The sequence below is a fragment of the Bacteroides sp. B1-V-101 genome, assembly GCF_023656585.1.
GTDB classification, from domain to species: domain Bacteria; phylum Bacteroidota; class Bacteroidia; order Bacteroidales; family Bacteroidaceae; genus Bacteroides; species Bacteroides thetaiotaomicron.
Genome location: NZ_JAMOKH010000053.1, coordinates 1 through 40,924, shown reverse-complemented (window position 1 = coordinate 40,924; position 40,924 = coordinate 1). Strand labels below are relative to the sequence as shown.

Annotated in this window: 49 protein-coding genes and 1 tRNA gene; 19 read left to right on the top strand and 31 right to left on the bottom strand. The window is 46.9% G+C overall.

The features are described 5' to 3' along the window. Positions 1 to 55: 55 nt before the first annotated feature. Both NBH01_RS24195 and NBH01_RS24190 read left to right on the top strand, forming a co-directional pair. Positions 56 to 2,965: a SusC/RagA family TonB-linked outer membrane protein gene (locus NBH01_RS24195; protein ID WP_195568457.1), complete on the top strand. Its 2,910-nt coding sequence runs from the start codon at positions 56 to 58 to the stop codon at positions 2,963 to 2,965. 19 nt (positions 2,966 to 2,984) lie between these two features. After that, positions 2,985 to 4,394, top strand: a complete 1,410-nt coding sequence (locus NBH01_RS24190; protein WP_113747844.1) for a RagB/SusD family nutrient uptake outer membrane protein — start codon at positions 2,985 to 2,987, stop codon at positions 4,392 to 4,394. Between the two features lie 128 nt (positions 4,395 to 4,522). Here NBH01_RS24190 and NBH01_RS24185 read toward each other — a convergent pair whose 3' ends face one another. From NBH01_RS24185 to NBH01_RS24165, 5 genes are all read right to left on the bottom strand, one after another. Next, a complete protein-coding gene (locus NBH01_RS24185; RefSeq protein WP_010535335.1) occupies positions 4,523 to 5,182 on the bottom strand; it encodes a MarC family protein in 660 nt (219 codons plus the stop codon). 61 nt (positions 5,183 to 5,243) lie between these two features. Next, positions 5,244 to 5,936 carry a YjjG family noncanonical pyrimidine nucleotidase gene (locus tag NBH01_RS24180; protein WP_195380824.1) on the bottom strand — a complete coding sequence of 231 codons (693 nt, stop codon included), beginning with the start codon at positions 5,934 to 5,936 and terminating at the stop codon, positions 5,244 to 5,246. Between the two features lie 102 nt (positions 5,937 to 6,038). Beyond that, positions 6,039 to 6,893, bottom strand: a complete 855-nt coding sequence (locus tag NBH01_RS24175; protein ID WP_008763834.1) for a Cbp1 family collagen-binding glycoprotein adhesin — start codon at positions 6,891 to 6,893, stop codon at positions 6,039 to 6,041. A 34-nt stretch (positions 6,894 to 6,927) separates the two neighbouring features. Next, entirely contained in the window at positions 6,928 to 7,602 is a 675-nt protein-coding gene (gene rsmI / locus NBH01_RS24170; RefSeq protein WP_048692613.1) for a 16S rRNA (cytidine(1402)-2'-O)-methyltransferase, read from the bottom strand. Between the two features lie 6 nt (positions 7,603 to 7,608). Further along, complete coding sequence (locus NBH01_RS24165; protein ID WP_048692620.1) at positions 7,609 to 8,334, bottom strand: DUF8457 domain-containing protein; 726 nt, start codon at positions 8,332 to 8,334, stop codon at positions 7,609 to 7,611. 141 nt (positions 8,335 to 8,475) lie between these two features. Between NBH01_RS24165 and NBH01_RS24160 the strand changes: the two genes are divergently transcribed. The 7 genes from NBH01_RS24160 to NBH01_RS24130 all read left to right on the top strand — a co-directional run bounded on the left by NBH01_RS24160 (position 8,476) and on the right by NBH01_RS24130 (position 13,742). Continuing rightward, the gene (locus tag NBH01_RS24160; protein ID WP_008763837.1) at positions 8,476 to 9,075 is read left to right on the top strand and encodes a thymidine kinase; all 600 of its coding nucleotides are present in this window, start codon (positions 8,476 to 8,478) and stop codon (positions 9,073 to 9,075) included. A 19-nt stretch (positions 9,076 to 9,094) separates the two neighbouring features. After that, a complete protein-coding gene (locus NBH01_RS24155; RefSeq protein WP_008764031.1) occupies positions 9,095 to 10,228 on the top strand; it encodes an AI-2E family transporter in 1,134 nt (377 codons plus the stop codon). A 94-nt stretch (positions 10,229 to 10,322) separates the two neighbouring features. Next, positions 10,323 to 10,395, top strand: a tRNA-Lys gene (locus NBH01_RS24150). Between the two features lie 274 nt (positions 10,396 to 10,669). Beyond that, positions 10,670 to 11,929 carry a site-specific integrase gene (locus NBH01_RS24145; RefSeq protein WP_016661971.1) on the top strand — a complete coding sequence of 420 codons (1,260 nt, stop codon included), beginning with the start codon at positions 10,670 to 10,672 and terminating at the stop codon, positions 11,927 to 11,929. Between the two features lie 45 nt (positions 11,930 to 11,974). Beyond that, a complete protein-coding gene (locus tag NBH01_RS24140; RefSeq protein WP_117830018.1) occupies positions 11,975 to 12,388 on the top strand; it encodes a virulence RhuM family protein in 414 nt (137 codons plus the stop codon). Between the two features lie 102 nt (positions 12,389 to 12,490). Further along, positions 12,491 to 13,411 carry a ribonucleotide-diphosphate reductase subunit beta gene (locus tag NBH01_RS24135; protein WP_117830019.1) on the top strand — a complete coding sequence of 307 codons (921 nt, stop codon included), beginning with the start codon at positions 12,491 to 12,493 and terminating at the stop codon, positions 13,409 to 13,411. Between the two features lies 1 nt (position 13,412). Beyond that, positions 13,413 to 13,742 carry a hypothetical protein gene (locus NBH01_RS24130; protein ID WP_118023786.1) on the top strand — a complete coding sequence of 110 codons (330 nt, stop codon included), beginning with the start codon at positions 13,413 to 13,415 and terminating at the stop codon, positions 13,740 to 13,742. A 225-nt stretch (positions 13,743 to 13,967) separates the two neighbouring features. Here the strand turns inward: NBH01_RS24130 and NBH01_RS24125 are convergent, their stop codons facing one another. Further along, positions 13,968 to 14,240, bottom strand: a complete 273-nt coding sequence (locus tag NBH01_RS24125; RefSeq protein WP_007754727.1) for a hypothetical protein — start codon at positions 14,238 to 14,240, stop codon at positions 13,968 to 13,970. A 566-nt stretch (positions 14,241 to 14,806) separates the two neighbouring features. Between NBH01_RS24125 and NBH01_RS24120 the strand changes: the two genes are divergently transcribed. Genes NBH01_RS24120 through NBH01_RS24095 form a run of 6 tightly spaced genes read left to right on the top strand, consistent with a single transcriptional unit; the run spans position 14,807 to position 16,937 of the window. Further along, complete coding sequence (locus NBH01_RS24120; RefSeq protein WP_117702383.1) at positions 14,807 to 15,070, top strand: hypothetical protein; 264 nt, start codon at positions 14,807 to 14,809, stop codon at positions 15,068 to 15,070. An 11-nt stretch (positions 15,071 to 15,081) separates the two neighbouring features. Then, positions 15,082 to 15,570, top strand: coding sequence for an SLOG family protein (locus NBH01_RS24115; protein ID WP_165859172.1), 489 nt, complete (start codon positions 15,082 to 15,084; stop codon positions 15,568 to 15,570). Between the two features lie 6 nt (positions 15,571 to 15,576). Then, positions 15,577 to 15,795 carry a hypothetical protein gene (locus NBH01_RS24110; protein ID WP_005643512.1) on the top strand — a complete coding sequence of 73 codons (219 nt, stop codon included), beginning with the start codon at positions 15,577 to 15,579 and terminating at the stop codon, positions 15,793 to 15,795. Between the two features lie 18 nt (positions 15,796 to 15,813). Beyond that, positions 15,814 to 16,071: a DUF8466 domain-containing protein gene (locus NBH01_RS24105; RefSeq protein WP_005643513.1), complete on the top strand. Its 258-nt coding sequence runs from the start codon at positions 15,814 to 15,816 to the stop codon at positions 16,069 to 16,071. Positions 16,072 to 16,091: 20 nt separating this feature from the next. Continuing rightward, positions 16,092 to 16,679, top strand: coding sequence for a hypothetical protein (locus NBH01_RS24100; RefSeq protein ID WP_117830022.1), 588 nt, complete (start codon positions 16,092 to 16,094; stop codon positions 16,677 to 16,679). A gap of 27 nt (positions 16,680 to 16,706) precedes the next feature. Continuing rightward, the gene (locus NBH01_RS24095; protein WP_117830023.1) at positions 16,707 to 16,937 is read left to right on the top strand and encodes a DUF3873 family protein; all 231 of its coding nucleotides are present in this window, start codon (positions 16,707 to 16,709) and stop codon (positions 16,935 to 16,937) included. 109 nt (positions 16,938 to 17,046) lie between these two features. On the opposite strand, the gene NBH01_RS24090 is transcribed toward NBH01_RS24095, so the two are convergent. The 18 genes from NBH01_RS24090 to NBH01_RS24005 all read right to left on the bottom strand — a co-directional run bounded on the left by NBH01_RS24090 (position 17,047) and on the right by NBH01_RS24005 (position 31,106). Then, on the bottom strand, positions 17,047 to 18,117 hold the full coding sequence (locus NBH01_RS24090; protein ID WP_117830024.1) for a hypothetical protein: 1,071 nt from the start codon (positions 18,115 to 18,117) through the stop codon (positions 17,047 to 17,049). After that, on the bottom strand, positions 18,110 to 18,679 hold the full coding sequence (locus NBH01_RS24085; protein ID WP_117830025.1) for a tRNA (adenine-N(6)-)-methyltransferase: 570 nt from the start codon (positions 18,677 to 18,679) through the stop codon (positions 18,110 to 18,112). The genes NBH01_RS24090 and NBH01_RS24085 overlap by 8 nt, the downstream gene beginning before the upstream one ends. Beyond that, positions 18,676 to 19,119: a DUF3872 domain-containing protein gene (locus NBH01_RS24080; RefSeq protein ID WP_165859173.1), complete on the bottom strand. Its 444-nt coding sequence runs from the start codon at positions 19,117 to 19,119 to the stop codon at positions 18,676 to 18,678. The genes NBH01_RS24085 and NBH01_RS24080 overlap by 4 nt, the downstream gene beginning before the upstream one ends. Before the next feature lie 13 nt (positions 19,120 to 19,132). Next, positions 19,133 to 20,026: a DNA cytosine methyltransferase gene (locus tag NBH01_RS24075; protein ID WP_118023787.1), complete on the bottom strand. Its 894-nt coding sequence runs from the start codon at positions 20,024 to 20,026 to the stop codon at positions 19,133 to 19,135. A gap of 3 nt (positions 20,027 to 20,029) precedes the next feature. Further along, entirely contained in the window at positions 20,030 to 20,614 is a 585-nt protein-coding gene (locus NBH01_RS24070) for a conjugal transfer protein TraO (protein WP_117830027.1), read from the bottom strand. A gap of 1 nt (position 20,615) precedes the next feature. Beyond that, positions 20,616 to 21,635 carry a conjugative transposon protein TraN gene (traN, locus tag NBH01_RS24065; protein ID WP_118023788.1) on the bottom strand — a complete coding sequence of 340 codons (1,020 nt, stop codon included), beginning with the start codon at positions 21,633 to 21,635 and terminating at the stop codon, positions 20,616 to 20,618. A 41-nt stretch (positions 21,636 to 21,676) separates the two neighbouring features. Beyond that, positions 21,677 to 23,002 carry a conjugative transposon protein TraM gene (traM, locus tag NBH01_RS24060; RefSeq protein WP_117830029.1) on the bottom strand — a complete coding sequence of 442 codons (1,326 nt, stop codon included), beginning with the start codon at positions 23,000 to 23,002 and terminating at the stop codon, positions 21,677 to 21,679. Next, positions 22,950 to 23,276 carry a TraL conjugative transposon family protein gene (locus tag NBH01_RS24055; protein WP_117702332.1) on the bottom strand — a complete coding sequence of 109 codons (327 nt, stop codon included), beginning with the start codon at positions 23,274 to 23,276 and terminating at the stop codon, positions 22,950 to 22,952. The genes traM and NBH01_RS24055 overlap by 53 nt, the downstream gene beginning before the upstream one ends. A 17-nt stretch (positions 23,277 to 23,293) precedes the next feature. Continuing rightward, complete coding sequence (traK, locus tag NBH01_RS24050; protein ID WP_005651612.1) at positions 23,294 to 23,917, bottom strand: conjugative transposon protein TraK; 624 nt, start codon at positions 23,915 to 23,917, stop codon at positions 23,294 to 23,296. Positions 23,918 to 23,941: 24 nt separating this feature from the next. Further along, a complete protein-coding gene (traJ, locus tag NBH01_RS24045) occupies positions 23,942 to 24,949 on the bottom strand; it encodes a conjugative transposon protein TraJ (protein ID WP_005651614.1) in 1,008 nt (335 codons plus the stop codon). A gap of 1 nt (position 24,950) precedes the next feature. After that, positions 24,951 to 25,580 (bottom strand): DUF4141 domain-containing protein, encoded by a 630-nt coding sequence (locus NBH01_RS24040; RefSeq protein WP_005651616.1) that lies wholly within the window; start codon positions 25,578 to 25,580, stop codon positions 24,951 to 24,953. 79 nt (positions 25,581 to 25,659) lie between these two features. Beyond that, positions 25,660 to 25,932 carry a DUF3876 domain-containing protein gene (locus NBH01_RS24035; RefSeq protein WP_016661987.1) on the bottom strand — a complete coding sequence of 91 codons (273 nt, stop codon included), beginning with the start codon at positions 25,930 to 25,932 and terminating at the stop codon, positions 25,660 to 25,662. Positions 25,933 to 25,938: 6 nt separating this feature from the next. Continuing rightward, on the bottom strand, positions 25,939 to 28,449 hold the full coding sequence (locus tag NBH01_RS24030; RefSeq protein WP_005651620.1) for a TraG family conjugative transposon ATPase: 2,511 nt from the start codon (positions 28,447 to 28,449) through the stop codon (positions 25,939 to 25,941). Further along, the gene (locus NBH01_RS24025) at positions 28,434 to 28,769 is read right to left on the bottom strand and encodes a DUF4133 domain-containing protein (RefSeq protein ID WP_007754671.1); all 336 of its coding nucleotides are present in this window, start codon (positions 28,767 to 28,769) and stop codon (positions 28,434 to 28,436) included. The genes NBH01_RS24030 and NBH01_RS24025 overlap by 16 nt, the downstream gene beginning before the upstream one ends. A 29-nt stretch (positions 28,770 to 28,798) precedes the next feature. After that, complete coding sequence (locus tag NBH01_RS24020; RefSeq protein WP_005651623.1) at positions 28,799 to 29,098, bottom strand: DUF4134 domain-containing protein; 300 nt, start codon at positions 29,096 to 29,098, stop codon at positions 28,799 to 28,801. Positions 29,099 to 29,246: 148 nt separating this feature from the next. Further along, positions 29,247 to 29,969 carry a conjugal transfer protein gene (locus NBH01_RS24015; protein ID WP_117830030.1) on the bottom strand — a complete coding sequence of 241 codons (723 nt, stop codon included), beginning with the start codon at positions 29,967 to 29,969 and terminating at the stop codon, positions 29,247 to 29,249. Positions 29,970 to 29,981: 12 nt separating this feature from the next. Next, positions 29,982 to 30,344, bottom strand: a complete 363-nt coding sequence (locus NBH01_RS24010) for a DUF3408 domain-containing protein (RefSeq protein ID WP_117830031.1) — start codon at positions 30,342 to 30,344, stop codon at positions 29,982 to 29,984. A gap of 3 nt (positions 30,345 to 30,347) precedes the next feature. Further along, entirely contained in the window at positions 30,348 to 31,106 is a 759-nt protein-coding gene (locus tag NBH01_RS24005; protein WP_005651629.1) for a ParA family protein, read from the bottom strand. A 285-nt stretch (positions 31,107 to 31,391) separates the two neighbouring features. Here NBH01_RS24005 and NBH01_RS24000 point away from each other — a divergent pair, with 285 nt between their 5' ends. The 4 genes from NBH01_RS24000 to mobC all read left to right on the top strand — a co-directional run bounded on the left by NBH01_RS24000 (position 31,392) and on the right by mobC (position 35,610). Next, positions 31,392 to 31,586 (top strand): hypothetical protein, encoded by a 195-nt coding sequence (locus NBH01_RS24000; protein WP_175456015.1) that lies wholly within the window; start codon positions 31,392 to 31,394, stop codon positions 31,584 to 31,586. A gap of 317 nt (positions 31,587 to 31,903) precedes the next feature. After that, entirely contained in the window at positions 31,904 to 32,350 is a 447-nt protein-coding gene (mobA, locus tag NBH01_RS23995) for a conjugal transfer protein MobA (protein WP_005643552.1), read from the top strand. Continuing rightward, entirely contained in the window at positions 32,325 to 33,551 is a 1,227-nt protein-coding gene (gene mobB, locus NBH01_RS23990; protein ID WP_117830032.1) for a conjugal transfer protein MobB, read from the top strand. The genes mobA and mobB overlap by 26 nt, the downstream gene beginning before the upstream one ends. A gap of 46 nt (positions 33,552 to 33,597) precedes the next feature. Beyond that, positions 33,598 to 35,610 (top strand): conjugal transfer protein MobC, encoded by a 2,013-nt coding sequence (gene mobC, locus NBH01_RS23985; protein ID WP_165859174.1) that lies wholly within the window; start codon positions 33,598 to 33,600, stop codon positions 35,608 to 35,610. A 75-nt stretch (positions 35,611 to 35,685) separates the two neighbouring features. Here mobC and NBH01_RS23980 read toward each other — a convergent pair whose 3' ends face one another. The 7 genes from NBH01_RS23980 to NBH01_RS23950 all read right to left on the bottom strand — a co-directional run bounded on the left by NBH01_RS23980 (position 35,686) and on the right by NBH01_RS23950 (position 40,506). Continuing rightward, a complete protein-coding gene (locus NBH01_RS23980) occupies positions 35,686 to 36,300 on the bottom strand; it encodes an RteC domain-containing protein (RefSeq protein ID WP_016661993.1) in 615 nt (204 codons plus the stop codon). Positions 36,301 to 36,389: 89 nt separating this feature from the next. After that, positions 36,390 to 37,247, bottom strand: a complete 858-nt coding sequence (locus NBH01_RS23975; RefSeq protein ID WP_117830034.1) for a helix-turn-helix transcriptional regulator — start codon at positions 37,245 to 37,247, stop codon at positions 36,390 to 36,392. A 138-nt stretch (positions 37,248 to 37,385) separates the two neighbouring features. Next, the gene (locus NBH01_RS23970; protein ID WP_117830035.1) at positions 37,386 to 37,841 is read right to left on the bottom strand and encodes a transcription initiation factor IID; all 456 of its coding nucleotides are present in this window, start codon (positions 37,839 to 37,841) and stop codon (positions 37,386 to 37,388) included. Between the two features lie 594 nt (positions 37,842 to 38,435). Next, positions 38,436 to 38,630, bottom strand: coding sequence for a hypothetical protein (locus NBH01_RS23965; protein WP_117702326.1), 195 nt, complete (start codon positions 38,628 to 38,630; stop codon positions 38,436 to 38,438). Positions 38,631 to 38,660: 30 nt separating this feature from the next. Further along, entirely contained in the window at positions 38,661 to 39,173 is a 513-nt protein-coding gene (locus NBH01_RS23960; RefSeq protein WP_117830036.1) for a hypothetical protein, read from the bottom strand. A gap of 237 nt (positions 39,174 to 39,410) precedes the next feature. Continuing rightward, the gene (locus NBH01_RS23955; protein WP_223805086.1) at positions 39,411 to 40,004 is read right to left on the bottom strand and encodes a hypothetical protein; all 594 of its coding nucleotides are present in this window, start codon (positions 40,002 to 40,004) and stop codon (positions 39,411 to 39,413) included. Between the two features lie 187 nt (positions 40,005 to 40,191). Continuing rightward, positions 40,192 to 40,506 carry a hypothetical protein gene (locus NBH01_RS23950; protein ID WP_223805087.1) on the bottom strand — a complete coding sequence of 105 codons (315 nt, stop codon included), beginning with the start codon at positions 40,504 to 40,506 and terminating at the stop codon, positions 40,192 to 40,194. Between the last annotated feature and the right edge of the window lie 418 nt (positions 40,507 to 40,924).

Sequence of the window (40,924 nt, the reverse complement as noted above, 5' to 3'; positions counted from 1 at the left end):
GTTGGTAAAAGGTACTACTCAAGGTACAATCACAGACATCGATGGTAATTTTAATTTGGCGAACGTACCAAGTTCTGCAAAGACTTTGCAGATTTCGTATATTGGTATGCAAACACAAGAAGTGGCAATCAAGCCAATGGTGAAAGTTACACTGAAATCCGATGCACAAAATCTTGATGAGGTAATTGTTGTGGCTTATGGTACTGCGAAGAAATCTTCATTCACAGGATCAGCTGCTGTCATTAAGGCAGATAAAATCGTTTCCGGTTCCAAAGAGTCTTTTGACAAGGCATTGTCCGGTAAAATGGCAGGTGTGCGCACAGCCTCAGCAACTGGTGACCCAGGGTCTATGGCCGAAATCAACATTCGCGGTGTCGGTTCTATCAGTGCTTCTAAAAGCCCGTTGTATGTTATTGACGGTGTTGTAACAAAAGCTGATGACGACATGAACTACTACGGTAAGACTCAAAGCGTATTGAGTACACTGAATCCTGAAGACATCGAGAGCATGACTGTTCTGAAAGATGCCGCTGCTGCTTCATTGTACGGTTCACGTGCCGCAAACGGCGTTATCATTATTACCACAAAGAAAGGTAAAGAAGGAAAAACGAATGTCAGCTATTCAGGTGAAGTAGGCTGGAACAAGATGGCTGTAAATGCTTTCAATATGATGGGATCAGCCGACTTGATTGACTACACCCGTGAATCATTAGCCAACTGTCTGGTTACTTACGGAATAACAGATAGCAAACAAGCAGCATTGAACAACATCGATAACGGAGGTGATATGTTCATTCCTCTGCTCGACTCACCGGCTACTGTCGCTGACTTTATCCATGACCCATCCGGTAAAGTAAATACGAACTGGAAGAAAGAAATCTATCGTACTGCTTTCACTCAAGATCACCAGGTATCTATCAACGGTGGTTCGTCAAAGACTCAGTTCTACGCCGGAGTTGGCTACAATAAGAGCGAGGGTATCGTTCTTGGTAGTGACTTCGAACGTATCTCCGGTCGTCTGAACGTTAATCACAAAGTAAATAACTGGCTGAACGTAGCTCTCAAGCAAATGATAGCCGCTACATCGCAAGATGGTTTCCGCGACCAGGGAGACCAGGCCCAGGGAATGGGTACTTCTTCTCCGATAGGTATTTTATTCGCAATGGACCCGACTGCTCCGGTAAAGAATGAAGATGGTTCATATAATAAAAATGCAGCATGGGGTAAAGTTACCAACCCGCATCTGATGCTAGGTGGTAAAGACAGCGATACAGCTCTGGAGTGGATTCAGACAAAAATGTTCCGCAGCATGACCAATGCAGATGTAACAATCAAATTCTGTGATAAGTTATCACTTAACTCTATCTTTGGTTATGACTATGTAGACAACAAGCACTTTGAATATTGGGATCGCAACAGCGTTAACGGTGGTTCCGTCAGCGGAATGGGTTCTCGTTATACATTCGAAAGCCGCGTAGCTACCAGCTCTTCTACATTAAACTACACGGATACTTTTAAAGATATGCACAATCTGAACTTGATGGCCGGTTTCGAAGTTGAAAACAGAGACCTGCTGCAGATTGTAACTGTTGCCAAACGTTATTCAAGCCACTATCCCGAATTGGCAAACGGACAACCGGACCAGGCTGCAAGTTCAACCAAGGGAGCCGGCATGATGTCATACTTTGCAAGTGGCAATTATAACTATGATAATAAGTATTATCTTTCTGCCAGTTTCCGCCGTGATGGTTCATCACGTTTGAGTGAAGACAACCGTTGGGCTAGTTTCTGGTCTGTATCCGGTGCATGGAGAATGAGCAAAGAAGGATTTATGCAAGATATGCCGTTATTTACCGACTTCAAGATCAAAGCATCTTATGGTACAAACGGTAACTTGCCCTCAGATTACTATGGTTACATGGACCTGTATACAGGTTCCGGATATGGAAGTGCTCCCGCTATTTACTGGTCAAGAATGGCTAACGACAAATTAAGCTGGGAAAAATCCAAGAACTTCAATATGGGAATTGAATGGAATATGTACGATCGCGTAAATTTGTCTCTGGAATATTACAATAAGAAGACTACGGATTTGCTGTTCGAAGTACCAACTTCATTAATCACCGGTTTTGACTCCCGTTGGGAAAACCTGGGTGCTTTGAAGAACGATGGTTTCGAATTGGAACTCAATTCTAAAAATATCAGCAACAAGAACTTTACATGGACTTCAAACTTCAACCTGACTTACCAACGTGCATTGGTAGACAAACTTCCTGAAGGAAAAGATATCCAGTATGGAGACGGAGAAATGTATCTGCACCGTGAGGGAGAGTCAATGTATACATTCTATCTGCCCGAATGGAAAGGTGTAAATCCTGAAACAGGTCTGGGAGAATTCTGGTTAGATCCTGAAGATCACTCAAAGGGAGTGGTAAATGACTACTCCGAAGCAGGTAAGGGAATTGTAGGAAAAGCATTGCCTGATGTTATCGGTGGATTCAGCAACACTTTCACATACAAAGACTTTGATCTGTCATTCCTGATCACTTACCAGTTTGGTGGTGACATGTTCGATTATCCGGGATATTTCTCTCATCATGATGGCGTAAGAATCGGTTCCATGAACCTGTCAGAAGATGTAGCCGGAAACTACTGGAAAAATCCGGGTGATAAAGTAGACAACCCGATGCCTATCTACGCTAACCCTTATCGTTGGGACAGATTCTCAAGCCGCACAATCAAATCGACTGACAATATTCGTCTGAGAGAAATGACAGTAGGATATACTCTGCCGGTATTGAAGAAGCACATTTCCAACTTCCGCATCTACTTCAGAGCAAACAACCTGGCTATGTTGTGGTCGAAGACTAAAAACATTGACCCGGATGTAGCGATCAATGGTTATCGTCAGGCAGATACACCGGCATTGAGAAGCTGTGTATTCGGCATTAATATCAAATTATAATCTATAAACAGACTGAATAATGAAAAAAATATATTTACCCATTCTATTACTGACGTTGGCAGTATCCTCATGCGATACTTTCGACAAAGTGCCTTCCAGTGAATGGCCTTCAGAAGGTGCTATTAAGACTCTCGAAGATTTACAGTTTGCAGTTAACGGTGTTTATGAGTCTCAGACTTCTTCTATAGACGCAGGAACTAATCCACGTGGCAGCTACGCAGGTGATTTCTTCTTGTACGCCGACCAAAGAGGCAGCGACTTCAAAGCCATCGGTAGCAATAAGCAAACAGTCGATGTATATGCTTACCAGGCTACTAAGAATAGTTCTGATTCATACTATTTCTACAAACGCTTTTATCTTTCTCTGGCAAGAATAAACAAAGTTTTGGAGGGAGTTAAGAAATCCGGTCTGGAAGGAGCTGAAGTTGATGTTCAGGTAGGCGAATTGTATGCTTTGCGGGCACTTTTCCACTTTGACTTGGCCCGCTTATTCGCTAAACTTCCTGGCAATGCACAGGCTAGCGATCCGGGTATCGTATTGTCTACAGAAGTTTTCGAATCCGGATATACAGCAGAAAGAGCTACTATTGCGAAAACTTACGAAACCATCCTGGATGACTTGAAGACTGCATTGGATAATCTTCCTGAAACCAGCAAGGTAGTAACTGCCGGTCATATCGACTATTGGGGAGCCCGTGCACTGAGAGCCCGTGCATATCTCTACATGAATGAGAACAGTAAAGCACTTGAGGACGCCAAATATGTAATCGAAAAATCTCCATACAAGCTGTACACCAGAGACGAATACGAAACAGTATGGACCAAAGTTGGAAGTAGTGAAAGCATTTTCGAGTTCCTGATTACCTCACTCTACAATGCACAACGTAACTCTCTCGGATTCTACACACATGCCGAAGGTTATGCAGAAGCCGGTATCACCGATGCATTCAAAACTTTCCTTCAAGAACGTCCGGACGATGTTCGCAGCACTCTGATTGCTGAAGAAAGCGACGGTGGAGATAACGAAGGCTGGTATATCCAGAAGTATCCGGGACGCGACGGAGAAATATATGTAAATAATCCGAAAGTAATCCGCCTGTCCGAAGTATATCTGATCGCCGCAGAAGCTGCATTAAAAGCAGGTGGTGCTGATCCTGCCAGCTATATCAATGACTTGCGTAAGCAAAGAATAGCCGACTATGAAGATGTTGCTTCTGTTACTATCGATGATATTCTGACAGAACGCAGACTGGAACTTTATGGTGAAGGTCATAACGCCTGGGATACATGGAGAAACAAAAAGGCAGTAACGAATGCTCAGGTTCCGGCCGGTCCGATCAACTATGACGACTATCGTACTGTAATGCCTATTCCGGTTTCCGAGATCAATGTATCTAACGGTAAGCTGAAACAAAACGAAGGCTACTAATACACTGAAACCATTTTAATAACGAGCCCGTTTAACTTTAAGCAGTTAAACGGGCTCGCTTTTTATTTTCCATTTCCGAATTTACACATGAGTGTAATCTTATCCGTTCCTCCCCACAATACAGACTTCTACTTGCAGATACCGCTCAGCCCTTCTCTCACAATATCCGCCAATATCGGCTTCGCTCCACTCACAAAGCATTCCACTGCAATCACCATCAGAATCAATCCCATCAAACGCATCATCACATTATTTCCGGTCTCTCCCAGTACTTTCACCAGTCGGGTGGAAGCACGGAGAATAAAGAACGTCAGCAGATAAATCAAAGCGATTGTTCCGATCAATATACCTTTCATGGCGTAAGTATGAGAGTCCTGCATCAAAACGATGGCATTAGCGATAGCCCCGGGACCACACAACATCGGAATTCCAAGAGGAGTAATGGAGATGTCATCGGCATAGGTTTTGATCTCTTCGTCTTTAAGTTTCATCGGAGTATAGCGTGCCTGAAGCATATCAAAACCAATCTTAAAGATAATTACTCCACCGGCAATACGGAAACCATTGGTAGAGATACCGAAGAATTTGAAAAGGAACTGCCCGGCAAAGACAAACACCATCAACGTTATAAACGACACGATGGTGGCACGGCGCACAATAGCCTGCCGCTCCTTATCTGTCATTCCGTGTGTCATGGTCAGAAAGACCGGCATTGTCCCCAAAGGATTGGTCAGCGTAAAGAACGAAGTAAAACAAAGTAAGGCAAATGGCAGAAGCGTACTATCCATGATGTTATCGTATTTTATACATTTATTAAATGCAACAAAAATACGACTTAATCCATAAAACCTACAATAAATTCATTAATTCTTTCAGTGAATGGATATGATAGGTAGACTGAAAAGGAAAAGCGGTTCGTTCCGTCACATCATAGAAAGCCTGATGCATCCCTACCCCATGCGCTCCGGTAATATCGGCTTCCCAACTGTCACCGATCATTAACGATTCGCGTAACTCGGACTGGGTGGCAGATAAAGCAAAATGAAAGATTTCGGGCCAGGGCTTCAATACGCCGAGGTCCTCCGAAAGAATGATCTTCTTAAAATAACGATCTACTCCTGCCGAACGCATCTTACGCGACTGCAGCTCTCGGAAACCATTGGAAAGGATATACAAATTATATTGCGGCGCAAGATACTCCAACACTTCTTTGGCATGGGGCATCAGACCGCTTTTGGTAGGAATAATGGCAAAGAAATCTTCCGAGAAACGCTCAGCCAAAGCCTCATCCTCCACTCCTACTGCCTGTAAGGGATAAAAGAAACGCTGGCGGTTCAGTTCCTCCTTTGTCACCTTTCCCTCTCCATATTCAAGCCAGAGTTCGGTATTGCGTCGTTGATACAGTGTGTAATAATGATCGAATGAATCAAAATAGCGGTCAAATGAATATTTCTGATATACTTCTTCAAAGGTGTCGCGTGCATTTCGTGAGAAAGCCCAGATGGTGTCATCCAGGTCAAAAAAGAGATTTTTATATTTCATTGGCTCCGTGATATATATAATATGAGAAATAAAAAAGCCAATGTGCTAATTTCTTGAATTCAGGAATCAGCACATTGGCAATTCTAACCAGGTATGTCTACCTTATTTTACCTGAATAACCAAGTATCTGGATACGCTCCAGAATTCGGCAGGATTAGTAATTTTCAAAGTCAGCTGGCCTTTGTCATCTTTCACCAGTTCATAAGAACCTGTCGGATGAGTAGTCAACAGTTCAGCACGTTTGGAGTACAACTTGATTTCTTTTGTTGTACGGATATCGATCTGAGTAAAATAATCCTTGTTGAAATCAGCGCTCTTCAGCACGTCACCGCTCTGAAGAATCTTCTGGGCTTTCAACTCTGATTTTGTTCCGAATACGAACCATGCGGCATTCAGACTCTTATCCTGTTCGGCAACGGTTTTAGCTTTCGCTTCGTTCTCGGCAGCCAAAGATTCTTTGGCAGCAGACAGGTCGCTGACAGCAGCATCCAGTTCCTGGATACGAATGTTCTTAGACGCCAGTTCAGTCTGAAGTTCTTCGATACGTTGTTGTTTAGCTTTCAATTCAGCAGTCAGAGCTTCTACAGCTTTCTTCATCTGAGTAGAGTTGTACTTGCTGTTTTTCAGCTGAGCTTCCAGTTTTGCAATCTGAGCTTTGTTTTCTTCCATTTGCTTGGAGATGAATTCGATGTCAGAAGCAATCTGTTGCTTGGCACTGGCTGAATTTTCGGTAATAGTACCACGCTGCAAGTCCACACGGCTTTCGGCAGCATTGATCTTACGGAATCCTTCCTGCACTTCATTGAAAGTTCCCATCATATCATCCAATTCAGCGTTACGCTGTGTCAATTCCATTAAAAGAGAGTCATTTTCAGCCTTAAGGTCTTTGCTTCCACCTTTAAAGTCACACGAAGCCAACATGGCTGCGCACATAAATAAAACTGCTAACTTTTTCATACGTTTACGTTTTACGTTTTTAAATGAAGTTATTTTAATCGTCTATTCCTGCTAATACTATCACAATCTCGCCCCGGGGCTCGGCAGCGGTAAAGTGTTCTATCAATTCCGCCAAACTTCCCCGAACGGTTTCTTCGTGGAGTTTGGAAATTTCGCGAGACACGGTTGCCTGACGTTCAGTGCCGAAATATTCGGCAAACTGTGTCAACGTTTTCAACAAGCGGTGAGGCGATTCATAAAACACCATAGTACGATGTTCTTCTGCCAATGCCTTCAGTCGTGTCTGTCGTCCTTTCTTCTGAGGGAGGAACCCTTCGAAGCAGAACTTTTCATTCGGCAGTCCCGATGCTACCAATGCCGGAACAAAAGCTGTCGCTCCCGGCAAACATTGCACTTCGATACCGTTGCGCACACATTCGCGGACTACCAAAAATCCCGGATCAGAAATCCCGGGTGTTCCGGCATCCGAAATCAATGCCACGGTTTCACCTGCCTTTATTCTATTAACAACACTTTCCACCGTTTTATGTTCATTAAATTTGTGGTGAGATTGCATTGCATTCTTTATTTCAAAGTGTTTCAGCAAAATACCGGAAGTACGTGTATCCTCTGCCAAAATCAGATCGACCTCTTTCAGCACCCTGATTGCCCGAAAGGTCATGTCCTCCAGATTTCCTACCGGCGTAGGTACTACATATAACTTTCCCATAAACTTTTATGCTGATTGATTAAAATACTTTTTTAGCAACTCCAGAAAGTCGGTCATCGCCTCATTCTCTTCGTTTACGCTGACTTTCGAGGCAAGAAATGCCACGGCAGTCTTATAAGAACTCATGACTGATATCTGCTCGATAACACGGTTCATCAGTTCAGGGTCTCCGCCGAATATCTCACGTGAGAAACGGAAAGAATCATTCAGGCTGATGGAATGACGTAATCCGGCAGCCATCTTTATGCTTTCGCCCAATACGGCAGCTTTCGGCTCCTCTATCAGAAGCGATTCGTCGTCTTCCGACTCATCTTCCGCTTCTTTCTCTTCCATTTCGTCTTCGACAACAGGTTCCTCAATTACTGTTTCTTCCACAACAGTCTGCGGTTCCTGTACTATCACAGGTTCATCTTCTCCCGGTGCTGTCGCTTCATTCTCTTCCACGACCGGTTCTTCTATCGCCGAACATTCAACTTCCTCTATTACAGGAGCTTGTTCTTCAACAATGGGAATGGGGGCTTCTGTTTCCGCTTCCGCTACAGGAGAAGGCGAAGCTTCCACCGGCACAGCACTTATCTCTTCCGACAACTGTTCCAAACGCTCCTGCATACGTAGGATGCTCCGCTTCAACAGTTCAGACAAAGTCTGAGTCGGCTCTTTAGAAAACGTATTCATGAGTAGCTTCAGCTCATGAACATCCAGCTCAATATCTGTTAATAGCTTCTGTTTCATTTCCATCCATTGTTATTATGGTGCGAATGTAGGAATAATTTATGCAATAACTTAAAATAATGGATAATTTAACAGTTCTTGTACATCGAATTGTTTACCTTTGTCCATTCATTTATTTAATCAAGAAAGCACAAAAATCACATGGTATTATTTTCAGAAGACCACATACAAGAGACCAGAAGAAGAGGTAGAATAGAGGTAATCTGCGGTTCAATGTTCTCCGGAAAGACGGAGGAGCTGATTCGCAGAATGAAGAGAGCCAAGTTCGCACGCCAGCGTGTAGAGATATTCAAACCGGCCATCGACACCCGTTATTCGGAAGAAGACGTGGTATCACACGACAGTCATTCCATCGCGTCCACCCCTATCGATTCATCGGCTAGTATCCTGTTGTTCACTTCTGAAATAGATGTAGTCGGCATCGACGAAGCACAGTTCTTTGATGACGGACTGATTGACGTATGCAGACAGCTTGCCAATAACGGCATCCGTGTCATCATCGCCGGACTGGATATGGACTTCAAAGGGAATCCCTTCGGACCGATGCCTCAATTATGTGCCATTGCCGACGAGGTCTCCAAGGTTCATGCTATCTGCGTGAAGTGCGGTGATCTGGCATCTTTCTCTCATCGTACCGTCAAGAATGACAAGCAGGTACTTCTAGGAGAAACAGCCGAATACGAGCCGCTTTGCAGGGAGTGCTACCTCCGTGCACGGGGAGAGGACGGACAGAAGATATAAACTCTATATTAAAACAGATATGGAAAGAAAGAAGATAACATTCGACAGTTTTATACGTGGTTCCATCGGATGTGTACTGGTGGTAGGGATACTAATGCTCGTGGAACGGCTCAGCGGAGTGTTATTACCTTTCTTTATAGCCTGGCTAATCGCCTACATGGTTTATCCGTTAGTCAAGTTTTTCCAGTATAAGCTACGGTTAAAGAGCCGTATTGTTTCTATCTTCTGCGCCTTGTTTCTGATTACTCTTGTCGGAGTATCCTTATTTTATTTGTTGGTGCCTCCCATGGTTTCGGAAATAGGCAGGATGAATGACTTACTGGTAACCTACCTCACCAATGGAGCCGGGAATAATGTGCCCAAGAATCTTTCCGAATTCATTCATGAGAATATTGATCTTCAGGCGCTCAACCGTATATTAAGCGAAGAGAATATTCTTGCAGCCATCAAAGATACGGTGCCCAGAGTGTGGGCCCTGCTTGCGGAGTCGCTCAATATCCTGTTTAGCATTCTCGCCTCCTTTATCATATTATTATATGTAATCTTTATATTGCTGGATTATGAAGTCATAGCCGAAGGATGGCTGCATCTGCTGCCCAACAAGTATCGTACCTTCGCATCCAACCTCGTACATGATGTGCAGGACGGCATGAACCGATATTTCCGCGGTCAGGCACTGGTTGCCTTTTGTGTGGGGATTCTGTTCAGTATAGGCTTCCTTATTATCGATTTTCCGATGGCTATCGCTCTGGGGCTTTTCATTGGAGCGCTTAATATGGTTCCTTACCTGCAAATCATCGGTTTCCTCCCTACGGTCCTATTGGCGATCCTCAAAGCAGCCGATACGGGAGAGAATTTCTGGATTATCATTGCATGCGCACTGGCAGTCTTCGCCATCGTCCAAATTATACAGGATACTTTCCTCGTCCCCAAAATCATGGGAAAGATTACGGGGCTGAATCCTGCCATCATCCTTTTATCCCTTTCTATATGGGGTTCATTAATGGGAATGCTGGGCATGATCATTGCCTTGCCTCTGACCACTTTGATGCTTTCCTACTATCAACGCTTTATTATCAACAAAGAAAGAATAAAATATGATGAAGTAGAAACTACTGATAATCAAGAAACAAGCGATAAAGAGGAAAAATAATTGGAACTTTTTTCTACGAAACACTTGCAAATTAAATAAAAGTAACTACCTTTGCACCCGCAATCAGGAAATAACTGATTCGCAAATAAGGATTGATTCAGTAGCTCAGCAGGTAGAGCACAACACTTTTAATGTTGGGGTCCTGGGTTCGAGCCCCAGCTGGATCACTTAGGAGAAATGAAAATACTCCGACAAACTAAGACAAAGCTCTTTAAACCAGTGGTTTAAGGAGCTTTTTTCTTACCCGCCTACGACAGAAAAAAGACCTCAAAAAGCCACCCTGTGAAGATTAATCGTTACTAATTCGTTACGGTTTTCCGTTACGATAAAAACCGTAACGAATTTATAGGTAAGTCGCTCATTTGTCGAATATTGGCAGTCGAAAGTCATAGCCGTTACGGAATGAACAAATTAACTTTGCAACAAGAAAGGAGTTACGGTATGAAATCGACATTCAAAACACTCTTCTATTTAAAGAAGAACGAACCGAAGAAAAACGGTCATGTAGTAATTATGGTGCGCATCACGGTGGACGGTGATCAGGTGCAATTCAGCAGCAAGCTGGACATACACCCCGACAATTGGGACACGAAAGCGGGAAGAGCCGTCATCAACAAACAGAGTGCGGACAAGAAAGAAAACCTCAGGGTATCCTCACTTAACAAGACACTGGACGAGATACGTTCGGCCATCACCATGCACTACACACGCATGATGAACGTGGACGGTTACGCACTGCCGGAAAAAATCAGGAACGCATTCCTGGGATTGGAGGAAAAGGAGAAAACGCTCATCAGCTACTTCACCCAGCACAATGAACAGTATGCAAAGAAGGTCGGCAAGACTGCCACGCAAAAGACCTATTCCCGCTACGAACTGACCAAGCAGCGGATGATAGAGTTCTTGCAGAAGGAATACAAGTTGTCGGACATTCCCGTGAAGGAAATCACCGTTACCCACATCGAGAACTTCTACCTTTATTTGCGTCAGGAATGTGAGGTAAGCAACAACACCGCCATGAAATTTGTACAACGTTTCCATACGATACTGTTGTTCGCCCAGAAAAGTGGATTGAGCTTTATCGATCCATTCGGGAATTTCAAGTTCAATTTTGACAAGACCGACAGAGGGTATCTCACGCAGGAGGAAATCGACACGATCTATTACAAGGAGTTCAAGTCAAAGCGGTTGGAACACGTGCGTGATGCTTTCATCTTCAGCTGTTATACCGGTTTGCCTTACTGTGACATCTATACGCTTTCAAGTGAGGACATAAAGATCGGTGTGGACGGCAAGAAGTGGATTATGAAAGACAGGGGTAAAACCGGAGTGGAATCATTCATTCCCCTACTGCAAATACCGTTGGATATTCTCGCCAAATATGAGGGCAAGTTGAAAAACGGAAAACTGCTTCCGGTAATCAGTAACCAGAAGATGAATGAATATTTGGCGGAGATAGCTGCTATTTGCCAGATCAACAAGCGGATCACCTACCATCTTGCCCGGCATTCGTTTGCGACGGAAATCTGCCTTACCAAAGGCGTTCCCATTGAGAGCGTGTCCAAGATGCTCGGACACACCAACATTCAGACCACACAGATTTATGCCCGTGTGGTGGATAGAAAGTTGAGCCATGACATGAATATGCTGGATCGAAAACTTAAAAGTATGCAAAAAGGTACGACGCAAAACGCTGTATGAATAAACAAATCATTATATTGTCACACCATTTAAAAACAACGCCTTATGGAAAATAGAGGATACATCACCATCACCGGTTTGGAAAACAAGGATGAACAACCCATCGTCAGTGTAAAGATAGAGAACGGCAACGTATGGATGACCAAGCACGAACTTGCCCGTCTGTTCGGAGTGTTCGTGCAGACAATAGACGCCAATGTGCGCTCCATCTTCAAATCCCACCTGCTTTATGACGGCGACGTGACCATAACCGAGAAACAGGACAAAAGCATCGTTACCTATTATAATCTGGAAGCGATCATATTTCTCAGCTTCCGCATCAACACCTATTGCACGAAACTGTTCCGTGAATGGGTACTCAACTCCCTGTGCGAGTACAAACGCCTGCAAGAGAAAAAGCCCGAAGTCCTTGTCGTTTTCAATCCCGGCAGCAACCGGACAACCATTTCTTATAACTGATGTGCATAGAAGCCTGTAAATAGCGAGCCTTGCCCGAAAATCCGACGGGCAAGGCTTTTTTTTTCTCCTGAAAATCCTATCTTTACACCAAATAACAGTGTCATGATAGAAAACCTTACCATATCCATATCCTTCAGCGAAGTAGAGGAAGCCCATGTCGGCAACTATTTCCACCTTTCCGAAATGTCCGGCGAGTTTCTGATTATCCAGAAACCCGACAATACCTTCTACTTCCTTTGTTCCAATGATTGTGACATCGTGGGCATCTGCCAATCCTTTGATTGGTATATTGTATCAAAAGACGCTTTTAATGACCGCCTGATAATCGGCATTGGTTTGTCGGATAAAGAAAGCATCAACGGAGAACTCTATCGTGTACAGGATGAAACCACGCTCATCCTTTGGCGTGACATACTCCGCTTTACTTTCGAGAGCGATTTCGTGCGCCGGTTCTTCCCGTACAATACTCACTTCAAAGGCAAGATGCGTATCGACGGAGCACTGTGTTTCTATATTCACGATTATTACCCGACCAGATGCAAGGACATATCGGTATTCGACAGAAAGACGAGTAATCTGGTATTTAGATTTAAGGAAGGCCGACAAGCAGCCCTTGTCGCCAAGATCTTCTCGCTTTGTATCGCTCGGATGCCGTTCTTTAAAGAGAAAGCCGCCAACGCCGTGCTGATCCCCATACCGGCGGCAACCCGTGAACGGAACATCACCCGTTTTGCCCGTTTTTGCAGCCTTCTCTCACATCGGCTTAAAGTTGTGGACGGTTTTCGTGCCACATGGATAAAAGAAGACCGTGAGCAGATGAAAGGAACTCACGGACAAGACAAGTTATCCAACTTGATCTTTCATCCCGATTATTTTAAAGGCCGGGACGTATTTTTAATAGATGACATTATCTCTTCCGGCGAGAATTTCACGCAAATGAAACGCAAACTGATACAACTCGGCGCAAAATCCGTTACCGGTTTGTTTTTAGGTAAAACAGTAAAATCTGAAAATCAAAAGTAATATGGCAATCAAGAAATCCCAGATCGAAAAATGGATAGTCGCCCAAAAGAAACACCGGCTATCGGATACCCATGTACAAATGGCACGTGAACTTGGACTCAACCCCGACAAACTCGGCAAGATAGACAACCACCGGCAAGAGTCGTGGAAAGCCCCCTTACCGGAATTTATAGAAGAGATCTTCTATAAACGTTTCAAAAAGGAACGTCCTGATATAGTCAAGCCCCTGAAACAAATACTTAAAGAACAGGAAATAAAGGATAAAGAAAAAAAGAAGGAAAAAGAAAAACGGCGTAAAGAGCATGAACAGGAACAGATGAATAACGGATGAAGTTCTTCCATTCTAATCCTCAACCTCGATAGCGGAATAAAAGCCGCATCATTATCGGTAGAAAGAACGTTCCCATTTCTCCGAAACCGGAGCGATCTTTCATCCATACAAAATCGCAGAAAAGTGTTGTACAAGCAAGCGTGATGAATCCCACATTGCCCGGTACAACACCTTTCTTTTTTCCGTTTTTGAAATAGGAAGGCTTTTATTATTATCTGTATATTTTTACTCTCTGATTTCCTCAAAGGCAATATCTATCGCATCATAGTAATCGCCGTCATTAACGCTCAACGCAGCAACAAGGCTGTTCAATGTCCGAACTGCGTCCAAACGCTTTTCCGTATCATTTTCATCCGGATTACTCAAGACATCTATCGCACAGGTCAAATGCCCTTTCATCTCTTGTAATGTAGATAAACTCTGAATGGGAAACAGATAGAAAAGCCCATCTTCTGAAGACCGGACTATTCCTTTCAGGGGAGTCGATTGTAAATCCATAACAATAAGGTTATTATATTAAATTGACGTAACGCTGCCGGATACTACGTTCGAGGTATCGCCAAACACCCAGTGTAAAGTGAACCGACAGGTTACGTCAAAGTATAACCTACCCGGTTCATTTACCTTCACACTTTTGAAATTGGCGATTTCCGAACGTTGGTAAACGAACACATTACACGATGCTATTTGCATCGCTAACACAAAGGTAGAAATTTTTTCGTATTAATCACCGCTTTATGCATAAAGGATTTATAACACAATGATTCTAAGCAAAGTTTAAGGCTAACTTCCTTCGGGGTATTTCTCTCACTGTTTTCAGTAGCCATCACTCCACATTTAAAACAAAGGAACGAATTAAACTAACTTATTCAAGTGCAAAGGTACTTCGGGTTCTTAACGGAAAAACAAGGTCAAGCCGTTCCGGTTTTGAAAAAAATCTTCCCTGCGCCATAAATGGCACGAGGTATTTTTTCCAAAAACCTTGTTTTTCCTGAACCCTACCTTTTGACGCACATGAAATAAGTCAGCTCAACTCGTCAATGCATAAAAAAAATGTCGTGATTATGAAAACAGCAAGAGAAATACATAACGGAAATAAGAACAGACTCAATCTGCCTCTGCATAAATTGTTTGGCTGGTCGGTTCGGCTCATTCTTTCAGGCTTCTGTTGGAGTTTGTACGGTGGCAGTCTTTTGGCGTGGTTTATCGGTCTGTGGCTCGTAAAAGAACTGATAACGGACGTGATCCGCTTCGCATGGGGTTGTCTGGTTTCCATTCTTTCCTTTGCTGTCGTAGTCGGGATTATCATTTGGTTATTAATACTTTAATGCACACAGTTATGACAATGGATATTACAAAATCAGTAGCGTTCACCGGACACCGTTCAGAGCGTATCTTCCAAGTCCGTATGCTGTATCTTTATCTGGATATAGTTTCGCAAGTGAAAAGGTTGTATAGTCTGGGCTATCGTTACTTTCTAAGCGGAATGGCGGAAGGCTTTGATTTGCTTGCAGCCCAAGCGGTAGCCGACCTCAAAATGAAATACACGGATATTCGGCTCATTGCCGTTGTGCCGTTCCGCCGGCAGTCAGACAGATACCGCCCGGAGAACAAGTCCTTATACGACCGGATAATGAAAACTGCCGATGAAACGGTCATTCTCAGGGAAGATTACTGCAAAGGGTGCTTCCATCACAGGAACGACTACCTGATTGACAACTCCGAAATCGTCCTGGCCTATTGGGACAAGCAGCCCTATGGCGGTACTTATTATACCGTAGGAAAAGCACGGATGATGAACAGAAACATTATAAACCTTTATAAATAAAGCCTTATGAAACGATATAGCAGGACTGTCGCACAGCAGTGCAGATATTACGAGGTAAACAACATTTTCGAGTATATGGTGGAAACCTACCTGAACGGCAACATCACCACTTTTGGAGAACTTTACCGGGAATTGTGTAAAGAGGCGAGAAAAGATTTTATCGACTTTCTTCTCAGTGAGGTAGAGCCGATATACTGGAGAGAGATTTTAAAGATGACTGTCTAATGAATAAATCAGGAAAATATGAATGTAACATTTGAAACCGTAATTTGTGCATGGGATGAGAAAATCCCTGCACTCCTTATCCGACTGGTAAATACCCTTCTCTTTTGCCGGACGGAAGAGGAACTCCGCCAATCCATTGACAAACTTCGGGAAACGACCGAACTGGACGAATTTTTCACCTACGGCTATGGCTCACACCATTTCTGGTGCAACCAGCGCATTTCCAAAGGAAGCGTGCAGTTCATCCAAAGCCGGTTATTCATTGCGACATTTTAATCCTCTAATACATAAATGACATGAAGCCAATATTTCAAATGACACGAGAAGAGAAATTGCAGGAGATTGTAGAATACAGTCCTTGCAGGGTGGAACGCAGCACAGTCCTCCGGTACTTGTTGGCACTACGCCGCAATGACACGGAACAAATCGCCTACTTCGAAAGTTTCGGCAAGAGTGTACGACATATCATACTCAATGTACGCACGTATGAAAGAGGGCTGATTTTCGGCTATGTCGGCAAGCGGTTCAACGAACACGGTTGGATTAATGGTATGTTACCGATAGTTGAAGAAATCAAATTGGATACTTCCAACACGATCCATATCGGGCAATCCGTTGACGGGACGTATGCGGTATCCATCGACTGGTGTACCGGCACAGCCGGAGGCGGCAGCCACCCGTCCGTTTGGGATGAGCCTGTCAGAGATTATAAGGAAGCTGTCCGGCAAGGCATCCGCCTGTTGGAACGACAATACAACAAAGCGGAATGTTGGTCTGTTTCCGACAGAAGCAATTACAACCCGAAGGTTATCCGCAGTTTGAAAGAAAAACTGTTGGAACTCAAGCGGAAATACACACAGCCCCGACAGTTAAGCCTGTTTTAATATTCACAAACTATAAAATCATAAGTTATGGCAACAAAAATGAACAAGAACGGAGTTTCAACCTGCAAGGCGGGTGAGAAATATGAAAAATTCCAAATGACCGTAAGACGGAAAAGCCGCACGTTTTACCATTATGATTACAGGGACACGGCAGACAACGAACTTTTCTCCTGTGTGAAGCCCACATTGGAAGAGTGCAGACAGAAACGTGATGAATGGTTGATTCAAAAACAAAGAAAGTATATGACAGAACAATAAATATCTGAAAAACAAGATATAATAATATGTAATAAGATTGAGAGAGAGTTATTAACCATTTGCACCAAAGAACTCTCCTTGCCGGTTGTCTGCAAGGAGAGTTCACATGTCATAGTTTTATTCCTTTTCTTTTGATTTGTCTGACAGGTGAAAAGTTGAACTCTTTCAGCCTTTTGTCAAAGGAAACCGCCACATCTTTCATTACCCCCTTCGGAGTCCAAATTTCCTTAACAGGCAAAGCCTTCCCGTCATACAGTTTTTTTATCTGCCCGACAGAGAACTTTGTGCCCGTGCATTGTTCCATTTTGTGATTGAGAGAATATACGTTACAGCTGTTTCTGACAATATCGGGAATCAGTTCCGGTTGCTTTTTCAATAGTTCCGGATACCACTTTTCCGCTTGAAGGCAGATTCCCGCACTTCTTTTATCGGGTGGGATGTTCAGAAAACTTTCCGGTACATTTTTGTCCATTCCCGCAAGATATGCTTTTTCAGTCTTCAGATCATACCTTATGCTTTTCAACTGCAATGCCGAATTATAGGTATCGGCGGCAGCCTGACAGAGCATTTTTTCCGTCTGCAGGTGTACCGGCACAGACGAAATTGCATAGCCGTCCCTACTTACAGCATATTCCGCCATCCGGTCATCTATAATGTTCCACCGGACAGAACGCATCAAATCCGAACATCTCCATTTCCCTTCAAGCAATTTCATAATCTCCAGACAAATGTCGGGATAAGGAACATAAGGCAACAGCACAGCCGGATCGTGCTTTACTTTTGATAATGCGGTACGGCAGATTTTCGGTGTTCTCATGCCTTCAGGCACATATTCCAGAGCCTTTCCGTTCCGTCTGACCATCTCCTCATATACCTCCAAAGGTATGCCGTCTTTCGGCAGTGCCTCCCGGAGATACCGGTCATCTTCCAGAATCAACGGCAAAAAGCACTTCAGTACCCCACAAGGCATATCATGTATGGAATCGGGTTTGTTTGTCAGAGCCATACCGACAATCTCGTAGGAGAACATTTCTTCCGGTACATGACGCACATTGGCACTGTCGGCATTGACAGCGTGCCAGCATACATTCTCAGTTTTACGTTCCGGAGGAAGATCCCGAAAATATCCGGGATTTTCCTGTACTGATTTTATATCCGCATCTTCCTGTTTCCTATTCATGCCCGTTCATTAAAGGTTTTATCAATTTCCTCATGTCATCAGCCATCCGGCTCTCTTCATATTTGGAACGGTTCAGATTCTCAAACACAATCTGTCTTGGGAGGACTTCCCAACAAAAGTAACTTGATCCGAAATAGGCAGCGTTCTTTTCCGTAAACTGGATACGTTTGTCGAACAACAACATCTGCATCTCCTTTTCTCGGAACAAGTGAACCGGTGCACTGCTGTTCAGCCAAAGATTGGAAAGCAGTAACGCAAACGGCTTGCCGAGTGCAAGGCAGCGTTCCACAACCTTCTGTTTGATACTGAACGGAGGATTGGAAACAATCAGATCCCACTCTTCCGGCTCGTAAACGAAGAAGTCCTCACCGGTAAGGATATGGGAGTGAACCACTCTGATACCGGCGGCTTTCAGCGCAAGCACGTACTCACTATGCTCTGTATCAAACGGACACCAGACTATTTTATTTTCGGGTATATATTTGATTATAGGAGCCACCGCATAAGCCGGAGTATACTGCTCGTCGCTGCTTTTTTTCGGGGTATATCCGGCATAAATCATTCGGTATCCTCCTTTTCATCTTCTTCATTATTAAAGGCAAAAGACTTTTGTACAACCTGACCGAAGGAATCAAGAATGTAAATATCTATTTTCTGCTGGTCTGTGTCAAGTGATTTGTAATAGAGTCTGAACGTTTCTTCCGGTAACGGATACAGGTCGTTTGGCAATAGCACCATACCGTCCTCCATGCGAAGTTCCCCTTTGCCTGTCGGTTGGAAGTACCTGATGAAGTATTTGGTGTCCTGATACTCGCCGCTTCTTACAAGCTGACAACGAATTTCCGCTTCCTCGCCCTTTACGATTGTCGTCTGCACCGGCAAGGTCGCCAAATCAAACTCATACACCTGCTGAACGTCCAATTTGTCAGAACAGGCGGTTACACATATCATACCGACAAGCATGAATGTAACAATAAACAATGTTTCTATCATCTTTTTCATACACATTAAAAATTTAATCGTTTAAAACAGTACTATTTCTGATGCGTTCCGCTACGGCACGTACCACCGGTACGCTCACGGCATTGCCGAGCATCGCATACCGGTTGGCTCGTGAGATTTCCCTCACTTCCCCGTTGATAATTCCGTATCTGGTAAAATCATTGGGAAACCCTTGCAAGCGTTCGCACTCCACTTCCGTCAGCATACGGATTCGGGATTTCTGTTTTTCGTTCGGCTGTCCGTCAAAAGTTTCCCCCGGTTGCAGGTTTATCAGATAATTGCCGAAATTGGGCTGTTTGTAATAGTTACGTGTTATCGTTCCGCAGGTATGGGAATGAACCGTGTCTTTCCTGCACGGATGATTCCCTCCACCCGGCGCCGGGAAAGGAAATACATCTCCGGTACACCGGTCTGCAACACGTCCGACAAGGTAGATTCTCTCTCTGTTTTGGGGTAGAAACCATGCCGTATTAAACAGTTGCCATTCAAGTCGATAACCGCCAATGTCGGCAAACGCTTTGATAATGCTCCAAAAATCTGATCGATGCTTTGCGAAGAAGACTCCCTTAACATTCTCCCAGATAAAAACGTCAGGTCTGAATCTCCCGACGGCTTCGACAGCATACCTGACAAGGGAACTTGCCTCTCCACGCAGCCCGCTGCCGTCGCCGACTGAACTAAAATTCTGGCAAGGGCTTCCGAAAGTGATGATGTCGGGATGTCCGATTTCCGCTGTTCCGATTTCTGTAACCGATCCGATATGTTCCGCATAAGGAAAATTGTATTTGAAGTTGGCGATTGCATTTTTTTCTATCTCCGAGAAATATATTTTCTCAAACGAGTATCCGGCAGCCTGCAATCCTTTACTAAAGCCGCCAATACCCGAAAATAATTCCAAAAGAACCATGCCCTAATCAATTATGAATTTGACGCCCACCCCGAACTGGAAATGAAAGTGTCCGCTGTCATTTCCCCAGAGGCAACGCTCACGGACATGGAACAGCAATACCACCTGGTTGGCAAGGTAGGTTTCTATCTCCAGCGATACCGCACCGCCATAGACAAACGCATCCCCGGCACACAGGCGTGAGCCGTCGAACAACGTACTTGTGCCCCAATTCACGGTTTCATATCCTGCCAGCACCGAACCGCCGGCATAGCAGAGAAACACCTTGTTGGCATCCGAAAGGAAATTATAATAATAGCCGCCTTCCGCAGTGAATTGGGAAACCGGGACACGTATGTCCTTGTATGGATAATACTTCTGGAGATACTCGCCCCCGAATACCCACTTATGGCAGCCGTTCACATATCTGTCCGTTCCCAGTCCGAAATGGTAACCCAGCTCGTTACGTTTGTCCGCAGTGTGAAAACCGTCCGTCATACCGGCGGTAATACGCAGCCCTTTTGTACCGGGCAGGCAACGTTGGGCATGTGCCTTGTCCGTCAGGACAAAGCACAAAAACATACATATAATAACAGATACCCTTTTCATACTATTTCACCTTCAGCTCGTTAATGACTCTGGCACGGATCAGCTCGGCGTTGGTCAGAATAAACCGCTGATGCCTTCCCCCGTTCTGCTCGTTCATCTCGACAACCAGCTGCTTGTCATCCGGAAGGGTGAATTTGGGCAGGGTAAATACCGTCCGTTCCTTGCTTTTTCCATCAACCGCCGTTACATAGTTGAAGGCACGAAGCGGCACGATAACCTGTTCCTGAATGGCGGTACGTTTTGCAACCTTTTTGTCCACCACCTTAAAAGTAACGAAATCAACGGAGAACGACACGTTGGAAGCGTTTTTCAGTTCCGTATGGAAATAAAGCAGACCGTTGTGCGTATAAATCCCCTTCAGGATATACTGGATGCCGAAGCGCTTGCAGCCGATATGCTTCACCAGACGTTTGTTGTTGTCATAGACGGACTTCATGATCAGCCGTACCAGCAGCGGGGACTCGCTGCCGAGTTCCGTAAGGTAGATTTCCTGAGAGTTGTTCGGCCGGTTCACCGCCTCGCCATCATGGATGAAGTCTTTCATCTCGATATTCAGCTTGGTCGGCTCGTCCGCATACTTCACATTGAATGTATAATAGCTGCCGTCATCCGTGATCACCGCCAGATTCGTTTCACGGGAGAAGTCCCTCAACGCCGCTTTCACCCGAAGCACGTTCTCCGAACCGTCCGCTTTACCGGCAAGAATGTCCGCCGATCCCAGATCCACATACTTGATAGCAGCCGGGAAGATAAGGTGTACCGTTTTATTGAATGTCACCTCCAAAGCGTATGGAGGAACCATCCGGTCGAATGCCACCGGGCGTGTCAGCCCGTCAAACAGATCACCGGTGGACGGACTGCGCCTTGCGTCCTCCTTATCCGGCAGCGGCATGGTTTCCGTTTCTCCGGAATCTGTCGTTTCTTCCGTGTCATTTCCCGTCTTTTCCACTTTCACGGTCTTTTGTGCATACGCACCGGTCATACCAATGGCAAAAGCCATCATTAAAATTACTTTTTTCATGCTTGTTGTTTTTTCTTGATTGATAAATTGATTTTAACCGTTTATTGCCTTGACACGAGCAGTAGCTCGTAATCCGCCTTCAAAGTCGCCTTGGCAGTCCTGAACTTTGTGGAAAGGTATTGCGATGCGCCCTGTATCACCCCTTTGCCCAAGTCCGCAGCCAACTGTGCGCCGGCATTGGTGGAGATGTTGATGCTGCTTCCCATTGCCGAGCCCATGTTGGCCGCCATCTCCTTGACGGCGGTAAGCTCCTGCGATCCCCTGACCTCAATGCCCTTCATGCCCCTCGTGTCATAAGCGTCCAGTTCCACCGGCAGGATTGTTCCCTGAAAGGCAATCGAAGAAACGGTGATTTCCATGCGCTCACCGCTGATTTTCGCCGTGCCGGTCAGTATCGTGTTGGCGGGTATGTACAACTCCCCGGCCTGCACCGGCTCCAGCAGGCGCAGACCCACTTCCTGACCGTCGCTTCCCGAAACCGTTACCGTCCTGTACACACAGGCACGGATACCGTTCCTTTCCGTACGGCTCCGGACTGTCCCCACCGTGTGGAAACCCATGTTTCTGGGTTTGCCGTACTGTCTGGCAAACTCTTCATCGGACAGGGGTGCGGCCAGCAGGCTGACCACCCGTTCCGTTACCTGCGTAACCGGGCAGACTGGCGTTTTACCCGTAGAGGAGGACACGGCGACCTGTTTGGTTTCACCGCCGCCCGGCATGTACCTTGCCGCCATCTCGTAAGACTTCTCCATCAGCCGCAGTTGCTCCTCGCTGTTTTCTCTGGCCTTGCGCTCTTCCTCCGCCTGACGCTCCAGCTCCTGAATGCGCCATTCCAGTTCCAGTGTTTTCTGGTCATCTTCCGCAGGCCGTGTTTCATAAAAACTGCCCAACTGCCGGTTGATGTCCTGATAGGCATTGGCCGAGGAACGGATAGACGGACTGCCATTGTCCGTGTCCTCTTCCGTCAGGAATACTTCGTCCGCTGCCGGCTCTTCCTGTTCCAGTGATACCGCCAGATCCTGAAGCGTGTTCATTTTCTCCTTTTGTTTCTTTTCAAAGGCACTTTGTTCGTAGGCGGTCTTTTTATCCGACAGCAGCCCCTTGTCCTCCGGCATCGGAACATCCACGTTGAATCCCTCCCTTAATGGCTCGTCGCTGTCCGAAGGAGCGAATATCAGCCACATCGCTCCCAGAAACACGAGAAAGAACAACGGATACACGAGCATCTTCTTCCGCTTGAGCATCTCTTCCGGAGTCAGAGGTCTGGCCTCTTTCTTCCCCTGTTTCGGCGTTTGCCCTTTCTCTTCCGCCTTTTCAGGCGTTGCAGCGTTCGCCGGTTGCCGTTCCTGATTTTTTAGGTTCTCCATAATCCACCTGGTTTTTAATGTTTATACTATCCTTGTTTATCCCCCTGTACAGCTCCATCCGCCTGATATGCTCCATTTGCAACTGCTCCCCCTCATGCCTGCCGATGCGGTATATCGAAGATACCGTCATGTATATCGACAGACAGCCGAAGCCGGTGAGCATGACCACCACGCAGACGAGCCGTACATCGGGCGACATCCGTCCGCACAGATAGCGGAGTCCGTCGTCTATCCTGTCAGGCACGTACCTGATCCATTTTTTCAATCGGTTCATTTCCTGTCTTTTTTAAGTTATCGTTCAATGGTTCTCAAATCCCGGTTCTCCACGATATTGAACTGCTCCATCGTGAAGCCGTGCGGGTTATTGTCCGACCTGACCGAGTTCAACAGCCGGCAACGGGTTACAAGGCTCCGTTCCGTGATGTTGCTTGACCTGACCAGCGACTGCCGTGCGTAGGTCGTTACCACATACGGGTAGCTGTTGAAGTCGCACGCCACGCTGTCCACCCGGATGCTCTGGTTGATATTGGCCGAGATTATACGGTTGTAATACCCCTTTTCCTCCCAGTCCTTGTAGTAGCGGAACGCACTCTCGTCGCACAGGAACAACGCCCTGCGGATATTCGACTCGATAGCCGCCTTGTCGGGCGACAAGGTGAAAAACAGCTCGTGAAAACGCCGGATATGTTCTTTCGCCTCCACCGGCCTGTTCTGCGAAAGGTCTTGGGAAAGAGCAAGTATCAGGGACTTCCCATTGTCCAGCACATAGATTTTCTCCCTCTGCCGTTCGGCGAACCGGTAGGAACTCCAGAGAGCATAGCCGGTAACCAGAGCACAGAGCGAAACGAACACGATACCCATCGTGCGGATTTGCCGGAAGCTCGTTTCTATATTCTTCAAACTCTTAAATTCCATATGTTTCTAAGATTTTATATTGGGTTATCTGCCTCTTAACTTGCCGGCTACATGGCCGACGGCTGCACCGGAAACAGCGGCAGCCGCACGTCCGCCCTTCAATGACCACGAGTTGACCTGCTTGCCGTAGTTGCCGGCTCCCGATGCCTGAATCACCCATGTGGATACTGTCGGAATGGTGAAATACCCCACAATGGCTATCAGCATGAAGATGATGTAAGCGGAATTGTTCACGTCGGGCACATAGGCGGGATCGCTCAGTGCGGCGATGTCCTTTTCGATCATCAGTACCTGAATCCTTGCCAGCACGGAACTGAACAGGTCGGATATGGGCAGCCACAGATAGATGCTGATATACTGGCAAATCCATTGGATCATCGTATTGTGGAAGCCGTCGTACACCGATATGGCGAACGACAGGGGCCCCAGAATGCTCAATACGATCAGGAAGAAGGTTCTCAGCGTGTCCAGTACCAGCGAAACCGATTGGAACAGCAGTTCCAGAAAGCTGCGGAGAAAATTGTTCACGCCCTGCCTGGCCTGGTATTTGAAGCGCTCCGCCGCCATGCCCGCCATTGCTTTCAAGTCCGAAGGCGACCATCCCAGATCCTCGATCTGGCGTTCATATTCCTCGTTGTCGACCAGATACGCCGTTTCCGGATTCCTTGTCATCGCTTCGTATTCCAGCTTCTGCCGCTTCTCGGAATACTCCCGTATGTTCAGCGTCTGGCCTTCCATTATATCGTGGCAGCCGGTAACCACAGGACTCATGATGCCGTTGAGAGTTCCCAGAACGAATGTGGGGAAGAACATGATGCACGCACCCAGACAAAAAGGTCTGAAGAGCGGGTAAATGTCAATCGGCTCGGCTCTCGAAAGAGCCTGCCACACCCGTGAGGCCACATAGAACAGTGCACCCAGTGCGGCCACTCCGGTAGCCACACCCGTGATGTCCGAACAGAGCGGCATCATCTCGTCATAAAGGTTGCGCAACACTTCGTGAAGGTTGCTGAAAGTTTCTTCGCCCGTCATGTCACCAGTATTTTTGATTGTCCGTTCCGTACAAGTCCAGCACCCTTCGGGTATCGTTCTTCTTTTTTGCACGCAGGTAAGAGATGCCGATGTTCCGGTTCGTGTAATACCTGACCAGATTGCGTTGGTTTCTTACGTCACGGTACACACGGTCGATCACATCCATGCGCTCCTTATCCGTCATGGAAAGGCTGGTGGAGGTTACGACCGTCTTCATCTCGTTCAGCATACCGCTGCTCTCTTCCAGCATCTTCGCATATCCGGAAGCGATTGCCGAAAGCTCGTCCGGCGTATAGTTCTCGTCCGTCAGCATTTTCTGGAAAGAGTTTACATAGATGTCCGATATTTCACCGACCAGAAGAACGGTCTGCTGTACCTTGCGGGCATCCTTAACCAGATTGTTGACCGCTTTCAATGCGTCGTAATAACGCTTCCCCTGTTCGTAGATCTTGACTGTTTCCTGAAAATTCTTCACCATATTTTCTGCCGTCGTCGTGGTCTGCACCACATTGCGGGTTGTATTCACGATGCTTTGTGCAAAGTTCGAGGGATCGAACGTCACCCATTGTGCCTTTACTGCCATAATCGGGCAAAGAAGCCCGGCCAGGCAGACAGCCATAATTCGTTTCATGTCTTTTAAAATTTTAATGTTGAATAAATCGGATAGTTGTTACTGTCATTTACGGGAGAACCGGGGTTCTCCATTTTCCCTATGAGTCATCCGCACGTACATAGATCCCTTCGGTAGCCAGCACCAGCCGGTCTTCCTCCCGGTCATAAGCGAGCTGCACCCTCCCCAGCAGGTCTGCCCAGATGATGCCGCCGCTTTGGTGGATCGTGCCTACCACCACCGCATCAAGGTGGTAGGTCAGGGCAATCTTGTATGCGCCACCGTCACGGAATACGGTAACGGGCGGCGACTTGCGGTTGCTTTTCCACTCCCCGCATATCCAGTAGAGCGGAAACAAGGTTTCATACTCCATAGGCATTTACGGTATTTCATTGCTTTGATTCCGTTTCTTTTCCGCAAGCCTTCGGATAGCCAGTTCGATATTGCCGTCCAGCTGTTTCGCCAGTTGTTCCACTTCCACCTTCTCGCTCTCTTCGGTCGTGTAGCACAGATATTCTTCGGGCGATACCTCCGTGGCGTACACCGTTGACTGTACGCCCCCCAATCCGAACCAGACTTCCTTGTATTTGCGTTTCGGGTCATTGGACATGTTCACCGACAGAATCTGCGCCTTTTCCTTGTCCGTCAGTCCCAGCAGGGACTGTATCTGCGAGAACTTGTTAAGGTACTTCCTCTGGTCAAGCAGAATCTTGCAGTCGCTGTTGTTCACTATGGACTCCTTTACGATAGGCGAGGAAATGATGTCATCGACTTCCTGCGTCACCACAACCGCCTCTCCGTAAAATTTGCGGACAGTCTTGAAAAGATAGCGGATGTAGTCCGCCATCCCTTCCTTGGCGATAGCCTTCCACGCTTCCTCTATGATGATCATCTTGCGCACCCCTTTCAGACGGCGCATCTTGTTGATAAACAACTCCATGATGATGATAGTCGTTACCGGGAAAAGAATGGGGTGGTCTTTGATCTGATCGATTTCGAATACGATAAACCGTTTGCCGAGCAGGTCGAGCTGCTTGTCGGAGTTAAGCAGGAAATCATATTCTCCGCCACGGTAATAAGGCTCCAGCACGTTCAGGAAACCCGCAAGGTCGAAATCCTTTTCCCGGACTCCCTTCTCTTCCAGTATCTTCCGGTAGTCCGTTTTCACGAACTCGTAGAAGGTGTTGAACGAGGGAACGATGCTTTCATCCTCCTTGATGCGCCTGATATACAGGGCCACCGCATTGGACAGCGCCACTTCTTCCGAACGTGTCGCCGGTTCGTTGTCCTTTTTCCAGAGTGTGAGGATCAGTGTCTTGATACTCTCTCGTTTCTCAATGTCGAAAACCTTATCATCCGTGAAAAAAGGGTTGAACGCTATCGGGTTTTCGTCCGTATAAGTGAAATAGATGCCGTCCTTGCCGCCGGTTTTCTGGTGTATCAGCGAGCAAAGTCCCTGATAGCTGTTCCCCGTGTCGATCAATACCACGTGTGTGCCCTGTTCATAATACTGCCTCGCCAAATGATTCATGAAGAATGACTTGCCGCTACCGGAGCCGCCCAATACGAATTTATTTCGGTTTGTGGTTACGCCACGTTTCATCGGCAGGTCGGAGATGTCCACGTGCAGCGGTTTTCCGCTGATACGGTCTGACATCTTCAGTCCGAAAGGTGAAACGGAGCTGCGGTAGTTCGTTTCTTCCACCCAGAAGCAGAGGGCCTGTTCGATGAACGTATAGAAGCTCTCCTCTGCCGGGAAGTCAGCGCCGTTTCCCGGCATTGCCGCCCAGTACAGCGTGGCGGCGTCCACCGTATTATGGCGTGGCTTGCACTCCATCATGGCGATCTGGCTGCCCACGTCATTGCGCATGTTCTTCACCTCCATCGGGTTGTCCGTCCATGCGATGACGTTGCAGTGGGCACGTACCGAGGTAAGCCCGAAAGAGTGTGCGTCATTCAGGTACAGGTCAATCCACTCCTTGTTGATCTGGTTGCTCCGTGAGTACTTCGAGAGCGACTGCATGTTGCGTGCGCTCTTTTCAAAACGTTGCAGGTTCTCGCCGCTGTCATCCAGAAAGATATACTGGTTGTACAGGTGGTTGCACGAGAGCAGCAGGCCTACCGGACTGGCGAATGACAGCTTGCAGTCGCTTTTGTCCGTTGACAGCCTTTCATACCGGCAGTCCGTACCCACCTTGTTGGGCAACGCATCCAGTTCCGATAGCGTATGTACCGAAACGTGCTTGTCGCCGACACGCAGGCCGTCATCTCCGAGTTCGATGTCTTCCAGCGCAGTGGTATTTTCCATTGACAGACAGAAATATTTCTCCACCAGTCCGGCCTTATCCTCCGTGCCGGTAATCTCATCACCGACGAGCCGTCTTAGGTGTACCAGCCCTGTATCGTTCACGATACGGGCGAATTGTCCCACCGTATCCAGAAAATGGGCGGTGGTATCCTTGTCCACCTCCTTGGGGATGATGAATCCCCTGCACAGCGAAGAGAAGCTGCTCTGCATCCTCATGCGTTCTTTCGTCGTCTTGGTCAGGTACAGATAGCATTTATGGTTCAGGAAAGGACGTTCGTTGAAGTGCATCTCGTAGCTCCGGGAAAGGAAACTTAGATTTTCCTTGTCCGTCTGGCTGCGGTAATCCTCCCGGATAAACCAGTCCTGTTTATGTACCACCGTATAATTGGGCAATACCTTGATTGCCTTTGCCCATGCCGCATGGATAGCCTCGTATTCAGCTGCCGTTACCGTGAAGAGTTCGGGCAGCTCCACCTCAAAGACGGCGGTGATGTCCGCATCTTTGGAGATGATACAGTCCGCTTCGACGGCGAGAAGCGGGAACTTGCTTTCCAATGTGGCGGCCTTTAGTGTGTTCCGCATACATTCTTCTTTTTAATCGTGAATAATTTTCGGGGACTGATCCGGTTGATCAGGTAACGGGGGTGCTGTTTTCTGGCCAGCAGCTTCATCAGTCCGTGTTCTCCGAACTTGCCGTTCAGGTGGAATGTCAGCCAGACCAGTGCGGATGCGGAGGTTACACCGAAAGCGATGCAGAGCCATTGGCCGACACCGGCCATATAGAGAATGACAAACAGCACGAACAGAGCCAGCAGCCCGCCGGCGAAAATAAAAAGGTATTGCGCCTTGAGTCCCTTGAACTCCGCACTCTCGCCGATCCCCTTGTTCAGTTCATAGTCCATATACATTATTATATAGGCGAATCTGTCCCTTAGAGGAAGAACGAACGCAGGATAGTGGCGGCGACAATCAGAAAGATGCACGCACCGAACCAGGAGGATGCCACCTTGCTTACGTCCGGATCGCCGGAACTGAACTTATTGTACACTTTAATCCCGCCGACCAAGCCGATCACGGCTCCGATTGCGTAGCACAGCTTCGTTCCCGGATCAAAGTAGCTTGTTACCATTTTCGTCGCCTCTGCGATACCGGCCGAGCCGTTTCCCTGCGCATGGAGCGAGCCTGTGGCGATTAGCATGACCGCCACTAATACAAGTTGTTTCGTGTTCATAAAATAAATGGATTTGAATGAGGGACACGACGGAGGGAAGAGTCCGCCGTATCCGGTTGTTAATTAAATTTGTCTGGATTTCTACTGGTAAGAATGAACCGTCAGCTATCCGTAATCTCTTTTTTTCATGTACGTTTTACTTTATTCGTTAGACAATATCGCTTATGGAGAAAGTGTCCGGTATGGTTTCTGCCGCCGGTTCGCTGTCCGGCTGTTTACGCTTGCGGTATGCCGCAAGGTGCAGTTCTATCAGCGAGCCGATCCGTTCCTCACGTTCCGCATCGCCGGAGGTCAGCTGTTCGAACATCGGGGTGTTGCGAAGTTCCGCCAGCGTCTTTCCGGCCTGAATCCTTTCCTCCTCACTGGCTGCTTCACCGCTGACCGCCACACGCACCGCCAGTCCCATGTCCTCGAAGCGGATGCCCGTGGCTTGCGGCGTGCATCCCGGCAGGCGTCTGTCCTGCTCGTCATCATCTACCGGAGGATTGTCATCTGCCGGTTCTTTCCGGAACTCCAGCGGAACATCCATATCTTCCATCAGTTCCAGTTCTTCCGGCAGCGGACTCCCTTCCGCAAACAGCTTGTCCAGTTCCTCGGCGGAAACTGTTTTCGGGTACTTTTCTTTCTCCGGTGCAAAAGTATCTGCTTCACTTACAGATTTTTCGTTTTCAATTTTTTCGGGTGTTTGTGGCGTGGAGTGGCTAAGGGAAAATGTGCTTTTGCCTAAAATCTCGCTCACGTCCACCGCCATCCGGGTAAGGATCTGCCCGGCTTTTTCCGTTTTCTTCCTCCGGCTGTTCCGCTCGTGGAAGAGGTAGGCGGCTATCCACAGCAGATAGCCGCCGGTAAGTAAGAATAAGATTGCTGACATGATTTCCGGGGTTTAAAACAGTTCGGTACTTCGTTTTCTGTATTCCTTCGTAATCTCGTCCTGATAGGTGGAAAAGTGCTGTTCCAGCACATTGTCCACATAGCTGAAAATGGACATCTCGTTGTTCCCGATTGTCTGGACAATCTTCTGAATCCGTTCATGGAACTCCTTACGAAGGTAGATTGTCTTGCCAAGCCGTGCGCAGACCGGTGACTCGTGGATGAACAGACGGACATATCCGTTCTCTTCACCGGACTGTCCATTATTTCCGACTGCTTGTACCTGCCCGTCCGTCTGCCGGCTTTCCTTGAACGAGGCGACTATGGAGTCCTCGTCAATGTCCGTCAGGTTTATTTTTTTCCGTTCGTTTCCCATAGCCTACTTTTTGATAATGGACAACAGTTCTTCCGTAATCTCTTTCAGGTTGCTGCCTTTGACCAGCGTACCGTCCGCAGGAAACAGCGTGGAACGGAACAATGCCCTATGTTCCCCCGTCAGCTCACGGCGGAACCGTTTGCTGTCCGGCAGGAAGGTATTCAGCACTTTCAGTCCCAGCTCGCCGATCACCTGTTCGTACACCTTGTACAGTTCCGATTTCTCCCGGCCGTCCACCATGTTCCACAGAAGGTACAGACCTTTGATATTCGTCTTGCCCGTAGCGATCAGCGTGTCATTCAGCCGGCTCGCAAAGCGGAGTGTGCTTTCCATTACCACCCTGTCGGCGGCAATGGGGGAAAAGACATAGTCCATGTTCGCCAGCGTGTTCAACACGCCCGTACTGTTTACCGTGCCCGGCAGGTCGAAGAACACGATGTCCGTTTCCGGCATCTTTTCCAGCAGTTCGTCCGCCTTTGCGACAGCATCCTCAGCCGTACTCTCCGCTATCGGATAGGCTTTCTTCCTTATCCGTTGCAGTTGCCTGTACGCCATCAGTTTGTAATGCTCGTCCTCCATGACCGTTTTCAGGTCACGTTTTCTCATCTCGGCAATGCTGTGTTGCGGGTAGTCGCAATCCACCACCGCTACATTCATCCCTTTCACATAGTGCAGGTAACTTGCCACCAGCACGGTCAGCGTTGTTTTTCCCGCTCCGCCTTTTTGCGTGGAAAAGGCGATAAAGAGTGTTTCTTTTTCCATGATGCAGTTTGTTTACAAATGATACTTTTGAATCAACGCCGCAAATAAAGAAGGAAAAAGAAGGGGAATTCATGGTTTGGGAACGGAGGGGTTCGAGTGGCCGGCTCCTGACGTGGAATGGCTGACTGAACAGCCGACCGACCGAAGTATTGTCCGTCTGATTGGCCAATAGGATACTTGTCCGACCATACATGATATTATTGGATTGTATTGCCTGTCGGATAATCAGCCAAGGAAACAACCGACCGATGAACAGGTTGCCCGAACAAAAGGTTATCCGCTTGGTTGGCTGGTCAGCCGGACGACCGCACTAACGTTGCAACGGCTGACCGTCTGATTGGTTATCTGACCGGTTGGGCATTCAGTCCGCCATTACGCATCCCATTCAGGCACATTCTCAGCCGTTGGTTCAGCCATCATCGGCCGCCCGTTTTTCCTCCTGTTCCACCTGTGTGTACAAGTGGCTTCTATTTGGCATAATGTGGCTAATATTGGTGATATACAACTGATTATATCACTTCCTAACTTTGCGGCATCCAACCGGAAGTGGGCTGTTTGCCTTCGTCGGTCGTCAATCCCCGCTTTCCCCCGAAAGCGCTCTTTCCTCTTCGGAGAGGAAAGATTTATGTTCGCCCGAACATAGCAAGCTGTGTTTTTTGCAGCACCACTCCGTTTTGCAGCAAAAAACGCTTGCCCTTGCAGGGGGCTGCAATTTGCTCCGAAGTCGCAAATTGTGGGGGAGAAACAGACGGCGGCAATGCCACCCGGTGGAATTGTACCACATAAAAAACGTATATATGAACAACGAGAAAAAGCGTCCCCGCACACGGGGAAAAGGGGGCAGATTGCCCAAGTCGAACCCGGCCGTCCGCCGTGAAACCGTCAATCTGGACGAAGCCGGCCATGCACGGTTTCTCACCATGTTTGAGCAGTCCGGCCTGTTGTCCAAATCCAAGTTCATCGCCGCACGGATCTTTAACGAGGAGTTCAGGGTGATCCGGACAGACCGTGCCACAATGGAGTATGTGGCCAAGCTCACGGAACTGTTCCGGCAGTTCCGTGCCATAGGAGTGAATTACAATCAGGCAGTCAAGGAGTTGCACATCCATTTCACCGAAAAGAAAGCGTTGGCACTGCTTTACAGACTTGAAAAGCTCACCCTTGAACTCGTGGAGCTGAACCGCCGGATTGTCGAACTTTCCCAAAAACTCGCCTCACATGGTAGCCAGGATCAGCGTGGGTAAGAACTTGTACGGTGCATTGGCCTACAACCAGAACAAGGTCGATGAAGGCGGTGCGAAAATCCTGTCGGCACATCTCCTCCGTTATCCCGAAGACGGGCGTTTCCGTCCGGATGAATCCGTGAGGCAGTTTCTCGAATGGATGCCGAACCATTACCGCACCGAGAAGCCGGTCATACACATCTCCCTCAACCCGCATCCCGACGACGTGCTGACCGACGGGCAGCTGGCGGAAATCGGCAGGGAATACATGCAGCGGCTCGGTTACGGCAACCAGCCCTATCTTGTCTTCAAGCACGAGGACATCGGCCGGCATCATATCCACATCGTTTCCCTGCGTGTCGATAGTGAGGGAAGGAAAGTATCCGACAAGTTCGAATACCGTCGCAGCAAGGAGATTACCGAACTTCTGGAGCAGAAATACGGCCTGCATCCGGCGGAAGGCCGGAAGAAAGGCGAAGAGTGGCAGCTGAAGCCGGTAGATGTTGCCAAAGGGGACATCAAACGGCAGATCGCCTGTACCCTCAAACCCCTGCTCGAGCTTTACAGCTTCCGCACAATGGGCGAACTCCGTGCCCTGCTTTCCCTGTATAATATAGGAGTGGAAGAAGTGAAGGGGGAAATTGGCGGACGCACCTATCACGGCATACTCTATACCGCTTTGGACGGCAACGGCGAAACGGCGGCCACTCCCATAAAGTCCTCCCGGCTGGGAAAAACGGCCGGTGCACAGCAGTTGGATAGGAAGATGCGGGAATCCGCCGCAAGAATCAAGTCCGACCCGTGCCGTGAACGGCTTCGGCCGTTAGTGGCCGAAGCTTTGCGCCGATCCGTGGACGAACGGGATTTCCGTAGCCGGCTGGCGAAAGAACAGATAGACTTGGTTCTCCGCCGCAACGGAACCGGCAGGATTTATGGCGTTACCTTTATAGACCACCGCAGCCGCACCGTGCTCAACGGCTCACGTCTGGGCAAGGAGTTTTCGGCGAACACGCTGGACAGATGCTTTCAGGAGCGGCCACAAGATCTCCTGCCGCCACTTCTGCCGTCCGTTCCGTCCGCTGTGGTTTCCGGAAACGGGGAGAAAATTCTGGGAGGGCTACTTTCCGGCATGGAGCCGGAGCTGAACTATGTCCCCCGGCATCCCAGGCTACTGAAGCCCGACAAGAAGAAACGCCGTCGGCGTTACGGCCGTCAGGACTGAACCCGTATTACATAATTATCAAGACGATAACTTTTTAAAACTCAGTATTATGTCACAAGAAGATGATCTCAGGGGACTGGCGAAAGTCATGGACTTTATGCGTGCCCTCAGCGTGTTGTTCGTAGTTGTCAATATCTATTGGTTCTGCTATCCGGCCATCCGGGAGTGGAATGTCAGTATCGGAGTGGTGGACAGGATTCTGCTGAACTTCCAGCGCACGACCGGGTTGTTCGGCTCCATCCTTTGGACAAAGCTTTTCTCCGTTACCTTCCTTGCCCTGTCGTGTCTGGGCACGAAGGGTGTAAAGGAGGAAAAAATCAAATGGGCGCATATCTGGACAGCCCTTTCCGCAGGTGTTGTCCTCTTCTTTTTCAACTGGTGGCTGCTCAGCCTGCCCGTACCGTTAATGGCACGCACCGCCTTTTATATACTCACTCTTGCCGTCGGCTATCTCTGCCTGCTTGCCGCAGGTGTATGGATCTCCCGCCTTCTCAAACAGGACCTTATGGACGATGTGTTCAACAACGAGAACGAAAGTTTCATGCAGGAAACAAGGCTTATCGAAAACGAATATTCTGTAAATCTGCCGACACGGTTCTATTATGGCAAGAAGTGGAACAACGGCTGGATCAATGTCGTGAACCCTTTCCGTGCCTCCATCGTACTGGGAACGCCCGGTTCGGGAAAGTCTTTTGCAGTGGTAAATTCCTATATCAAACAGCAGATAGAGAAAGGCTATGCCGCCTATATCTACGATTTCAAGTTTCCCGACCTCTCCACCATTGCTTACAATCACCTGCTCAACCATTTGGAGGGGTACAAAGTGCCGCCGAAGTTCTATGTCATCAACTTCGACGATCCCTCACGCAGCCACCGCTGCAATCCCCTCAACCCGAAGTTCATGACCGACATCTCCGATGCTTACGAGAGTTCGTACAGCATCATGCTCAATCTCAACCGGTCGTGGGCGGCGAAGCAGGGCGATTTCTTCGTTGAGTCGCCCACCATTCTCTTTGCCGCCATCATCTGGTTTCTGCGGGTGTACAAGGACGGCAGGTATTGCACCTTCCCCCATGCCGTCGAGTTCCTCAACAAGCCTTACGAGCAGATCTTTCCCATCATGTCCTCCTATCCCGAACTGGAGAACTACCTCAGTCCTTTCCTCGATGCGTGGCTGGCGGGAGCCGCCGACCAGCTCATGGGACAGATCGCCAGTGCGAAGATTCCCCTGTCCCGTATGATTTCGCCGGCACTCTATTGGGTGATGTCTGCCGACGAGTTCTCTTTGGACATCAACAATCCCGACGAGCCGAAAATCCTCTGCATAGGCAACAATCCCGACCGGCAGGCGATCTATGGTGCTGCGCTCGGCCTGTACAACAGCCGTATTGTAAAGATTGTCAATAAGAAGGGCAGGCTGAAAAGCTCCATCATCATTGATGAGTTGCCCACCATTTTCATCAAGGGGCTGGATAACCTGATAGCCACCGCACGCAGCAACAAGGTCGCCGTGCTGCTCGGTTTTCAGGATTTCAGCCAGCTTATCCGTGACTATACCGACAAGGAGGCGAAGGTGATCATCAACACGGTTGGCAACATCTTTTCGGGGCAGGTCGTGGGGGAAACGGCCAAGACTCTCAGCGAGAGGTTCGGCAAGATACTTCAGAAACGCCACTCCATCTCCATCAACCGGCAGGATGTTTCCACCTCCATATCCACCCAAATGGACAGCCTCATTCCACCCAGCAAGATCAGCGGGCTGACACAGGGGATGTTCGTCGGCTCCGTAGCCGACAATTTCGGGGAGAGGATTGAGCAGAAAATCTTCCACTGCGAGATTGTCGTCGATGCCGGGAAAATAGCCGAAGAGGAGAAGGCATATCGGAAGATACCCGTTATCACCGGCTTCGTGGACGATGACGGAGTGGATCACATGAAGGAAATGGTACAGGAAAACTACAACCGGATTAAGGAGGATGTCAAACGGATCGTGGCCGACGAGCTGGAGCGCATCGCCAGCGATCCCGCCCTCAAGCACCTTCTGGAACTGAACAAATGACGATGTGCCGAACGGAAAAAATCCCCTGTAAGCGGCTATGGCTTGCAGGGGATTCCGTTCGTTCCGGAAATCGGATTACCTTCTATGGTAATGTTTCTCGTCATCTTCTTCCATCCGTTTGAGCAGCACTTCACGCAGGCGGTCGATGAAGTAGGTACGCTCGTCCGCCTTTCGCCTGCGTATCCGTGCGTAGTAGCTCGAAGCGTTCTTCACATCCAGTCCCAGCAGTCCGCACACGTGTTCCACCACACGCTTCAGCGTGACATCACCGCCGTTGAACAGTTTCAGTTCGTGGCAGGCGTACAGCAACTCTATCAGATTTATCACTTCCGATGTCCAGATGACCGGAGGGGTTCCGGCCGGTACGGTGGAAACATCCGCACCCGCCGGATGTATCTCATAGGCGAACTTGCAGTGGGCTTGCATCCCTTCCAGATAGGTCAGAGTGCCGATGATATAGGAGTAGCAGATCAGATGTTCCTTCTGTGCCGTGCGGTAATGCTCGCGCAGGATGACCAGCCTGCAACTCAGGTATTGCAGCTGGAAAAGGACAATGGTGATGTCGTTCTCCGCACGTTGTAGCTCGTACACTTCCTTTACGAACTCGGCATTGGCTTTCGACAGTGTTTCCTCGTTGCTGTTCTCTTGTTCCAGCAACAGGAGATAAGGGGTAACATTGAATAATTTCATAATGTTTTTTCGTTTAAGTATGAAAATGGCTTCAATGTAAGCGCTTTGCCCGACATGCCTGTTCCGCTTTTCGCCGAAAATGCCGGTGTCTATTCGCCCAGATAGAACTTACGGCGTTCCTTGCACAGTTCATCGTACAGATCCTTGTGCAGCTCGCTCGGACTTTGCTTCATCTGTTCCGTACAGAACTCCCAGAAACGGTTGGCCGATGCGAATCCGTTCTTCTCGGCTATTTCCATTAGCGGACGGTCATAGTAATATTTCAAGTCCCGCCGTATCTGTCCGATACGTTGTTCCTGGAGCCATCTGTTGGCCGGGCGGTGGTAGATCTTGCGGAACTTGTCACGGAAGGTCGAAACGCTCATGCAGAACATTCCGGCGAGTTCCTCCACACTGTGCGTCCGGTAGCTGTAGCGGTTCACCTTCATCCGGAACACGGCGGCATACAGCGGCTTCAGCCGTTTCTCGGCAAACTGGAAATCCAGCTCGGTAAGCGGTGTGTACTGCCGGCTGATCTGTTTGCGCCGTTCCACGAAGAAGTAGTCGCATACCTCATTACACATGTTGTACAGGGGTTGTGGAGTGCCGGTATGGTACAGCACCTCGCACAGATAGAGCATCTCCGGCGTGCGGTACGCTTTCCGGTAAGGCTCGACGAAATGGTGCAGCAGGTCGTTCTGTATCTCCACCTCTTTGGAGAGGGAGAGCAGCATCAGCAATGGCCGGTACTCTTTGCATGACACGGAAGGCAGTTCGGGCAGTTTTTCCATACGCCGCAGGATATGGCGGCACAGTTCCGTATTCCGGGAATAGGGTTCCAGTACAAGGAATTTTTTCGTACTTTTCGCCTTTAGCAGTTCCTCCACTTCCGTTTGGAGGGCAAGGGTTGTTTCTCTCAGTGATTCCGGTACGGCCATCACCAGCTGTTCGATAAACTTCGTTTCCATGATAATGTTTTTTAAATGGATAAATCGGTAATGTATGAAATCCTGCAAAGATAACCGCCATAGACCGGTAACCGCTTCCGTTTTTCGCCGGAAATGCTTCCGTGTCTGGAAATGGAATTAGGGACTTCATCTCATCCTTTAATTCTTTACAAAGGAATAATACACCCAGTAGATGAAAATCCAGACCATATCTCCGGCAAGCAGACAGATGATCCGTTGCCTGAATTTCAAATCATACTTTTCGGCTTTCAGCTGTTTCAGTTTGGGGAAGAAGTCGCTTGGCAGATAGTGCTGCCTGCACAGATAGAACGGTGCAAATATAAATATGACGAGCATTTCCCACCATCGGTAACTGACATTCCTGTTCTTCTCGTTCTGTTTGTCCATGCGGGCTTTCTCAGCACGTGCGGCGGCATCCAGCCGTCGCATGAAGGCTTCCTCCTTCTCTTCCATGATGTCGGCGATCACCTTGTCGTCCACACCTCGGTTGTACAGTTCCAGCTTTGCCTGCCGTACCTGCTTGTCGGTATATTCGCCGGTTACGTTATTGGCGATTAGCAACAGCTCGTCTGTCGAATATTCTCTTGTCCTCATATGCTCAATCTTCTATCCTATAATCCATAGCCAAGCCTTTGGGGGCAAAGCTGAATATCGGGTATTTTAATTTCGTTTTCATTCTCTACTTCTTTACAAATAAACAATATACCTTATATATACACCGGATTGTATTCTAACACCATTTACAAATAATCCATCCCAACTTAGCTAATAGCCATAGCTCAAATCCACATAATACCATAGGAAGTAATAGTAGCAAAGTTATCGTAATCTTATTTTTGGACGAATGACGATAATGGTTTACTAATGCAGATGTTCTATCTTTTCGATACCTAACAAGGCAAAACAAGACAGGAAAAAGAAACATTCCCATACAACATAACAAATACCATGTATGTGGCAAGTTTCTGTCAAATAGCGGAATACACGGGATTTCTATTATAAACCACCAATATAAGGATAGCATGAGTACCCCTGAACATCGGGACCTCATTTTATGACCTTGCTCACCTTTGAAGTACAGGTAATCAAAAAAATAATACCTGTAATTCGTCCGGTTGGCACGTTGCTTCACTCGTTCAAAATAGTTATCTGTTTTTTTTATTCTTTTACTCATATATAGTCGATGAATTATGTTCTCCAAAATGCAAAATAAAGCAGGGTCATACCCAGCACAATTCCAAAAAAGACAAGCCCTGTCAGGAGAAAGACCCAATCCGAATAATGAAAGTCAATTTCCTTGTAAGGAATGGCAGTTTTCTTCACATACTTGTTCCATGCCCATATAAGAACTCTTCCCAATCTTTCTGCTGTAATATAGCTCATAACTATTTTTACTTTTCAGTTTGTATTCCCTCATGCGCTGGCGAGCAATAAATAGAATGTCGCTAACCGTATAATCAGGGAAACGACATAGATGCCGTAGTAGAGCAGATACCTTTTCTTTTTGTCAAACTCGGCGAAATATTTCCTGTATTTGTCCCCCTTGAATAAGAATATTTCATTGACATAATACCCGCATATCCCGATGAGTATCAAAAGCAAAAAATAGACACCGTTTCCCAAAATACTTAATAGGCTTATCCTGAAAATCTTGATACAAGCAAGGCAGACAAGGCAGAATGCCCAAATACTGATGATGTATGGGGTGTTACTCGCCATACTGCTGATATAGACATCGACACCTTTATCCATTCCGGCAGCTTCTTGTCTCTTATTAGTCGAAATGCACCGATTTATATAGCCGTTTTTCCATTTCGAGAAACTTAGCCAATAGAAAAGATTTAGCATCCTCCTAAAAATGAAAAACTGCAACTTATAAGAGCAATAAAAATTGATGTTGTAATATTTTTCCAATAAATTCCTCATGCCTTTAATGGTTTGGTGAGAAATAACATTAAGTTGTTTTCTCGACTTTGCACTTCTTTGATTACAAGTCCGATGAAGCCGCATACCAGCACTATGGGGAATGCGACTGCAAAATATTCACAAAGTTTCTTCAAATTCTTCATACTATTGTCATTTATAGGTTATTATAAGCTGTGCCTAATGAGATGCATCTTGCCGCCGTGAGGTGGCACAGGTACTTGTTTCAGCATATTCGTTTTAGTTATCCCCCTGCCATCTTCCTCTATATACATCTGATAATCTGCCTGTTTTACCATCATATAATCTCACAGTCATGTTGCAAGTATCATTAGAGACGGTGGTATCTTTCATCATAACATGCCATCCACATTTTTTATATGGAATGGAATCAGCATCCCGATAGTTTGTTCCATAATATATGGAAGTGTTATGGAACAAATCTATATTTTCCTGTTTCAGTTTCTCTATTAACTGATGAATGGAGTAAGTAGGATAAATATAATCTTTCTCTTCGGAGCAAGTAGCACTCAATTCGCATACGTTTCCTTCTTTATCATACCATACCCAAGGTGATATGTTGTTCCAGTCAATAAATCGTTGATGCCAGTCTATCAGCTTTCCGTCCTTTCCATCATACGACATCACATCTATAATCGGTATGTTTGGGTACTCTATTGCATAATAATAGTTGTTTGCATAATCTAATTGTATTAGATGTTGTTCTCCATTGGGGAATGTAGTATCAACCTCAATTCCGTTTCCATACTTCCGGAAAAATAATGTATCAAGAACTCTTGGAGGAAAATCCATCTTGCTCAGACTATCACACATATGTCTGTACTCTCTTTTCTGTTTGTTGATACAACTTACGGAAAATAAGCAGAATAATGAAACAACCATCATTGTAATTTTCACTGTTAACCTTGTATATTTTTTAAGTTGAATATTCATATTCTTAGTGCTGATAATGGTTTGGTGAGGAACAGCATTCAGCTGTTGGCTCGACCTTGTTATAAACTCAGTTATAAGATTTTACAATTGGAAAAGACATGACAGTATCTTTGGCATCAAGTAATGAATGACCATGTCCTATAAATACATTTTTACTCTCATCTATATGAAAAGAATGTATCTCATACCTCTTATGTGGAATAATATCACCACCATCAAAACTACCAATATATTTCTCGACTATTCCTTGTTTCCTATATACTCTCTTTTCATTATAGTCGTCAAATAGTGATGCTGTGACATAATGACGAATTATATATTGTTCGTCTTCGGCTATCTTCTTGGAATTGCTTGAATAATCAATGAATAATATCAACAACATGAACAGTCCTTTAGGAACAAATAGACCTATAATAAGACCGAGCAAATAGAGTCCTCTATATATTCTTATGCTATATTTGATCCCCTTGGGTAATTTATTAGGAATGTGTATGAAGAAGGAAAAAATCAAAGATAACACGAAAGTATATCCGATAATGTATCCGATATTCCATCGTATATGATCTGTTTCTGGAACTGTACATATTACTATAAAACCAAGTATTCCACATAAGATATGGATACCAAAAAATATATACAATAATTTATATTTCGTCATTTTCAATCAACAGTGTTTATAATGGTTAGAAAGGAGCATCGTTAGATGCTATCTTTCGTTGTTAGATATTTATTGCCCTTTCCCGCTTGGGGATATTGAACAAAAGTTGCCTTTATAATTCGATTATTACAGTTAAATGGTA

Coding starts and splice junctions, on each gene's coding strand:
- NBH01_RS24190 (WP_113747844.1), top strand. CDS start 2,985: ATGAAAAAAATATATTTACCCATTCTATTACTGACGTTGGCAGTATCC.
- NBH01_RS24185 (WP_010535335.1), bottom strand. CDS start 5,182: ATGGATAGTACGCTTCTGCCATTTGCCTTACTTTGTTTTACTTCGTTC.
- NBH01_RS24180 (WP_195380824.1), bottom strand. CDS start 5,936: ATGAAATATAAAAATCTCTTTTTTGACCTGGATGACACCATCTGGGCT.
- NBH01_RS24175 (WP_008763834.1), bottom strand. CDS start 6,893: ATGAAAAAGTTAGCAGTTTTATTTATGTGCGCAGCCATGTTGGCTTCG.
- rsmI (WP_048692613.1), bottom strand. CDS start 7,602: ATGGGAAAGTTATATGTAGTACCTACGCCGGTAGGAAATCTGGAGGAC.
- NBH01_RS24165 (WP_048692620.1), bottom strand. CDS start 8,334: ATGAAACAGAAGCTATTAACAGATATTGAGCTGGATGTTCATGAGCTG.
- NBH01_RS24160 (WP_008763837.1), top strand. CDS start 8,476: ATGGTATTATTTTCAGAAGACCACATACAAGAGACCAGAAGAAGAGGT.
- NBH01_RS24155 (WP_008764031.1), top strand. CDS start 9,095: ATGGAAAGAAAGAAGATAACATTCGACAGTTTTATACGTGGTTCCATC.
- NBH01_RS24145 (WP_016661971.1), top strand. CDS start 10,670: ATGAAATCGACATTCAAAACACTCTTCTATTTAAAGAAGAACGAACCG.
- NBH01_RS24140 (WP_117830018.1), top strand. CDS start 11,975: ATGGAAAATAGAGGATACATCACCATCACCGGTTTGGAAAACAAGGAT.
- NBH01_RS24135 (WP_117830019.1), top strand. CDS start 12,491: ATGATAGAAAACCTTACCATATCCATATCCTTCAGCGAAGTAGAGGAA.
- NBH01_RS24130 (WP_118023786.1), top strand. CDS start 13,413: ATGGCAATCAAGAAATCCCAGATCGAAAAATGGATAGTCGCCCAAAAG.
- NBH01_RS24125 (WP_007754727.1), bottom strand. CDS start 14,240: ATGGATTTACAATCGACTCCCCTGAAAGGAATAGTCCGGTCTTCAGAA.
- NBH01_RS24120 (WP_117702383.1), top strand. CDS start 14,807: ATGAAAACAGCAAGAGAAATACATAACGGAAATAAGAACAGACTCAAT.
- NBH01_RS24115 (WP_165859172.1), top strand. CDS start 15,082: ATGACAATGGATATTACAAAATCAGTAGCGTTCACCGGACACCGTTCA.
- NBH01_RS24110 (WP_005643512.1), top strand. CDS start 15,577: ATGAAACGATATAGCAGGACTGTCGCACAGCAGTGCAGATATTACGAG.
- NBH01_RS24105 (WP_005643513.1), top strand. CDS start 15,814: ATGAATGTAACATTTGAAACCGTAATTTGTGCATGGGATGAGAAAATC.
- NBH01_RS24100 (WP_117830022.1), top strand. CDS start 16,092: ATGAAGCCAATATTTCAAATGACACGAGAAGAGAAATTGCAGGAGATT.
- NBH01_RS24095 (WP_117830023.1), top strand. CDS start 16,707: ATGGCAACAAAAATGAACAAGAACGGAGTTTCAACCTGCAAGGCGGGT.
- NBH01_RS24090 (WP_117830024.1), bottom strand. CDS start 18,117: ATGAATAGGAAACAGGAAGATGCGGATATAAAATCAGTACAGGAAAAT.
- NBH01_RS24085 (WP_117830025.1), bottom strand. CDS start 18,679: ATGATTTATGCCGGATATACCCCGAAAAAAAGCAGCGACGAGCAGTAT.
- NBH01_RS24080 (WP_165859173.1), bottom strand. CDS start 19,119: ATGAAAAAGATGATAGAAACATTGTTTATTGTTACATTCATGCTTGTC.
- NBH01_RS24075 (WP_118023787.1), bottom strand. CDS start 20,026: ATGGTTCTTTTGGAATTATTTTCGGGTATTGGCGGCTTTAGTAAAGGA.
- NBH01_RS24070 (WP_117830027.1), bottom strand. CDS start 20,614: ATGAAAAGGGTATCTGTTATTATATGTATGTTTTTGTGCTTTGTCCTG.
- traN (WP_118023788.1), bottom strand. CDS start 21,635: ATGAAAAAAGTAATTTTAATGATGGCTTTTGCCATTGGTATGACCGGT.
- traM (WP_117830029.1), bottom strand. CDS start 23,002: ATGGAGAACCTAAAAAATCAGGAACGGCAACCGGCGAACGCTGCAACG.
- NBH01_RS24055 (WP_117702332.1), bottom strand. CDS start 23,276: ATGAACCGATTGAAAAAATGGATCAGGTACGTGCCTGACAGGATAGAC.
- traK (WP_005651612.1), bottom strand. CDS start 23,917: ATGGAATTTAAGAGTTTGAAGAATATAGAAACGAGCTTCCGGCAAATC.
- traJ (WP_005651614.1), bottom strand. CDS start 24,949: ATGACGGGCGAAGAAACTTTCAGCAACCTTCACGAAGTGTTGCGCAAC.
- NBH01_RS24040 (WP_005651616.1), bottom strand. CDS start 25,580: ATGAAACGAATTATGGCTGTCTGCCTGGCCGGGCTTCTTTGCCCGATT.
- NBH01_RS24035 (WP_016661987.1), bottom strand. CDS start 25,932: ATGGAGTATGAAACCTTGTTTCCGCTCTACTGGATATGCGGGGAGTGG.
- NBH01_RS24030 (WP_005651620.1), bottom strand. CDS start 28,449: ATGCGGAACACACTAAAGGCCGCCACATTGGAAAGCAAGTTCCCGCTT.
- NBH01_RS24025 (WP_007754671.1), bottom strand. CDS start 28,769: ATGGACTATGAACTGAACAAGGGGATCGGCGAGAGTGCGGAGTTCAAG.
- NBH01_RS24020 (WP_005651623.1), bottom strand. CDS start 29,098: ATGAACACGAAACAACTTGTATTAGTGGCGGTCATGCTAATCGCCACA.
- NBH01_RS24015 (WP_117830030.1), bottom strand. CDS start 29,969: ATGTCAGCAATCTTATTCTTACTTACCGGCGGCTATCTGCTGTGGATA.
- NBH01_RS24010 (WP_117830031.1), bottom strand. CDS start 30,344: ATGGGAAACGAACGGAAAAAAATAAACCTGACGGACATTGACGAGGAC.
- NBH01_RS24005 (WP_005651629.1), bottom strand. CDS start 31,106: ATGGAAAAAGAAACACTCTTTATCGCCTTTTCCACGCAAAAAGGCGGA.
- mobA (WP_005643552.1), top strand. CDS start 31,904: ATGAACAACGAGAAAAAGCGTCCCCGCACACGGGGAAAAGGGGGCAGA.
- mobB (WP_117830032.1), top strand. CDS start 32,325: ATGGTAGCCAGGATCAGCGTGGGTAAGAACTTGTACGGTGCATTGGCC.
- NBH01_RS23980 (WP_016661993.1), bottom strand. CDS start 36,300: ATGAAATTATTCAATGTTACCCCTTATCTCCTGTTGCTGGAACAAGAG.
- NBH01_RS23975 (WP_117830034.1), bottom strand. CDS start 37,247: ATGGAAACGAAGTTTATCGAACAGCTGGTGATGGCCGTACCGGAATCA.
- NBH01_RS23970 (WP_117830035.1), bottom strand. CDS start 37,841: ATGAGGACAAGAGAATATTCGACAGACGAGCTGTTGCTAATCGCCAAT.
- NBH01_RS23965 (WP_117702326.1), bottom strand. CDS start 38,630: ATGAGCTATATTACAGCAGAAAGATTGGGAAGAGTTCTTATATGGGCA.
- NBH01_RS23960 (WP_117830036.1), bottom strand. CDS start 39,173: ATGAGGAATTTATTGGAAAAATATTACAACATCAATTTTTATTGCTCT.
- NBH01_RS23955 (WP_223805086.1), bottom strand. CDS start 40,004: ATGTGTGATAGTCTGAGCAAGATGGATTTTCCTCCAAGAGTTCTTGAT.
- NBH01_RS23950 (WP_223805087.1), bottom strand. CDS start 40,506: ATGTTGTTGATATTATTCATTGATTATTCAAGCAATTCCAAGAAGATA.